Source organism: Streptomyces sp. CNH287 (assembly GCF_000424825.1).
The window spans coordinates 1-57,671 of sequence record NZ_AUKQ01000020.1 but is presented as its reverse complement, the minus strand read 5'-3'; the positions used below and the strand labels follow the sequence as shown (position 1 = coordinate 57,671).

Below are 57,671 nucleotides of genomic sequence, written 5' to 3'. Positions count from 1 at the left end.
CCTCGCGGGCGATCAGGTCACCCGCGGCGTAGTCCCACGCGTGCAGGCCGCGCTCGTAGAAGCCGTCCAGCCGCCCCGCGGCGACGTCGCACAGGTCCAGCGCGCAGGAGCCGGAGCGGCGCAGGTCGCGTACCTGCGGGAGGAGCCGCCGGGCGACCTCGGCCTGGGCCTCGCGCCGCTCCTGGACGTAGTTGAACCCCGTGCCGATCAGTGCCTGGTCAAGCGGCGGGGCGGGGCGGCACCGGATGGGCTTGGCGTTCAGGAACGCGCCATGTCCCAGCACCGCGCGGAAGGTCTCGCCCCTGGGCGGCGCCGCGACCACGCCCACGACGGTCTCGCCTGCGTACTCCGCCGCGATCGAGACCGTCCAGCCGGGCAGGCCGTAGAGGTAGTTCACGGTGCCGTCGATCGGGTCGATCACCCAGCGCACCCCGCTGCCGCGGGCCGCGTCCTCCCGGCCGCCGAGGCTGCCCTCCTCGGCGAGGAAGGTGTCGTCGGGCCGGTGCTCCAGGAGGTAGCCGGTGATCAGCTTCTCGGCGGCGATGTCCATCTCGGTGACCACGTCGATCGGGCTGGACTTGGTCGCGGCCACGCCCAGATCGGCCGGGCGGCGCTCGTGCAGCAGCACTCCGGCGCGGTGCGCGGCCTCCAGGGCGAGTTCGAGGAGTTCGGCCTTGAGCTGGTCGAGCGGGACGGTCACGGTTCTCCCTGCGGATTGTGGGGGGTGGAGGGGCTTGCGGCAGCGGGCGGTCAGACGAACGGGCTGTCCGCACCCGCCGCGGCGGGCAGCGGCCGTGCCGGGGCGCAGCAGCCGACGGGGCACAGGTCGTGGGCGGGGCCGAGCGTGCCCAGCGCGCAGCGCTCCGGCCGCCGGCCGCGCTCGGCGGCGGCCCGCTCCACGGCCAGCTCGCGGATGGCCGCGGCGAAGCGTGGGTCCGCGCCCACGGTGGCCGAACGGACCACCGGCAGGCCCAGCTCCGCCGCCTTCGCGCGCGCCTCGGTGTCGAGGTCGTAGAGGACCTCCATGTGGTCCGAGACGAAGCCGATGGGGACCATCACGGCGGCCGGCGCACCCGCCTCGTGCAGTGCCGTGAGGTGGTCGCAGATGTCGGGCTCCAGCCACGGGGTGCGCGGCGAGCCGCTGCGGGACTGGTAGACGAGCTGCCAGGGGCGCTCCGCGCCGGTCGCCTCCCGTACGGCGTCCGCGACCAGCCGGGCCACCTCCAGGTGCTGGGCGACGTACGCGCCGCCCGCGGGCCCGGACGCCTCGGCGGCGGCGGTGGGGATGGAGTGGGTGGTGAACGCCAGGTGCGCGCCCTCGCGCAGAGGTGCCGGCAGTTCGGCGAGGGACTCCAGGACACCGTCCACCATCGGCCCCACGAAGCCGGGGTGGTTGAAGTAGTGCCGGAGCTTGTCGACCCGGGGCGGCTCCAGTCCCTCGGTCACCAGCGTGGCCAGCGCCGCCGCCAGGTTCTCCCGGTACTGCCGGCAGCCGGAGTAGGAGGCGTACGCGCTGGTGGCCAGCACCAGGACGCGGCGGCGGCCGTCCCGCGCCATCTCGCGCAGGGCGTCGGTGAGGTACGGCGCCCAGTTGCGGTTCCCCCAGTAGACGGGCAGCTGGAGGCCGTGCTCGGCGAAGTCGCGGCGCAGCACCTCCAGCAGCTCGCGGTTCTGGGCGTTGATCGGGCTGACCCCGTCGAAGAGGAAGTAGTGCTGCCCGACCTCCTTGAGCCGCTCTCTGGGGATGCCGCGGCCCCTCGTGACGTTCTCCAGGAAGGGGACGACGTCGTCGGGACCCTCGGGTCCGCCGAAGGAGAGCAGCAGCAGGGCGTCGTAGGGGCGGGCATCGAGCGCGTCGGACATGTCCCCGATCCTGCCATCCGGGCCGGGCGGGTGCGGGAGCCCCTCCCGTTCGTAAGCTGCACCGGCTCGGACGTTCCTTACCCCGCGCACTCCGAGCGCGCCGGAGGCCACTGCCCGTGCCCAGCTGTCACCGGGTTGGTGCTGTGCGCGCGGCAGGGGAGCCGGACTGGCTGCTGTTCGCCTTCGAGCCGGGACCAGTCCTGGCGGCGCCGTCCACGGACTCCTCCCGCTCTCGCCACCCGCCTCGAGCCGCCGGCTCGCGGGCGTCCGTGCGATGGCCGTGAGTATGATCCCCCTCCAACTGGTGGGGAACCTGCTCTGGCTCGCGGTGGCCCTGTTCGCCGCGGGTCTCACGGTCGCGCCGACGAGGGTCACCACCGTCGGACTGGCCCAGCGGATCGTTGACGGGCCGGCCTGACCGAGAGCATGACCTGGCGCACCACGGGCCTCGCCGTCGGGATCGCGCCCGGCTCGGCCGTGGCGGGCTGGACGGTCGGCTCCCGCGGTGCCGGGCACGTACGCCGTACCGGGCGTCGCCGGGGCCCGCGCGACGGCCGTCGCGTTCCTCGGACACCGGCGGCTGCGACCGCCGACGAACGGAGGGGTGGGCGGAGATGGGCGGACGGTCGGCCAGGAGCGGAGCGAGCTGGCGTAACTGGGCGGGCAACGTCGCCGCACGTCCGGTGCGCACCGCGGCCCCCTCCTCCACGGCGGCGCTGGCCGAGGTGGTCCGGCGGGCGGCGGAGGACGGGCTGAGCGTCAAGCCCGTCGGCGCCGGGCACTCCTTCACCTCGGTGGCCGCCACCGGCGGCGTGCTCATCCGGCCGGAACGGCTCAGCGGCATCCGGGAGATCGACCGCGCGGGCGGCACCGTCACGGTGGCCGCGGGCACCTCGCTGCGGCAGCTGAACGAAACCCTGGCGGGCGAGGGGCTGTCCCTGGCCAACATGGGCGACATCATGGCGCAGACGGTCTCCGGGGCGGTCAGCACCGGCACCCATGGCACCGGGCGCGAGACGGCCTCGATCGCCGCCCAGATCCGGGGGCTGGAGATGGTGCTCGCCGACGGCTCGGTGCTGCGCTGCTCGCCCGCCGAGCATCCGGAGGTCTTCGCGGCGGCGCGGATCGGCCTCGGGGCGCTCGGCGTGATCAGCGCCCTCACCTTCGCGGTGGAACCGCTCTTCCTCCTCACGGCCCGCGAGGAGCCGATGGGCTTCGACCGGGTGACCGCCGAGTTCGACCAGCTGGTGGCCGGGAACGAGCACTTCGAGTTCTACTGGTTCCCGCACACGGACGGCTGCCACACCAAGCGCAACAACCGCGGCGCGGGCGGGGCGGTACCCCTGCCGCGCCTGCGCGGCTGGGTGGACGACGAGCTGATCTCCAACGGGGTCTTCCAGGCGGTCTGCTCCCTGGGCCGGGCGGCCCCGGGCACCGTCCCGGCCACCGCGCGGCTCGCGGCCCGCGCGCTGTCCCCCCGTACGTACGCCGACATCCCCTACCGGGTGTTCACCAGCCCGCGGCGGGTGCGCTTCGTGGAGATGGAGTACGCCCTGCCCCGGCAGGCGGCGATGGACGCGCTGCGGGAGCTGAAGGCGATGCTGGAGCGCTCGCGGCACCGGGTGAGCTTCCCGGTGGAGATACGGACCGCGCCGGCGGACGACATCCCGCTGTCGACGGCGAGCGGGCGCGAGACGGCGTACATCGCCGTGCACAGCTACCGGGGCGTGCCGCACCAGGCGTACTTCGCCGACGCGGAGCGGATCATGACCGCGTACGGCGGGCGGCCCCACTGGGGCAAGCTGCACTCGCGCGACGCCGCGTACCTGGCCGGGGTGTACCCGCGGTACGCGGAGTTCACCGCGGTGCGGGACCGGCTGGACCCGGAGCGGGTGTTCGGCAACGCCTATCTGCGGCGGGTGCTCGGCGAGCAGGCACCGCCCCAGGGCCTGGCCGGCGGCAGCCGCTAAGGGCTGTCGACGCCCGCGGGGCCGCGCGTTTCACCCGGGTCCGCGCCGCCCGCGTCCGTACCGCCGGGCGAGGGCGCGGGCGACGGGCCGCCGGCGCCGTCCTCGTCCGGTTCCGCCGAACCCTCCTCAGAGGTGCCGCCGGAGGGGCGCCGGTCCTCGTCGGCGTCACCGGTGCCGCCGGTCGTGCCCGGGTCCGGCTCGGTGGAGTCGGAGCCCGGTGCACGCCGCCCGTCTCCGTCCTCGTCCGTGTCCGTGCCACGGCCGCTGTCGCTGGTGGGTTCGGGGGCGGGCTGGTCCGGCTTCTGCTCCCGCTCGTCCTGCGGGTCGCCGCGGTCGCCGTCGCCGCGGTCCCCCTGGTCGCCGCTCACGGCGCGGCCGATGGTGGTGCCGCCCTTGTCGTCGCCGTGCCACCAGCCGAAGAGCGAGGAGTCGGTGGCCAGTTCGAGTCCGGTGATCGCGCCCATGGCGAGCGCGAACACCCCGGCGGACACGGCGAGCCGCGCGCGCAGCGTGCGGCGCGTACGCCCGTGCTCGGTGGGCGCGCCGAAGCCGTCCCCGCCGCGCTCCGGCTCGGGCGGCTCGGACCGCACGGGCGGCTCGGGCTGCCGCAGCACCTGGGTCGCCACGTCCCGGGGCGTGGCCGGGTGGCCGAGGGCCGGAATCGCACGGGAGTACTCGGCTTCGGCGGGCTCGGGGCGCGCGCCCGACGCCACTTCCGGGTGACGCTCGCCACCGCGCGGACCGGGCCGTACGGCCGCGTCCCGGGCACCCGAAGCGTCCCCGGAACCGGTGGCGTCGCGAGCGCCGCCGCCCGTGCCGTGCTGCCGCGCCCGCCGGGGCAGCGGCCTCGCGGCCTCCCGGAGCTGCTCGCTGGTGCGCTTGAACAGGTGCTGGTAGAGCGCCCCGCCGGTGGTCGCGACCACGCTGACCACCCCGGCACCGATGATCGTGCCGTAGACGCTGAGGCCGGAGGCGAGCACCGCGCCCGTCACCGCGGCAGCCGCGCTGCCCGCGACCTGCGGAACGCTCAGTTCGATCCTCTTGCTCCCCGGAACACGCTCCGGGTCGCTTATATCTTTGTTGTCCATCTCCCGCCTCAGTCACGCATTTCCGGCACCATGCACCTATGAGAGACAAGCGAGCGGGAGAGATAGTTCCATTTGTGGTGGATGTGTGAATTTCCCCACCGGGGAAGGGCTGTTCGGCCCTTGGTGACGCCTCACACCACTCCCGCCGCCAACATCGGCGGCGCGCCGGGCCACCCCGGATGGCACGAATGGAGTAGTGTGACGAGCCCTGGCCACGACCCGAACCCGACTACGCAGCTCAGGGTGACCACGGTTACCGTGAGTGGTAAACAAGTAACCGTGCCACAACGGCGGATCATGGCCTGGACTCGACACGCCGGGCAGGTCGGCAATGTTGTGGCAGGCCGGACCCCGGCCAGGCCACACTTCGTCTAGCGGGAGCAGCGACGCACGTGACGTCGGCAGGCACCACCCGGGAGGTTCCGATGCCCGAACTGCGTGTCGTGGCCGTCAGCAACGACGGCACACGGCTGGTGCTCAAGGCTGCCGACAGCACGGAATACACCCTTCCGATTGACGAACGGCTGCGCGCCGCCGTCCGCAACGACCGCGCCCGGCTCGGCCAGATCGAGATCGAGGTCGAGAGCAACCTCCGTCCCCGCGACATACAGGCCCGTATCCGGGCCGGCGCGTCCGCCGAGGAGGTCGCCCAGCTCGGCGGCATCCCGGTCGAGCGCGTGCGCCGCTTCGAGGGCCCGGTGCTGGCCGAGCGCGCCTTCATGGCCGAGCGCGCCCGCAAGACACCGGTGCGCAGGCCCGGCGAGAACACCGGGCCGCAGCTGGGCGAGGCGGTCGCCGAGCGGCTGCTGATGCGCGGCGCGGACAAGGAGTCGGTGCACTGGGACTCCTGGCGCCGCGACGACGGCACCTGGGAAGTCCTGCTGACCTACCAGGTCGCGGGCGAGCCGCACGCCGCCAGTTGGACGTACGACCCGCCGCGGCGGCTCGTGCAGGCCGTGGAGGACGAGGCGCGGGCGCTCATCGGCGAGACCGACGACACCCCGGAGCCCAGCTTCCCGTTCGTACCGCGGATCGCGCGGCTGCCGCGGGACCGGCCGGAGCGCCCCGAGCGTGTCGGCCTCGACGCGGTCGGCCCGCCCGTGCCTGCCGAGAGCGCGCCGGAGAGCGGATCGGATTCGCTGACCAGCCTGCTGGAGGCGGTGCCCAGCTTCCGTGGCGACATGGTCGTGCCCGAGCAGCCGCCCGCCGCTCCTGCGGCGTCGGCCGCGCCGCCGGAGACGGCGGACGGCGAGCGGCCGGGCGCCGTGGAGCCGGATTCCGAGGAGGACCGGGAGGCGGCCGAGCCGCCCGCGGCCAGCGCCGGTTCGGCCTACGCGGACGTGCTGATGCCGCGTTCGGTGGGCGCGCACCGCGAGCGGCTGACGGGCAACACCGACCGGCAGGCCGAGGCGGACGGCGTGCGTCCCGGCCGCCGCGCGGCAGTGCCCAGTTGGGACGAGATCGTCTTCGGCACCCGCCGGAAGAAGGACTGAACGGCGCGGGGGGCGAGCTGCGCCGGCTCGCCCCCCGCGCCGCCGACCGTGCTCGCGCGCACCCCGCCGGGCGCGCCGCTCCGTCGCGCCGTGCGCCCGGGGCTCCGCGTGCGACGCCGTGCGTCTCCCCTGCGGGCACGGGGGGTTTCCTGCGCGGCGCTCCGCGCGCAGCGGCACAGAGCGGTGCCGAACCGGCCATCCTCCCCGAGGATGCCCGGAATCCGGCGCGGCCCCCGGTGCCGGGCCGGAGGGGGTGCGAGCATCTGCTCGTACGGGGGACCGACGGTACGACCGGAGCACGACCGGAGCACGACCGCATCGATGATGGTCCTTGAGGAGACAAACAGATGACCGAGGCAGCGACTCGGCACCGGCACACCCACGGCACACCCTGCTGGGCGAGTCTGATGGTGCACGACCTGTCCGCGAGCCAGGATTTCTACCACGAGCTGCTGGGCTGGGAGTTCCGCCCCGCACCCCGGCAACCGGGCCCCTACGTACGCGCGTTCGCCGACGGACACGAGGTGGCCGGTCTGGGCGAGCTGACCGGGGAGACGGCCTGGCAGCACACCGCCTGGCTGCCGTACGTGGCCAGCGACGACGTGGACGTCACCGCGGGCATGATCCGGCAGTGCGGCGGCACCGTCGCCGTCGGCCCGTTGGAGGTGCCGCGGGCCGGGCGGCTGGCGATCGCCGCCGACCCGCTGGGGGCCTCGTTCGGAGTGTGGCAGCCCCACACGCCGAAGGGCCTGGGCACGCCATCGGCCGACGGCGCCCCGGGCACGCCGGTCTGGTACGAGCTGGTGACCAGCGAGACGGCCTACGTCAGCGCGTTCTACGCGACCGTCTTCGGCTACGCGACGGAGTGGCCCGCGCAGCGGCCGGAGGCCACCGGGTCCGACGACCTGATGCTCTGCCTGGACCGGAGTCCCGTCGCCGGGGTGCACGGTCTGGGGAGTGAACTGCCGCCCTCCCGCGGGCCGTACTGGGAGACCTTCTTCGCCGTGCAGGACACGGACGAGACGGCCGGGCGGATCGAGCGTCTGGGCGGACGCGTCGTCCGCGCACCGGGCGACTCGCCGCACGGGCGGCTTGCGCGGCTGGCGGACCCGGAGGGGGCCCGGTTCAGCGTGCTCAGGACGGACGCCCGTTCGGGCTGAAGCCCTCGAACCCGCCCGCCACGCCGTGCGGGCGGCCGTCGCGCGGGCGGCCCACGGCGGCGGCGTCCGTACGGGCCGGGGCGTCCACCGGCAGCACGTCCGGGGAGAGGGCGCCCTCCCGTGCGGTGGCGGCGGTCAGGCGGCGGCGGTGATGACGGCGGCACAGCACCTCGTAGCCGACCTCACCGGAGGGCGCCGAGCCGCCCACATCGCCGACGACGACCTGCGCGCCCTCGACCACCATCGTCCCGCCGACGGTGCGCGCGTTGTGCGTCGCCCGCGCGCCGCACCAGCACAGCGCCTCGACCTGGAGCGCCTCGACGCGGTCGGCCTGTTCCATCAGGCGCTGGGAGCCGGGGAAGAGCTTGGTGCGGAAGTCCGTGGTGATCCCGAAGGCGAAGACGTCGATGCCCAGGTCGTCCACGACGCGGGCGAGTTGGTCGATCTGCTGCGGTGAGAGGAACTGCGCCTCGTCCGCGATGACGTAGTCCGTACGCCCGCCGCTGGTGAGGTGCCGCACGAGGTGGGCGTGGAAGTCGAATCCCTCGCCCGCCTCGACCGCCTCGGTGACCAGGCCGAGGCGGGAGGAGAGGCGCCCCTCCCCCGCGCGGTCGTTGCGGGTGAAGATCATGCCCTGGAGGCCGCGCGCGGAGCGGTTGTGCTCGATCTGGAGGGCGAGCGTGGACTTCCCGCAGTCCATCGTGCCGCTGAAGAAGACCAGTTCTGGCATCGGGAGTCGGGCCTTTCAGCGTCAGTCGGTCGGGGCGGATCGGGCGGGCGGAGCACGGGCGGATCGCGGCGCTGCGGGTGCCGCACGGCGGCCGTCGGGCTAGGTGCGCACTTCGAGGAGCGGCACCAGCTGCTCGGCCGGAGTCGCCGAGCCGTGCATGCCGACGAGCGCGGACTCCTTCGGCTCGGTGCGCGTGGCCACGACGGCGGCGGTGCCGCTCATCGCCGCGACCACGTCCCCGATCCGCGCCAGGACCCGCGGGTCCACCCGCGGCCCGAACCAGCCCAGGGCGACGGCCTCCTCCCGGGTGGCCACCCACCCCTGGTCCGCGAGGACTTCGCGCCAGACGGCGGCCACGTCCCGGGCGGCGCCCGGCACCACGTACAGGTGGCGCATCCTGCCCTCGCCGCCGAGCTTGGCGACGCCCGCCTTCAACTCCCAGTCCTCGTCGAAGTCGAACCGGGCCTGCGGGGTGGGGGGGACGTCGACCATGCCGTGGTCGGCGGTGACGTAGAGGGCCGCGCGGGGCGGAAGTTGCTCCGCCAGTCGCTGGGCGAGCCGGTCGACGTACTGGAGCTGGCCGCGCCAGGCGTCCGAGTCCATGCCGTAGCGGTGGCCGTTGCCGTCGAGTTCGGCGTAGTAGGTGTACACCAGCGCGCGGTCGCCCGCCGACAGCCGCTCGGCGGCCAGGTCCATCCGCTCCTCGCCGGTCAGCCGGCCGTGGAAGGTGCCGCCGGAGAGCGCGACCTGGGTGAGCGGGGTGTGCTCGAAGTGCGGGGCGGAGACCTGGCAGGTGGCGACCCCGGCGGCGTCCGCGCGCTGGAAGACGGTCGGGTGGGGCTGCCACAGGTGCGGGTCGGTCCACGGCCGCCAGCGCAGCTGGTTCATCAGCTCACCGCTCGCGGGGTTGAGCGCCGTGTAGCCGGGCAGGCCGTGCTCGCCGGGGGCCAGCCCGGTGCCCACCGAGGCCAGCGAGGTGGCGGTGGTCGAGGGGAACCCCGCGGTCAGCGGTTGCCCCGTGCCGTTGCTGGAGGTGCCGAGCAGGGAGTGCAGGAACGGCGCCTCCTGGGGGTGTGCCCGCAGCGCCTCCCAGCCCATCCCGTCGACGAGGAAGACGCAGGCGCGGTCCGCGGGCTCCAGCACCAGCCCCGTGCGCAACTCCGGTACCCCCTGCCCCGAAGCGATGGCCGGGAGCAGATCGGCCAGCGAGCCGTGGCCGTAGCGCGGGACGGGCGCGGTGCCCGGATCGAGCGGGGCCGGCTCGTCGGGCCAGGCCGGTGCGGCGGGACCCGTGGCGGCCGGGCCCGTAGTGTCGCCCGGCTTCACCTGGCGGCCCCCGGACGGGCGGCGGTGGCCTCGGACAGCGCCTGGGCGAACGCCAGCGCCTGGCGGACGGTCTCGGGACCGTCGCCCGCCTCGCTCACCCGCAGCGAGAGGTCGTCCATGGTGCTGGAGCCGGTGTAGCCGTGGTCCGCCTCGCAGTTGGGGTCGCCGCAGCTGGCCGGCTCCATGTCGATCCGGGAGACGGCGCCCCAGCCGATGGTCAGGACGACCTCACGCGGCAGGGTGCCCGGCGTGTACGACTCGGGGTCGGCCACGACCCTGGAGAGCACGACGGAGGAGATGCGCTCCAGCTTCACGGACTCCGTGGAGGTGGTGGCGGACGGCGACGCGGAGGTGCCGTCCGCGGGCTGCTCGTCGGTGTGGCTGACGATGAAGCGGTTGCCGGTGAGCACGAGCACGGTGACGTGGCGGCGGACCTCGTTGGAGTCGAACGTCGTCTCCTGGTGCACCAGGTACGAGGCCACGGGCTCGCCGCCCACGGCCGCCTCGACCGCCTCGGCGACGAGAGCCGGGTAGTAGCCGCTGCGCTCGATGGCCGCGCGCAGCCCTTGGGTCGTCGTACTGGTCTTCGCCATGGGGACCATCCTACGGCGCACCGCGCCCTCAGTAGGCAGGCAGGCTGCGGGGGCCCTCGTCGTCCCGGGGCGGCGGCTCCGCGACACGTACCGCCGCACCCAGCACCGTTCGGCCGCGCGGCGCGACGACCACCGGTTCCAGGTCCACGGCGACGATCTGCGGGTGGTCGTCAAGGAGCCGGGAGACCCGCAGCAGCAGGTCCTCCAGGGCTGCGGTGTCCACCGGCTGAGCGCCGCGCCAGCCGAACAGGATGGGTGCCGAGCGGATCGCGCGCACCAGCTCGGCGACGTCCCGGTCGGTCGCGGGCACCAGCCGGTGCGCGGTGTCCCCCAGCAGCTCCGAGGGGGTGCCCGCGAGGCCGAACGAGAGCACGGCGCCGATCGAGGGGTCGACGGCGGCCCGGATGACGGTGTCCACGCCGCGCGGTGCCATGGCCTGGACGACGGGGCGCAGCTCCGCCGCCGCGCCGAGGGCTCCGGTGATCTCCGCGTACGCCCGCCGCAGCTCGTCGGGGCCCGTGATGTCGAGCCGGATGCCGCCGAGGTCGGCGCGGTGGCGCAGGTGGGGGGCGGTGGTCTTGAGCGCCACCGGATAGCCGAGGCGGTCGGCGGCGGCGACCGCGGCGGCGGGGGTGGCCGCGGGGCTGGTGGGCTGGACGGGGATGCCGTAGTGGGCCAGCAGGGCGGCGACGTCGGGCGCCTCCAGGGGGAGGCTGCGCACGCGCTCGGGGACGAGCGCGGCGGCGGTGGTCGCGGGCGCCTCGCGGGGGGCGGCGGGCTGGACGGTGCGGCGGGAGGCGGCGGCCTCCGGCCCGCCGGGCGGGGCCGTGCCGCCCGCCTGCGCCGCCTGCGCCGCCGAGTGGGGGCCGTCCGCCGCGGCCGGCCGCCCGGTGGCACGCGCCAGCAGCTCCGCCGCCGCCGACTCGTCGACGTCGAACTCCGGCACCCGGCCCGGAGCACCGGCCGCGGACCGCCAGGCGGCGTGCCGGACCGCCTGGGCCAAGGCGCGTACGGCGCGCTCGGCCGCCGGGTAGGTGGGGATGCCGTGTCCGACGAGGGCCTCGTCCAGCCCTTCGAGTGACAGGTGGACGACGGCGACCGGCTTGGCCGCGCCGTCCGCCGACTCCGCCACCGCCGCGTGCAGCGCCGCGGCCAGCTCCGAGACGTGGCTGTCGTCGACGGAGGGGATGACGGTGACCACAACCGCGTCCGCTCCCGGGTCGTCCAGCGCCGCGCGGAGGGCGTGCCGGAAGTCCTGGGGGGTGGCGGCGGTGGTCAGGTCGCGCACCGGCAGCGGTCGCAGCCCGTCGGCGAGGCAGGCGTCGTAGCTGAGCAGGCAGAGGGACTCGGTGTTGCCCAGGATCGCGACGCGCGGCCCGGCGGGCAGCGGCTGGGCGGCGAGCAGGATGCCGGTGTCGACCTGTTCGGTGACGGTGTCCACCGTGAGCACTCCGGCCTGCCGGAGCAGCGCGGAGACCGTCGCGTCGGGCGTGCGGGAGGCGGGGGCCGCGTGGCCGGGCGGCGGCGCGCTGCCGCTGTGCCGGGCGCCCTTGACGACCACGACCGGCTTGCGGGTGGCGATGCGCCGCGCCAGGCGGGTGAACTTGCGCGGGTTGCCGATCGACTCCAGGTACATCAGCACGACGTCGGTGTCGGGGTCGTCGTCCCAGTACTGGAGGACGTCGTTGCCCGAGACGTCCGCCCGGTTCCCCGCCGACACGAAGGTCGAGAGCCCGGCACCGCGGCGGTGCAGCCCGGCCAGCAGTGCGATGCCGATGGCGCCCGACTGGGTGAACAGGCCGATGCGCCCCCGGCCGGGCACGGCCGGGGAGGGTGTGGCGTTGAGGCGGACCTCCGGGTCGGTGTTGATCAGCCCGAACGCGTTGGGCCCGATGACCCGCATCCCGTACGAGCGGGCCTGCCGTACCAGCGTCCGCTGCTGCTCCCGGGTGAAGTCGGCGGCGAGGACGATGAGGCCCTGCACGCCGTGCTCACCGCAGTCGGCGACGACGGAGGGCACCTCGCGGCCGGGCACAGCCAGGACGGCGAGGTCGACGCCCGAGGGGATGTCGCGCACCGAGCGGTGGGCCTCGTGGCCCGCCAGCCGCGCGCCTGCCCCGGCCGACCTGTTCACCGCGTGCACGCGCCCCGTGTAGCCGGCGGCCCGGAGGTTCTCCAGCACGGAGCGCCCTGCCCCGCCCGCCGTGCGGCTCACCCCGACGACGGCGACGGAGGCGGGTGCCAGCAGGCGGCGTACGGAGCGGCCCTCGGCGCGCTGCTCGCGGGCGCGCATCACCGCGAGCGACTGCTCGGTGGGTTCGAGTCCGAAGGTGAGGTGGACCGAGCCGTCCTCGAAGCTGCGGCGCTGGGAGTAGCCCGCGTCGGTGAAGACCTTGATCATCTTGGCGTTGGCGGGCAGCACCTCGGCGCTGAACCGACGGACTCCGCGCTCACGGGCGACCGCGGCTATGTGCTCCAGGAGGGCGGACGCCACCCCGCGGCCCTGGTGGTCGTCCTGGACGAGGAAGGCCACCTCGGCCTCGTCCGCGGGGGCGGAGGCGGGACGGCCGGTCGCGTCGATGCGGTCGTAGCGCACGGTCGCGATGAACTCGTCCCCGATGGTGGCGGCCAGCCCGACCCGGTCGTCGTAGTCGTGGTGCGTGAAGCGCCGCACGTCGCGGTCGGAGAGACGCGGGTAGGGCGCGAAGAAGCGGTAGTACTTCGACTCGTCCGAGACCTGCTCGTAGAAGGCGACCAGCCGGTCGGCGTCATCGGGCGTGATGGGCCGAATCCGGGCGGTGCCGCCGTCGCGCAGCACCACGTCGGCTTCCCAGTGGGTGGGGTAGGCACGTTCCGCCGGGGTCCGCATGGGTTCAGGGTAGCGAGGGGACGGGCGGGCGGACCGGGCGCGGCACGGCGGAGCGGGTACCTGCGGGGGCGCGGCCGACCACATGCGAGACTGGTCTAGACAACCTACGATCCGAAGGGCTGAACCATGGTTGAACGCCGTGTCTCCGTCGGCTGGGACGAAGGTCTCCACGCCCGCCCCGCCTCGATGTTCTGCCGTGCGGCCGTCGCGGCGGGCATCCCCGTGACCGTCCGCAAAGGCGACGGCAGCGCGGTCAACGCCGCGTCCATGCTCGGTGTGCTGGGCCTGGGTGCGGAGGGCGGCGAGGAGATCATCCTCGCGTCCGACGCCGACGGCGCGGAGGTGGCGCTCGACCGGCTGGCGAAGCTCGTCGCCGAGGGCCTGGAGGAACTGCCGGAGACCGTCTGAGCCGCGGCGGACCGGCGGGGCCTGCCGTGTGGACCGTACCGGGCACTTCGCCCCGGCGCGGTCCACACGGCAGGCCCCTCGTACGCTCCAGGGCCGGTCAGGTCAGGTCAGGCGCCAGGTCCGGTCAGAGTGCGACGCCGTGCCCGCGCAGGTACGCGACCGGGTCGATGTCCGACCCGTACTCCGCGCCCGTGCGGGCCTCGAAGTGCAGGTGCGGTCCCTGGGAGTTGCCGGTGTTGCCGGAGAGGCCCAGCTGCTGGCCCGCGGTGACCTGCTGACCGGGCGTGACCGCCACGGACGACAGGTGCCCGTACTGCGTGTAGGTGCCGTCCTGGTGCCGGACGACCACGTTGTTCCCGTACGCTCCGGCCCAGCCCGCCTCGACCACCTCACCGGCGCCGACGGTGCGTACGGAGGTGCCGGAGGCGGCGTGGAAGTCGACCCCGGTGTGGGTGCCCGAGGACCACATGCCGCCGCCCACGCCGTAGGGCGTGGAGACGTACGAGCCCGCCACCGGCAGGACGTAGCCGCCGGCCGCCGCGGGGCGCTGCGCCGCCGGCTCCTGCGGGGCACTGCGCGCGGCACGCGTCTCCGCCGGGCGGGACCGGGCGGCCCGCTCGGCCGCCTTCTCCCGGGCGCGCTCCGCCGCCCGCTCCCGCGCCTGCTCGGCCCGCTGACGCGCCTCCGCCTTCGCGGCGGCCTCGACGGCCGTCCGGGCGGCGGCGTCCTCCTGGGTGTGGGCCTGTTCGACGAGCGACTCGGCGAGGTAGTCGCCGAGCACGGGCGTCTGCGGCAGCGGCGTGTCCGCCGGAGCCGGGGTGTCCGGGGCGGTGTCGGGCGCCGGGGCCTGCGAGGGCCGGGACGCGGCGAGCGCCGGGGACGCGAGTGAGCCGACGACGCCGACGGTGGCGAGGCCCGCCACTCCGGCCAGCTGCGCCCTCGTGCGAGAGGCGCGGGCCGGACGTCGGTGCTTGCCCGTGGCACGGGTGAACGCCATGAGGCGGCGTACTCCTTTCCCTCCTTCTCGCCTACCGGGTTAGCTGACGGGTTCGGAGCAGGAAGGTCTCCTACAGGCCGCCTCGCGGGAGGCCGCCCGATTCACCCCAGGGACTTCATGGTTGGGTCCCCGGCTCCCCTGGCTCGCGCCGTGGGGGACTCGGCGATGGCTGTACGTCGGCCGCGGTCGCGGGCACTTCTGATGCACAGCCGGACCGACGCTAGAGCGGGCCGGGGTGAACTGCCAAACGAATCCGGCTGTTTGTCGCGTACGCCACAGTGGCGCCCGAGCGGCACAACCGGCGCGGCCCCCGCCGTCCCGGGTGGGACGGCGGGGGCCGCGCGGGCTTCGGCGCCGGGTCCGAGGCTCAGGTGCCGGAGACCACCGTCACCTCGCCGATGCCCAACTCCCGCACCGGATCGGCGATCTGCGCCGCGTCACCGACCAGGATCGTCACGAGCCGGTCCGCCGGGAAGGCGCTGACGGCGGCGGCGGTCGCCTCGACCGTGCCCGTCGTGGCGAGCCGCGCGTAGGTCTGGGCCTGGAAGTCGTCCGGCAGGTGCTGCTCCACCTGGTCGGCCAGGGTGTCCGCGACGGCCGCGGCCGTCTCGTACTTGAGCGGGGCCACGCCCACGAGGTTCTGCACCGCGACGTCGCGCTCCTCGTCCGTCAGGCCCTCGGCGGCGAGGGTGCGCAGCACCTGCCACAGGTCGGCGAGCGCGGGCCCGGTGACCTCCGTGGCGACCGAGCCGCTGATGGCGAGCATCGCGGCGCCCGTGCCGTCCGGCGCGGACCGCAGCACCTGGCCGAAGGCGCGCACGCCGTAGGTGTAACCCTTCTCCTCCCGCAGCACCCGGTCGAGCCGGGAGGTGAGGGTGCCGCCCAGGCAGTAGGTGCCCAGCACCTGGGCCGCCCAGACCTGGTCGTGGCGGTCCGCCCCGATCCGGCCCAGCAGCAGCTGGGTCTGCACCGCGCCCGGCCGGTCCACGATCACGACGCGGCCGGTGTCGTCGGCGGTGATCGGCGGCATCGGCAGCGGCTCGGCCGCCGAACCCGCCCAGGCGCCCAGCGTGTCGGCCAGTTCCTTGTCCAGGTCGACGCCGGTCAGGTCGCCGACGACCACCGCGGTCGCGGTGGAGGGCCGTACGTGCGCCTCGTAGAACGCGCGGACCGCCGCCGCGTCGATCCGCTCCACCGTCTGCGCGGTGCCCAGCCGGGGCCGGGACATCCGGGACTCGGGCGGGAACAGCTCCTTGGACAGCTCCATGGCGGCGCGCCGGGCCGGGCTGGCCAGCTCGTGCGGGATCTCGTCCAGCCGGTTGCGGACGAGCCGCTCGATCTCGCTGTCGGGGAAGGCGGGGGCGCGCAGCGCGTCGGCGAGGAGGCCGAGCCCCTTGGACAGCCGGGAGACCGGGACCTCGAGGGAGACGCGCAGGCCCGGGTGGTCGGCGTGGGTGTCCAAGGTGGCGCCGAAGCGCTCCAGTTCGGCGGCGAACTCCTCGGCGTCGTGCTTGTCGGTGCCCTCCGTCAGGGCCCGCGCCATGAGGGTGGCGACGCCGTCCAGCCCGGCGGGCTCGGCGTCCAGCGGGGCGGGCAGGTTGACGTCGACGGCGATGACCCGCTGGCCGGGGCGGTGGCAGCGCAGCACCGTCAGCCCGTTGGGCAGGGTGCCCCGCTCGGGGGCGGGGAAGGCCCAGGGGGTCGGCTCGCCGCCGACCGGCCGGGGGTGGAAATCCATCGTCGCCCCCGCGGGGGTGTTGCTCTCGCTCACTGAACGGTCTCCTCGGCTGCGTTCTCGTCCGCTTCCGCGGTGTCGTCGGCGGGCTCGGCCTGCTCAGCCTGCTCGGGGGACTCGGTGGGCTCGTACACGAGCACCGCCCGGTTGTCCGGACGCAGCCGCTCGGCGGCGACCGCCCGCACCTCCTCCGCCGTGACGTCCAGCACCCGGCGTACCGCGGTGAGGGCCAGCTGCGGGTCGCCGAACAGTACGGCGAACCGGCACAGTTCGTCCGCACGGCCGCCGACGGTCGCCAGCCGGTCCAGCCACTCGCGCTCCAGCTGGGCCTGTGCCCGCTCCATCTCCTCGGGGCTCGGCCCCTCGGCCGCGAACCGGGCCAGCTCCTCGTCGACGGCGGCCTCGATCTCGGCGACCTCCCGGCCGCCGGAGACCTTCACATCCAGCCAGCCCAGCGACGGGGCGCCCGCCAGCCGCAGCAGTCCGAACCCGGCCGCCACCGCGCTCTGGTCGCGCCGCACCAACCGGTTGTGCAGCCGGGAGGACTCACCGCCGCCCAGCGCGGTCAGCGCCAGGTCCGCCGCGTCGCCCTCCCGCGTGCCGTCCGAGGGGAGGCGGTAGGCGGCCATCAGCGCGCGCGCCGGGACCTCCTCCTCCAGCACCTGGCGCTTCTCCTCACCGAGCGTGTCCGGCAGCGAGCCGTCCCGGGGCGGCTGCTTGCCGTCGTGCGCGGGGATCGAGCCGAAGTACTTCTCGATCCAGGCGAGCGTGCGCTCGGAGTCGATGTCTCCGACCACGGAGAGCACCGCGTTGTTCGGCGCGTAGTACGTACGGAAGAAGGCGCGCGCGTCCTCCAGGGAGGCGGCGTCCAGGTCGGCCATCGAGCCGATCGGGGTGTGGTGGTAGGGGTGGCCCTCGGGGTAGACCATGGCGGTCAGCCGCTCGAAGGCGGTGCCGTAGGGCACGTTGTCGTACCGCTGGCGGCGCTCGTTCTTCACCACGTCGCGCTGGTTCTCCATGGACTCCTCGTCCAGGGCGGTCAGCAGCGAGCCCATCCGGTCCGCCTCGAGCCAGAGCGCCAGCTCCAGCTCGTGCGCGGGCATCGTCTCGAAGTAGTTGGTGCGCTCGAAGCTGGTCGTGCCGTTGAGCGAACCGCCCGCGCCCTGCACCAGTTCGAAGTGGCCGTTGCCCGGCACCTGCGCCGAGCCCTGGAACATCAGGTGCTCGAAGAGGTGTGCCAGACCGGTGCGCCCGCGCACCTCGTGCCGCGAGCCGACGTCGTACCAGAGGCAGACGGCGGCGACCGGCGTCAGATGGTCCTCGGAGAGCACGACGCGCAGGCCGTTGGCCAGCCGGTGCTCGGTCGCTGTCAGCCCGCCGGTGGCGGGCTCAGGCGTGGCCGTGTGGCCCATAGGGGTGGAGTCCCTTCGGTCGCGTGAGGTGATGCGTCATTTCTGTCCGTCACTCTATGCAAGCGCGCCGACAGTGCGCGAAGTTCCCGTACGGTACGTGCCGAGAGCCGGGCCGGGAGCCCGGTTGTCAGAGGCACGGGCCACAATGGTCCGCGAACACCCGTCCGTACGCACGAAGGAGCCCCTGCCGCGATGGCCCGCCGCAGTACGAAGACCCCGCCGCCGGACGACTTCGAGGAGCGCATCCTCGACATCGACGTCGTCGACGAGATGCAGGGTTCCTTCCTGGAGTACGCCTACTCGGTCATCTACTCGCGCGCGCTGCCCGACGCCCGCGACGGAATGAAGCCGGTCCACCGCCGGATTCTGTACCAGATGCACGCGATGGGGCTGCGTCCCGAGCGGCCGTACGTCAAGTGCGCGCGCGTGGTCGGCGAGGTGATGGGAAAGCTCCACCCGCACGGCGACAGCGCGATCTACGACGCGCTGGTGCGGCTGGCGCAGCCTTTCTCGATGCGCCTGCCGCTGGTCGACGGGCACGGCAACTTCGGCTCCCTGGGCAACGACGACCCGCCCGCGGCGATGCGTTACACCGAGTGCAGATCGGCCCCCGCCGCCGGGCTGATGGTCGAGTCGATCGACGAGGACACCGTCGACTTCACGGCGAACTACGACGGCAGCGAGCAGGAGCCCGTCGCGCTGCCCGCCGCCTATCCCAACCTCCTGGTCAACGGCGCCTCCGGGATCGCCGTCGGGATGGCGACGAACATGCCGCCGCACAACCTGGGTGAGGTGATCGCCGCCGCCCGGCACCTGATCAAGCACCCGGGCGCCGATCTCGAGACGCTGATGCGCTTCGTGCCCGGTCCCGACCTGCCCACCGGCGGCAAGATCGTCGGGCTGGACGGCATCAGGGACGCCTACGCGAACGGGCGCGGCACCTTCAAGATCCGGGCGACGGTGGAGGTCGACCAGGTCACCACGCGCCGCAAGGGCCTGGTGGTCACGGAACTGCCGTTCACCGTGGGCCCGGAGAAGGTCGTCTCCAAGATCAAGGATCTGGTCAACTCCAAGAAGCTCCAGGGCATCGCCGACGTCAAGGACCTCACCGACCGGCGGCACGGCCTGCGCCTGGTGATCGAGATCAAGAACGGCTTCAACCCGGAGGCCGTCCTGGAGCAGCTCTACAAGCTGACCCCGATGGAGGAGTCCTTCGGGATCAACAACGTCGCGCTGGTCGACGGGCAGCCGCTGACGCTGGGCCTGCGCGAGCTGCTGGAGGTCTACGTCGACCACCGCTTCGACGTGGTGCGGCGGCGCAGCGAGTTCCGCCGGGGCAAGCGGAAGGACCGCCTGCACCTGGTCGAGGGCCTGCTCGTCGCCCTGGTCGACATCGACGAGGTCATCCGCCTCATCCGCTCGAGCGACGACTCGGCGGCGGCGAAGGAGGCCCTGATCGCGCGCTTCGGCCTCTCCGAGGTGCAGACGGCGTACATCCTGGACACCCCGCTGCGGCGGCTGACCCGTTTCGACCGGCTGGAGTTGGAGAGCGAGCGGGACCGGCTGCGCGGCGAGATCGAGGAGCTGACCCGCATCCTGGATTCGGACGCGGAGCTGCGCAAGCTGGTCTCCTCGGAGCTGGCCGCGGTCGCCAAGAAGTACGGCACACCGCGCCGCAGCGAACTGCTGGAATCGGCCGGCGTCCCGCTGGCGGCGGTGCCGCTGGAGGTCGCGGACGACCCGTGCAGGGTGCTGCTGTCCTCGACGGGGCTGCTGGCGCGTACGGCCAACGGCGACAGCGGGTTCGGCGGCTCGGCCAAGCGCGTCAAGCACGACGTGGTCGTCTCCGCCGTGCCCGCCACCACCCGCGGCGAGGTCGGCGCCGTCACCTCGGCCGGGCGCCTGCTGCGCATCGCCGTCGTCGACCTGCCCCAACTGCCGCCGGGTACGGGGGCGCCGCCCAACCTGGCGGGCGGGGCCCAGATCTCGGAGTTCCTGTCCCTGGAGGCGGACGAGCGGCTGGTCTGCCTGACGACGCTGGACGAGTCCTCCCCCGGCCTCGCCCTTGGCACCGAGCAGGGCGTGGTCAAACGCGTGGTGCCCGACTATCCGGGCCACAAGGAGGAGCTGGAGGTCATCGGCCTCAAGGACGGCGACCGCGTGGTGGGCGCGGTCGAACTGCGCACGGGCGACGAGGACCTGGTCTTCATCACCGACGAGGCCCAGCTGCTGCGCTACCAGGCGGGCCAGGTGCGCCCGCAGGGGCGGGCGGCCGGGGGCGTGGCTGGGATCAAGCTGGGGCCGGACGCGAAGGTCATCTCCTTCACGGCGGTCGATCCGGCAGCCGAGGCGGTGGTGTTCACGGTCGCGGGCTCGCACGGGACGCTGGACGACTCGGTGCACACGGCGAAGCTGACCCCGTTCGACCAGTTCCCGCGCAAGGGGCGGGCGACGGGCGGAGTGCGCTGCCAGCGCTTCCTCAAGGGCGAGGACTGCCTCACCCTGGCCTGGGCCGGGGCGAGTCCGGCCAAGGCCGCGACGAAGGCCGGCGTACCGGTGGAGCTGCCGGAGGCGGACCCGCGCCGGGACGGCTCGGGGCTGCCGCTGGGCAAGCCTGTCGCGGTGGTGGCGGGGCCGGTGTAGCGCGTCCGGGGCCGGGCGGGCCCGCCGCCGGACGCGCGGCGCGTCACCGCCCGGCGCGGGCGGGCTCCCCGGGCTCTCCCGGCTGCGCGGATTCCTCGGCTCCCCCGGCGTCCTCCGGCGGTTCGTCCACGTAGCGCAGGACGCCCCACAGGCCGTACGGGTCCGCGTCAGGCACGTCGGCCGCGTCGGACATGTCAGGCGCGGCTTCGTCCCCCACGCAGGCGGCCAGCTGGCCGTGCAGCGCCTTGGGGGCGATCCCGGCCCCGATCAGGACGAGTTGGGTGCGCCGCGGCTCCGCCCGTCCCCAGCGCACCGGCTGGAAGCGCAGGAAGCCCCCGACGGCGTGCACGGCGTACTTCCGCAGCGGGTCGGCCGGTCCGAAGTCGACGAATCCCTTGATCCGGTAGAGCCCGGGCGGGCGGCCGTCGAGGAAGGCCGTCAGGCGGCGGGGGTGCAGCGGGCGCTCCGAGGTGAACGCGACGCTCTCGTACGCGGCGTGCGTGTGGTGCGCGTGCGCAGCGCCCCCGCCCTCGCCGTCCTCTGGGGCGCTCTCGTACGCCAGTTGATCGAAGGAGAGCTGTTCCACCGCGGGCCGCCTGCGGCGCGGGCGGTCGAACAGGAGGTCGGGGTCGACCCGGCCGTGTACGGCGCGCACCACCGGGGTGCCGGGGGCGAGGCCCGCCAGCGTGCCCGCGATCTCCTCCAGGACGGGCCCGGCCACCCGGTCGGCCTTGTTGAGCACCACCAGGTCGGCGAGGGCCGCATGCCGGTCCAGCTCCGGGTGCCTGGCCCGGGTGGCGGTGAACTCGGCGGCGTCGACGACCTCGACGAGCCCGCCGTACACGATGTGCGGGTTCGCGCTGGCGAGGAGCATCCGGATCAGCGTCTCCGGCTCGGCCAGGCCGCTGGCCTCCACGACGATGACGTCCATCCGGGCCGACGGCCGGGCCAGGACCTCCAGCACCTCGTCCAGGTCGCTGGTGTCGACCGCGCAGCACAGGCAGCCGTCGCCCAGCGAGACCATCGCGTCCGCCTGGCCCGCCACCGTCATGGCGTCGATCTCGATGCTCCCGAAGTCGTTGACGACGGCGCCGATCCGGGTGCCCTGGCTGTGCCGGAGCAGGTGGTTGAGCAGCGTCGTCTTGCCGGACCCCAGGAAACCGGCGAGTACGACGACCGGAATCCGCGGCGTGCTCACGAGGTCCTCCTGCGGCGGGGGTACGGGCGGTGCGGCTGCCGATCCTAGTGCGGCGTCGGACAGGGGGCGCGCTCGTCCCGTCCCCTCGGCCCTTTGGGCCTGGGGAGACTCACCCAGCGCTGACGCGCACGCTCGCTGCGTCGGACGGAGATCAGGTGGCCCACGGGTGGCGGCTGCCGGGGCCGGGAGAGCGAGGCATCTCCCGGGCGCGCGGCCCGGGGGGCGGCCGCAGGGCGCCAGGACCCTCACTGCCGCGTGACGCGGTGATCACGGTCCCTGGGTCCGCGCGGTGCGTGGTGCGTGGTGCGCGACCGAACGCAGAACGCAGGATCACGGCCGCCACGCGTGACCCGAACGGGCGGACGGCCCGGAAGCCGACACTCGCAGCCAGCACGCCCCGCGAGGACGGCGTGCCAAGGCGGCCCCCAGCTCGCCGGGGCGCCATACACCCAGGGTGAGCGCGGAAGGACGCAAGCGACTCACCCGCACCTGGGGGCAGCACCCAGCCGGCTCCGCGTCAGCCGAGGCCTGCCCGGTGGCCCCTATGACGCGGCGCTAGTCTCGGCCCTGTGAGTACGTGCGCCACCGCCTCCGAGGCCCTGTCCGAGCCGCTCGCGGCCACCGCCGCCACCGCGCGCACCTGGCTGCTGGTCGAGCAGCCCGGCCCCTGGGGCGCCAAGGCGCTGACCGGAAGCCACCTGGACCCGGACCTGGGCCGCACCCTGGAGGGGCTCGCGAGCCCGCACGGCACCCGCGTGGCCCTCATCCGCCGCCCCGGGCCGCACCCGGACCGGCACCCGCCGCTCCGTCGCCGCGCCTACCTCGCGCACACCCTGCCCGGGCGCTCCTGGCTGTTCGGCACCACCTCCGCCGCGGCCCCCGAGGAGCTGTGCGGTCTGGACTTCGCCGCCCTCGGCGCGGGTGACCCGGGCGGGCTGCCGCAGGGCTGGGCGCCGCACCAGGGCGACCCGCTCGCGCTGGTGTGCACCAACGGCAAGCGGGACCGCTGCTGCGCGCTGCGGGGCCGCCCGCTGGCCGCCGAACTCGCCGCCTCCGGCGCTGCCGACACCTGGGAGATCACGCATCTCGGCGGTCACCGCTTCGCGCCCACCCTGCTGGTGCTGCCGTACGGCTACGCGTACGGCCGGATGACCGCCCCCGCCGTCAAGGGCGTCCTCGACGCGCTGCGGGACGGGCGGGTGGTGACCGAGAGCTGTCGCGGACGGTCCGCCTGGCAGCGGCCCGGCCAGGCGGCCGACCTGGCCGTGCGCGCACGGACCGGTGAGCAGGACGCGGACGCGCTCTCCGTCCTACGCACCGAGGCCGCCGAGCCAAACGAGGGACCGGAGGGGACCGGTGCCGGCCGGTGGCGGGTGACCGTCGCGCACACGGACGGCAGGCGGTGGCGGGTGCGGGTGGCTGCGGCCGGGGCTCCCCGGCCGCAGCCCGCGAGCTGCGGTGCCGAGCCGGGGTCGCCGGAGCGGATGCGGGTGGAGGCGGTCGAGCCGCTCGGACCAGCTGGACCGGCGGGCGGGCCCACGCTCGGGAACTGACGGCGACCGCGCCGCACCCCGGCGTCCCGGTAGCGGCGTCAGGCAGGGTGCGCCGCTACCGGGCGGACCCTGCCTGACGCGGCGCTACACGTCGATCCGGGAGCGGTCCAGGGTCGCGGCGGAGCTGGTGATGAACTCCCGGCGCGGCGCGACCTCGTTGCCCATCAGCAGGCTGAACGCCTCCTCGGCGGCTTCCAGGTCGCTGATGTTGATCCGCCGCAGCGTGCGGTGCCGCGGGTCCATGGTGGTCTCCGCCAGCTGGTCGGCATCCATCTCACCGAGGCCCTTGTAGCGCTGGATGGAGTCCTTGTAGCGCGTCTTCGTCCGCTCCAGCTCCAGCAGCGTCTGGCGCAGCTCGCCGTCGGAGTAGGTGTAGACGTATTTGTCCTGCCCCTTGCGGGGGTTGATCAGCTCGATGCGGTGCAGCGGCGGCACCGCCGAGAAGACCCGGCCCTGCTCGACCATGGGGCGCATGTAGCGCTGGAAGAGCGTCAGCAGCAGGCAGCGGATGTGCGCCCCGTCGACGTCCGCGTCGGCGAGGAAGATCACCTTTCCGTAGCGGGCCTGGTCGATGTCGAAGGTCCGCCCGGACCCGGCTCCTATCACCTGGATGATCGAACCGCACTCGGCGTTCTTGAGCATGTCGGAGACCGACGACTTCTGGACGTTGAGGATCTTCCCCCGGATCGGCAGCAGCGCCTGGAACTCGGAGTTCCGCGCCACCTTGGCGGTGCCCAGGGCCGAGTCCCCCTCGACGATGAACAGCTCCGTGCGGTCCACCTCGTCGCTGCGGCAGTCGGCCAGCTTCGCAGGCAGCGCGGAGGACTCCAGCGCGGTCTTGCGCCGCTGCGCCTCCTTGTGCTGCCGGGCCGCGATGCGCGTACGGGCCGCCGCGACGACCTTCTCCAGCACGGCGCGCGCCTGCTGCTTGGCGTCCCGCTTGGAGGAGGTCAGGAACGCCTTGAGTTCCTTGGCGACCACCTGAGACACGATCCGCGAGGCGGCCGAGGTGCCCAGCACCTCCTTGGTCTGCCCCTCGAACTGCGGTTCGGCCAGCCGTACGGTGACGACCGCCGTCATGCCCTCCAGCGCGTCGTCCTTGGCGACGTCGTCCTCCGCGACGCGCAGCAGCTTGCTGGAGCGCAGCACCTCGTTGACCGTCCGGGTCACCGAGCGTTCGAATCCGGAGACGTGGGTGCCCCCCTTGGGGGTGGCGATGATGTTGACGAAGGACCGGAGCGTCGTGTCGTAGCTGACACCCCAGCGCAGCGCAATGTCGACGGTCAGCTCGCGCCGCACCTCGGTGGGGATCATGTGCCCGCGGTCGTCCAGGACGGGGACGGTCTCCTTGAACACTCCCATGCCCTGGAGCCGCTGCACGTCGCAGACGGCGCGGTCCTGCGCGAGGTACTCGCAGAACTCGCTGATCCCGCCGTCGTAGCGGAAGACCTCCTCGGACACCGCCTCCCCGTCCGCGGCGCGCTCGTCGCGCACCTTCAGGGTCAGCCCCGGCACCAGGAACGCCGTCTGGCGGGCGCGGGCGTAGAGCGTGTCCAGGGAGAGCCGGGCGTCCTTGAGGAAGATCTGCCGGTCGGCCCAGTAGCGCACCCGGGTGCCGATCCGGTTCTTGGGGATCTTCTTGCCCTTGAGCAGCCCGCTGGAGGGATCGAAGGGCGCGTCCGGGCCGGACTCGGTGAAGATGCCGGGGACGCCGCGGCGGAAGCTGATCGCGTGGGTGTGGCCGTACCGGTCGACCTCGACGTCGAGGCGGGCGGAGAGCGCGTTGACCACGGAGGCGCCGACACCGTGCAGGCCGCCGGAGGCTGCGTACGAGCCGCCGCCGAACTTGCCGCCGGCGTGCAGCTTGGTCATCACGACCTCGATGCCGGAGAGGCCCGTCTTGGGTTCGACGTCGACGGGGATTCCGCGGCCGTTGTCGCGGACCTCCACGGAGCCGTCCTCGTGCAGGATCACCTCGATCCAGTCGCAGTGGCCGCCGAGGGCTTCGTCCACGGAATTGTCGATAATCTCCCAGAGGCAGTGCATCAGGCCCCGACTGTCCGTCGAGCCGATGTACATCCCCGGGCGCTTGCGCACCGCCTCGAGTCCCTCGAGAACGAGAAGATGCCGCGCTGTGTAATTGGAGCCACCGTCCCGGTCCGCCCCGGACAGCAGGGCGGTGGATGACGGCACGGACGTCTCGGCGGTCACGCGGTTCGCTCCTCGCTGAATTCTGATGAAGGTGGCTGTGCTGCCGGTCAGAGGGTACCGAGGCCCAGTACAGCAGGTGTGCGGGGCGCTCATAATAGCGCAGATTCGCATACTCGTTCGATAACTCGTCCAGGTGACTCGTACATCACGTTCCCTTTGAGGCATGAACCATTTAGGCTCCGGGCACGTCCTCATGAACGGATCGGTTACCCGGTCCGGGGACCGAGGACCGGACAACAACCGACAGACAACGTGAACACCCGGCAACCGACGCAATACGGCTCATTCGCCGCCACCGGCAGCATTCCGGCCGCCTCCCGGCGTTCTCCCAGAGTGAAATCTCCAGGGGAGGAGCCCGGAGCGGGAACGTTTTCGGCCTGGTTGGATGTTGACCCTGGTACGACAGCTCGTCGAGCTAGAGAAGAGGCGACGTGACTACTGTTCTGACACCCGCGACCCCGCTGACGGCCGCTGACCGCTGCGACCGCTGCAACGCTCAGGCCTACCTGCGCGTCGTACTGCTCAGCGGCGGAGAGCTGCTGTTCTGCGCCCATCACGGCCGCAAGTTCGAGCCAGAACTCAAGAAGATCGCCGCAGAGATACAGGACGAGACGGAGAAGCTGACCGCGACTCCTGCGGCCACGGGCGAAGACGACCGATGACCGTCTGCGCTGACGTCTGACCCGACGCAGCACGTCCCCATCCGACGAGCTCGGACCGGCCCAGGGCCGGACGCTGCGGGCGGCTCCCCCGGTGTCACCGGAGGAGCCGCCCGTTGCTGCGTACCGGACGGGCCGCGAAGGCGGCTCTCCCCGGCCGGAAAGAGGTCTCAGGGGCGCTGCGCCCGGATCAGGTCCAGGACTCCGGAGACCCGCGTGTAGACCCCCGGACGGCCCGCCTCACCACAGCCCGTCCCCCACGACACCAGCCCCACCAGACGCCCCCGGGCGACCAGCGGGCCTCCGCTGTCCCCCTGGCACGCGTCCCGCCCGCCCTCGGACACCCCTGCGCACAGCATGGTGTCCGCGCTGAAGGTGCCGTCAGCGCTCCCCGGGTAGGCACCCGCGCAGACCTTGTCGGCCAGGACCTTCACCGGGGCCGACTGGAGCCGTGAGGGGTAGCTGCCGTCACCGCGGGTGTCCCCCCAGCCGTAGACGGCAGCGGCCGTACCCGCCTCGTACGCCCGGTCGCGCTTCCCCGCCATGGTCACGACGTGACCGCTCGGCAGCGCCTCGGCCAGCTTCAGCACGGCGACGTCGCCGTCCTTCGTGCCGCTGTCGTAGTCCGGGTTGACCCAGATCTTCTCAACCGCCGTCTCCCGGCCTCCCTTGCCGGCGAGGTCGCTGCGCCCGGAGATCACCCGCAGATCGCGCACCTTGTCGCGCGGGATGCCCAGAACAGTGCGGCTGAGGCAGTGCGCCGCCGTGACGACCGTACGGGTGCCGACCACGGCTCCCCCGCAGAACTGGCCGCCCCGGTCCGCGCCGAAGCGGTCCCGGCTGGCGAGCGCCACCGCCCAGGGATGCTCGGCGGCGCTCACCGGATGGCCGCCGACGACCACCCGGTCCTTCCCCGGCGCCGCCGGTGCGGCCACCAGCGTGCCCAGGAGCAGTGGGAACAGGCATATGAGAGGGCGAAGGGGACGCGGTCGCATGCGGCCTCCTGACCGTACGGGGAACCTGACCACCCAGGGTCGGCCCCCGCGGCACGCTCCGCATCCTGAGCACGCGGAAGGCCGGTGCCCGCGGGCACCGGCCTTCCACCTCGCTTGTCCTGCCGTCCTCGTACGGTCCTGCGGCGCGGCGGCCGCCGGACCGGCCCCGTCCGTCAGTCCAGGTAATCCCGCAGGACCTGGGAGCGCGAGGGGTGGCGGAGCTTCGACATCGTCTTCGACTCGATCTGGCGAATCCGCTCGCGGGTCACGCCGTAGACCTTGCCGATCTCGTCCAGCGTCTTGGGCTGGCCGTCCGTGAGACCGAAGCGCATGGAGACCACGCCCGCCTCGCGCTCACTGAGCGTGTCCAGCACCGAGTGCAGCTGCTCCTGGAGAAGCGTGAAACTCACCGCGTCGGCCGGGACGACCGCCTCGGAGTCCTCGATGAGGTCACCGAACTCGCTGTCGCCGTCCTCGCCCAGCGGAGTGTGCAGCGAGATCGGCTCACGGCCGTACTTCTGCACCTCGACGACCTTCTCCGGGGTCATGTCGAGTTCCTTGGCCAGCTCTTCCGGCGTGGGCTCACGGCCCAGGTCCTGGAGCATCTGGCGCTGGACGCGGGCGAGCTTGTTGATGACCTCGACCATGTGCACCGGGATGCGGATGGTGCGGGCCTGGTCGGCCATGGCGCGGGTGATGGCCTGGCGAATCCACCACGTCGCGTAGGTGGAGAACTTGTAGCCCTTGGTGTAGTCGAACTTCTCGACGGCGCGGATCAGCCCGAGGTTGCCCTCCTGGATCAGGTCCAGGAAGAGCATGCCGCGGCCCGTGTACCGCTTGGCCAGGGAGACCACGAGGCGGAGGTTGGCCTCCAGGAGGTGGTTCTTGGCCCGGCGGCCGTCCTCCGCGATGATCTCCAGCTCGCGCTTGAGCTTCGGCGCGAGCTTGTCGGCGGCGGCCAGCTTGTCCTCGCCGAACAGGCCGGCCTCGATCCGCTTGGCGAGTTCGACCTCCTGCTCCGCGTTGAGCAGCGGGACCTTGCCGATCTGCTTGAGGTAGTCCTTGACCGGGTCGGCGGTGGCACCGGCTGCGGCCACCTGCTGGGCCGGAGCGTCGTCCTCGTCGTCGTCGGACAGGACGAAGCCCTCGTTCTCGTTCTTCGTCTCGGCCGCGGGGCCGTCCTGCGCGCCGGGCTTGCCGCCCTTGCCCGCAGGCTCCTCCGCCGACTCCTCGCCGCCTTCCAGCAGCTCGTCGACCACGGACTTCTTGGCCGCGCCCTTCTTCGCGGGGGCGGCCTTCTTCGCCGCCGCCTTCTTGGCGGTGGCCTTCTTGGCGGGGGCGGCCTTCTTCGCCGCCGCCTTCTTGGCGGGTGCGCCCGGGGCCGCGACCTCGCCAGCGGCGGAGACCTCGTCCACGCCGTTGGCCCCCGCGGCAGGCACCGCCTCGGTGCGGGTGACGACCTCGGCCGGTTTCTTGGCGGTGGCCGCCTTGGCCGTGGTCACCGTCTTGGTGGCGGTGCGCTTGGCCGGGGACTTCGCTGCGACGCTCTTACGGGTGCGCTTGGGCGCCTCTGCGGCACTCACCATCAGCGTCACACCCTCCTCGTCGAGGATCTGGTTGAGGCTGCGCAGAACGTTCTTCCACTGGGTTGGCGGAATCTGGTCAGCCTCGAAGGCCCGACGCACGTCGTCGCCGGCGATCTGGCCCTCAGCCTTTCCCCGCTCGATGAGCGCCATCACGGATTCGGACTCGGCGATCTCCGCAGGGAGCGTACGGGATGTGCTGGCCGACACGAACAACCTCTCGGAACGATGGAAATGGCGAACCGTCGGTGGAGATGAACCAACGGCGCGGGCTAGGCCAGGAAGTCATACAGCGTCCACAACGACTTCTGCATTCCTTCCACGGCCGTCACCTCTTGAGTCATCGCACTGCGCCGCGAAGCGTTACGCGCCAGCTACGTGGCCCGAGTCACACCGTGTTTGCGACTAAATGCGGCGAGATCGGGACAAGAGGGTCCACCGACTCCTCGCCGTGTCCCGTCACTCACCCCTCGCACGCGTCAGCGCCGCCGGCATTCCGGCGGCGCTGACGCGAACACCGACACCTCGGTCAGTGCTCGCGCGGTGCGGGCACCACGTGCTCCGCGCCGCCCTGGGCACCAGGCTGGCCGGCCGCGGACTCCGGGTGGCCCGAGAGCAGTTGGCGCATCGCGCTCTCGGCGGCAGGCGAGTCGCCCGCGCCCAGCGCCTCGACGATGCGCTGGTGGTCGGAGACCGCCGTCTCGCTGGGCCGCACACATCCCACCGCGGGCCCGCCGGAGACCTGGAGGGCCGAGGAGACGATACCGGAGAGGTGCTCGAGCATCCGGTTGCCCGCGGTCTGGAGCAGGAGTCCGTGGAACTCGGCGTCGGCGCGGGAGAAGGTCAGGGCATCCCCCTGGCCGAGGGCCTGGCCCATGATCTCGACCATCTCGGCGAGACGCTGCTGCACCTCGTCCCGGCCGCGCCCGGCGGCGAGCCCGGCGGCGAGGGGCTCGATCGTCCAGCGCAGTTCGCACAGTTCGCGGCGCTGGTCCTCGCGCTGGGGGCCGAACGCCCGCCACTCGATGATGTCCGGGTCCAGGAGGTTCCAGTCGCTGACCGGGCGGACCCGGGTGCCGACGTTGGGGCGGGCACTGACCAGCCCCTTCGCCTCCAGCACCCGGAGGGACTCGCGGACGACGGTGCGGGAGACCTCGAAGCGCTGGCCGATCTCCTCCGGGACCAGGGGGCGGTCGGCGCCCAGATCGCCGGAGACGATCATCTGGCCGAGTTGCTGGACGAGTTGGCCGTGCAGTCCGCGGCCCCGGCTGCCGGCCGCGCGGCGGCCGACTCGGCCCACGTCGCCCTCCGGGCCCTCCCAGACAGGGACGTTGCTGGTCGTGCGTGCCGCTCCGGTGGACTCGGCGTACGCGTAGCGGTCCAGCTCACCCGGGCCGACGAGGCCGGTGTCGGCGGGGCGAGCCGCGGTCATCGTGGTGTGCGCAAGGGTAGTCACGAAACCTTTGTCGGCGGCCCCCCGGACCGCCTTGAGGGCTTTGGTGAAAAGCACACGAAAGGGTGATCGCTGCCTTCCGCACAATTGACGCCTTATCGGAAATAAACAGGCTTTACGCCCAGCACGACCGCACACTCATCGCGGACCCTGCGAAACTGCGTTCGACCCGCCTCCCGGCGCTGTCGTCCGCAACGGGCGGCGGCGCGCTCTCCCCCGCAGGACGAGCAGGAGCAGGGCGCAGGCGAGGACGGCAGCCGACAGCGTCACCGCCCGGCCCATGGGCTGGGACAGCAGACGGAGGGCGAAGGTCAGCCAGCCTTCGCCGCCCGACCTCCAGGAGAGCTGGAAAGCCGACTCGAGCCGGGCGGGGAAGCCGTCGAAGGAGCGGCCCGCGGAGCTGGCGAGCAGACCTCGCACGGCTGGGGCGACGAGCGCCGGGAGCGCCAGGGCCGCCGCCAGACCGGCGGCGGTCGACCGCGCGGCCCCGGCTGCCAGCAGACCCGCCCAGGCACAGGCGACGGTCGGCAGCAGCACCGAGAGCGCCTGCGCGGGCAGCGCCGGGGCGTCGGGCGGGAGGCCGAGAACCTCCGTACCGAACAGCAGGCTGAGCATCACCGTGTTGAGCACGGCGGTGAGCAGGCACAGCAGAGAGGCGACGCAGGCGGCCACGGTCAGCTTGGCGACCAGCAGGCCGAACCCGCGCGGAACCGGGACGCGAGCGGGAGCCAGGGCCGGGTACCGGAACTCCTGGCCGAAGGACAGGGCGCCCAGCACCCCCGCCGCGAGCGCGGCGGCGGTGATCGGGAAGGCCGCGGCGGCGGGCCGTCCGGTGAGCAGCGCGAGCGGACGGCCGGGAGCGTACGGCGCGGCTCCGGCGGCGGCGAGCGCGACGGCGCCCACGAGGCCGGCCAGGAGCGCCGCGGTGAGGACGTACCAGGTGGTGCTGATACCGAAGAGGCGTCGCAGCTCGTAGCGGAACGGCGCCGCCGGGCCGGGGCGTGGGACGGCGGAGAAGCGGGGGGGCTCCGCCGCCTCCCCTGGTGGGGCGGCGGGTGGAGCGGTGGGCGGGGCAGTGGACGGAGCAGTGGGCTGCTGCGGTGCGGCTCCGTGCGCCGCCGCGTCCGGCTGCGCGCCGCCGTCCGGCTGGGCGAGGACCGCCGTCCCGAGGGCACCCACGGACCGGGCCGGGGCGGCGGACCCGCTGTGCGCCGTGCGCGCGGCGACGACGCGCATGTCGGCCGCGCGGCCGTCGGCGCGGACCAGCGGCGTCCTCGGCGCGTGCGCGGCGGCGATCGCCTCACCGGTCTCCTCCGCGAGCTGGTGCACCAGCACACCGTGCCGGTAGGCGGTCTCGCCGATTTGCGCGCAGCTGCCGCCGTAGACGGAGAGCCGCCCGCCTCCCTCCCAGACGATCTCCATCGGTCCTTCGCCGCCCCCGCCCGCGTGCGGCCCGCGCGCGCGGGCCGACTCCTCGCGGAGCAGCGCCGCCAGCCGCTCCGCGTGCGGGGAGCTGACCGCCACCCGGGGACACAGCCGGGTGCGCGCGTACTCCGCGGCGTCCTGGTCGGCCAGCAGGCGCCCGTCGTCGATGGTGACGATCCGATCGGCGGTCCGGCCGGCCTCTCTGGGGTCGCTCAGGGCGGTGAGCACCGCGCCGCCCTGGTCGGCGTACTCGCGCAGCAGTCCGTGCAGCCAGCTCGCCTCGCGGGGGGACAGGCCCCGCGCGGGCTCGTCGAGGACGAGTGTGTGCGGGTCCCCCAGGAGAGCCGCCGCGATGCCCAACCGCCGGTCCATCCCCAGCGAGAAGGCGCCGAGCCGCTGGTGCGCGAGGCCGCTGAGCCCGACGACGTCGAGCAGGTCGTCGGCCCGCTCCACAGGGACACCGGCCACCGCGGCCAGCATCCGCAGATGCCCGGACGCCGTCCGCCCCGGATGCCCCGGCACGTCGCCGAGGAGCACGCCGACCTCACGAACGGGATGCGGGACCCTTCGCAGGGGACGCCCGCGGAGAAGGGCGACACCCCGACCGCGTTCGAGTTGGAGGACGAGCCGCAGAGCAGTGGTCTTCCCCGCGCCGCCGGGACCCAGGAGGGCTGTCACCTGCCCGGGGCGCGCCTCGAAGGTGAGGTCGTCGACGGCCGGGCGCCGTCGGCGCCGGGGCACACTGGTGAGTCCGATGGCCTGGATCATCGCTGCTCTTGGTGGACGCGTGGGTAACGCACCCGAGCAAGATAGCGCGATATGTCCGTTTTCTAGTGTAGGAGTGGGGCCTGTCAGACTTCCGGGCGCAGCATCGGCGGATTCAGCAGCGTCGCGCCACCGGCGCGGAAGAGCTGGGCCGGTCGCCCGCCCTGCCGCGTCGTCGTCCCTCCGGTCGGCACCAGGAAGCCCGGTGTGCCGGTCACCTTGCGGTGGAAGTTGCGCGGGTCCAGGACGACGCCCCAGACAGCCTCGTAGACCCTCCGCAGCTCTCCGACGGTGAACTCGGACGGGCAGAAGGCGGTGGCGAGCGAGGAGTACTCGATCTTGGATCGGGCCCGCTCCACCCCGTCCGAGAGAATCCTGTCGTGGTCGAAGGCGAGAGGGATGGGCTGTTCCTCCTCTCGTCCGGTGCCTCCCGGCCCGGCGATGAGCGTGTCCACCGGCGCCCATCGGGCGCTGTGCGCGTCCCCGCCCGCGGTGGGTGAGGGCAGGTCCGGCGCCAGGACGAGATGCGCGACGCTGACCACCCGCATCCGGGGGTCCCGGCTGGGGTCGCCATAGGTGGCGAGCTGTTCGAGGTGCGCCTCGGCAGCAGTGCTGCCAGGGTCGTGGGCCCGCAGACCCGTCTCTTCGTTGAGCTCACGCGCCGCGGCGGCGGTGAGGTCCTCCTCCGCCCGCACGAAACCGCCCGGCAGTGCCCATCGCCCCTGGTAGGGCGGCTCACCTCGCCGCACTGCCAGTGCGCACAGCGCGTGCCTGCGCACCGTGAGCACGACCAGGTCGACGGTGACGGCGAAGGGCGGGAAGGCCGCCGGGTCGTAGGGCATGGCGTGATCATAGTCGTCTCCCTGACGATAAACAGGCCTCTTCCCTGAGCCGCCCCCAGACGGGTCTCCGGCCACCCTCCCGGGCGCGCCCGCCGTGGCACCGGTCGAATGTGCTGCGGCCAACTCGGCAGTCCCGCGGGCGATCCGATCGGCGGAACGCGTCGGCGACGGGTGATCGCCCAGGCGACGCAGAGGGCGAACAAGGCGATCACGACGGGGTCCGCCGGGCGTCGCCGGGGCGGCCACGACGCTTCTTCCTGCGAGTGGCCCGCTCCTCCCGCATGCAGCGGCGCAGCGGCTCCGGGTCGAGCCCTTCATTGCAGGCGCGGTGCAGCAGCTGCGCGAAGACGTAGTCCGGGTCGGTGTCCAGTGCGCGGGTGAAGGCCACTCGCGCGGACGGTTCGTCACCGCTGGACCAGGCGACCCAGCCCGCCAGGGTGAGCGGGGCGACGGCGTGTTCGGCGTACGTGCCCACGCAGCGGCGGGCGAGCGCGCGCCACAGTCGCAGTGCGGGTGCGGCCTCGCGGCCCTCCATCCACTCGGCGGCCTCGTCCCTGGTGTCGCGGTCCTGGAGTCCGAGGATCAGGACGGCGGCCTCGTCATGCGCCAGGAGCGCGTCATCCCGGGCGTCCGCCGAGACGAAGTCACCGGCGCGGCCCATGCCGTCGGCGCCGCCCGCCCCGCGGAAGCGGTCGATCATGCGACGCGCCAGGCGCAGGGTCTCCCCGGCCACCGCATCGCGATCCCGGGTGCCGAGCATGCGCGGGACGAGCGCGGCGGCGGCGTTGTCCAGGGCACGCTCCTGCGGGGAGGAGAGCGCGGAGACGAGCGGACTGATGCGAGCTTCCATCTCCCGGAGCGAGCCCTGCACCTGGATGCCGGCGAAGGCGGCGGCAGCCGCCATCGCCGAGGAGCCGGGCACCGCGAGCGGAGTGCCCTCGGCAGGGCAGCAGTCGGGGTCGGGGCAGCAGTACGACCAGTAGTGCCCGCCGGAGATGCACAGCGCTTCGAAGACTGGCATCTCCAGCTCACCGCAGGCCGTCCGCATCCGTTGGGCGAGCGGGCGCAGTCGCTCCATCACCGCGCTGCCGGATTCACCCCGCCGCGGGTCCTGGCACAGGAACACCAGGGCGCCGTCCGGAGCCCCGCCCCGGGCGAGCGAGCCGTCCCGCAGGCAGGCGGCGAGCTGAGCGGAGGCGGGACCCCACTCGGCCGGTGAGGACGGAATGCCCAGCCGGAGCCGGCCGCCGAACCGCCCCCGCCCGCCGTGCAGGGCGACGACCACGATCGAATCGTCCGGATGGAAGCCGAGGAGGTACGGGAGTGCGTCCGCCAGTTCTCCGGGACCGTGCAGGGCGACTTGCGCCGCACTGACGGGGAGGGAGTGGTCGGAGGGATCGGGGGTGCGTCCGCTGGTGTGCCGTGTCATGGGTCGACAGTGCGGGGAAGCGGCGTGGCCGCGGCCCGCGTTGTCCACAGGGCGACCAATGAGACAGCCCATCTGCCTTTCCGGCTTAACGACTGTCGTACTTATCCCGCGTTATCCACAGACCGGATTCGCGACCGTTGACGGCACCGGCTTGTCTGGAGGCATGACTCAGCCATTCAGTTTCCTGCGGCCGCCATGGGCCCGTTCGACCAAGCCGGTGTGCGGCGCGTGCGGTCCCCGCGCTTGGCGGCGGGCACGGTCCGTGCGGCCCGGCGGCACATCCTCCTCGGCGTCGTCTGATCCCTTGCGCGGCAAGTCATCGGGCCACCGCCAGGCGGTAGTCCTCATCGGTGGCGAGGAGATGGCGATGGGTGCCCTCGCCGGTGATGACGCCGTCGTCGAGCACGAGGACGCGCTCGGCGGCGTCCAGCAGGGCAGGGCTGCTGGTGAGCACCACGGTGGTGCGCCCCCGGCGCAGCTTGGCGATGTTACGCGCGATGAGCTGTTCGGTGACGGCGTCGACGGCCGTGGTCGGGTCATGCAGGACGAGGACGTCACTGTCGGCGGCGAGTGCGCGAGCGAGGGACAGCCGCTGGCGCTGGCCCCCGGAGAGGTTCGCACCGCGGTCGCGGACCGCGTAGTCAAGCCCTTCGCGGTGGAGGGCGACGACGTCGGTCAGCATGGACGCCGCGACGGCCTCGGGTACGCTCCGGCTGGTGCCCGACGGATCGATGTTCGTGCGGAGGGTGCCGGCGAAGATCTCCCCGTCGTACGGGTTGACCAGCATGTGCTCACGCACCGCTTCGATCGACAGGTCGGCGACCGCCTGCCCGCCGACCCGCACCACTCCCCCGTACGCATCGGGTGGCACGTTCACGGCCAGTATCGCCGCGAGGTCGGCCGCCGCGCGCGGCTGGTAGCCCGCGATCGCCACGAACTCTCCGGCCTGGACCTGGAATCTGAGCTTGCGCAGCGCCTTGTAGCGGACGCAGTCGACCTCGAGTCCGCCGTCCGGAGCCGGCCGTCCCGGCCCCGGACGCGTCATCGGCGGCGCCGCCAGCACAAGCGCCATCCGCTCGGCCGACGCACGCGCCATCATCACGTACTTCGGCATCTCCGAGAACAGTCTGAGGGGTTCCATGATGAACTGCGCCAAGCCCACGGCCATGACCAGTTCCCCGACGGTGATCTGGTCGCCGAACGCCAGCCAGCCCGCCATCAGCGTCACGGTCGCGGCGAGGATCGCGTTGAGCGCCAGCGCGGTGCCCGCGTACACGCCGTTCACCCGGGCAACGGTGATCGCCTGACGCTTCGCCTCCGTGCTGACCCTCCGATACGACAGGAACGCCTCGTGGTTGCCACCGAAGCCGTGCAGCGGGCGCAGCCCGGTGATCAGGTCGGCGACCTTCGCACCCGCTCGCGCCACCCGGGCCTGCTGTTCGCGGGTGCTGGTGCCGATCCGTTGGGACATGACGCTCAGGACAGAGAGGATCGCGACAGTCCCCACGATCACCAGCACGCCGAGCCGCACATCCGCCAGGCCCAGCGCGACCGCCGCGACCAGCACCGCGACCAGCGAACTGACCAGCAGCGGTACGACCTCGATGATGTCGGCGGTCTGGTCCGCGTCCTCGGTGGCCACGGTCAGCACCTCGCCGGACTTGAGGTCGACGTCCCTGGCCACCGGCTGGAGTCCGCAGGCCGCCACCCGCACCCGCCAGCGGTGCGCCTCAGTCGTGTTGGCCTTCTGCAGGATGCGCATCCCGAACCGCCACGACAGCGACACGGTCGTGATGATCACGGCCAAAGCGGCGATCGAGAGTCCGAGGGAGCCGAGGCTTCGGTCCCGCATCGTGTGCTCCACAATCAGGCCGAGCGCGATGGGGAAGGCCGTCTCCCCCGCCTGGTACAGCCCCATCAGGACGGTGCCCGAGGTCATGGCGCCTATGTTGCGGCGCAGTGCGGTCCGGAGGATGTCGGACCCCGGGCGGGGCCGCTGCGTATCTGGAGTCGTCATGGGGTTGGCGGGCAATCGCTTCCGGGGTTCGCGGGGATGAACAGATCGCGGATGATGATGACAGGACCGTACTCCCGGCGGGGCGGTCGGCGGCCGGTCCGGCGGGCGCGCATCGCTCAGGCCCGTGGACGAACGCAGTGCGCCGCGGGCGCGCGGCCCCCTCGCCGAGAGCGAAGCGTTCCTCCAGGCGAGGAAAACCAGCCTGCGTGGACTCCGGGTGCGCTAACTCCCCTCCCGCCAGGCCAGCCAGAGGCGTGCGTACCCGCCCCCCAGGGCCACCAGCTCCTCGTGGGTGCCCTGTTCCACCACGCGCCCCGCATCCAGTACGGCGATCCGGTCCGCCGCCATCGCCTGCGTCAGCCGATGCGCCACGAACAGCGTGGTCCGGCCCGCGCACGCGGCGCGCACGGCCCGCTCCAATTCGGCGGCGCCTTCGCTGCCCGCTTCCGCGGTCGACTCGTCAAGCACGACCACCGGCGCCCGGCCCAGCAGGAGCCGGGTCAGGGCGATCTGGGCGACCTTCGTGACGTCCAGGCGTTCCCCGCCCTCGCCGACCATGGTGTACAGCCCCTCCGGCAGCGCCGCGACCCACCCCTCCGCACCGACCGTACGCAGCGCGCCCAGCAGTTCGGCGTCGGTCGCCTCCGGCGCGGCCAGCCGCAGGTCATCGGCGAGCGGACCGGAGAAGACGTGCGTCTCCTGCGTCAGGATGCTCACCAAGGAGCGCGCTCCGGCCTCGTCGAGCCCGGCCAGATCGGTCGGACCGACGCGCACCGTCCCGGCCTGCGGAGTCCCGATGCCCGCGATCAGCGCGGCCAAGGTCGACTTGCCCGCCCCCGTCGCTCCCACCAGAGCCAGCGAGCCGCCACCCGGAATCTTCAGGTCGACATCCCGCAGGACCGGCTCCTCGGCGCCGGGATAGCTGAACGTCAGCCCCTCCACCGTCACCGGATACGAGGTGGCGCCCCCGAGCCGCTCGGCCGCGCCGACGGCCCCGGCCGCTTCGCCCACCAGCCGCTCCTCTGCGACCTCCCCCAGCACCCCGACCAGCCGGGTCAGACTCGCGCCCGACTTCTGCGCCTCGTCGAAGGTGAACATGATGGAGCCCAGCGGCGTGAACAACCGGTGGAACAGCAAAGGTGCCGCCGACACCTCGCCCAGGCTCGCGGCATCGGCCTCCAACAGGGCATAACCCACCACGATGATCAGGACCAGCCCGATGAACTCAGCTCGGTTCTCCCTGCCGACGAACCGGCCGAAGAACCGGAACACCTCGACACCGAGATCGCGCACCCGCCACGACTCTCTGGTGACCTTCTCGCGGACAGCCCCCTCAAGGCGGTAGGCCCGTACCGTCTCGATCCCGTTCAGTCCGCTGATCAATGCCTGCGCGCGATCGGCCTGGGCCGCCCGCTGCCTGCGGTAGAGCGGCACGGACCGAGGCAGATACCAGCCCAGGGCCAGCGCGTACGCCGGCAGTGCCCCGGCTCCCGCCAGGCCGAGCCGCCAGTCCAGGCCGAACATGCCCACCGTGGCGATGGCGACCAGCACCCCCGCCGAGAACACCGCGGGGACGGCCGTGCGGATTCCCTTGGACAGCACGGCCACATCGTCACCGACCCGGGAGAGCACGTCCCCCCGGCCGACCTGCTCGATCCGCGCGCTCGGCATCCCCAGCACCGCCCGGACGGCGCCTTCCCGCAGTCGCGCGAGCAGATCCGCGCCCAGCCGCCCGATCAGGTAGGTGGACACGGCGGTGGCCACCGCGCCGAGCAGCGCGGCGGCCACCATCAACACCCCGATCGTGGTGAGGAGGGAGCGCGACTCGCCCGCGACCACTCCATCGACCACGCGACCGAGCAGGAGTACCGGCAGCACCTGGAGCGCCGCCCCGGTCACCGTGGTGAACACGGCGGCGAACGTCAGCCCCGGAGCCTGGCGGCAGTGCCCCATGACCCACCGGGTGGCCTCGCGTCCGGTCGCCGTGCGCAGAGCTGGCCGAGGGACGCGCCGTTCGGTGCCGGTCGTCCCGGCGCTGTCGGTCGTGCTCACACCTAGTCGATCGACTTGACGAGTTCGTCGATCGCGTACGGCAGGGACAGCAGGGTGGCCTGGGACATGGCCGCGCCGGCCGCCGGTCCCTCACTGTCCAGCAGGTACGACACCTTCTTGTCCTTGACCGCGGAGAGGTTGGTGAACAGCTTGAAGTTCTTCAACTCCTTCTGGTCCGCCTTGTCGTTGATGACGAAGATGCGGTCGACATCGACCAAGTCCATGCGCTCGGGGGAGAGCTGGGTGAAGAACTTACCGTCAGCGACCTTGTCGATCTCCGTCGCCCCCTTGTAGCCCATGCCGGTCAGCAACTGCCCCCGCACGTCGGTGGTGGTGAACGGTGCGACCGAACCGTCGTACCAGGACAGGGCGACCGCGGTCTGCTCCGCGAACTCCGGGTGCGCCTTGCGGGTCGCGTCGAGCTTGTCCTGGATGCCCTTCACCATCGACTTGCCCTCGGCCTCCTTGCCGAGCGCCTTGGCGATGTGGACCGCGTTCTTCTGCCACGGCCCGCTGAACGGCTCCTTCTCCGCCTTGGTACGGCCCACTGTCGGGGCGATCTTGGAGAGTTTGTCGTAGGCGTCCTGGTCGATCTCGGAGTAGACCGCGATGATCAGGTCCGGCCGCAGGGCGGCTATCTTCTCGTAGTTCGGACCGGTGTCGCCGTTCTTCATGACGACCTCGGGGCGGGCGTCGCCCCACTTGTCCTTGACCCAGGGCCACTGGGTGTTGATGTCGGGGGACTTGCCCTCCGGGTTCGGGTACTGGTCGACCATGCCCACCGGCTTGGTGCCGAGGGCCAGGATGGCCTGGTCGTCCGTGTAGCCGACGGAGACGACCCGCTTGGGCGCCTTGGAGACCTCCGTGGAACCGAACGCGTGCTCCACCGTGACCGGGAAGTTCCCGCCGCCCGCGGCCGGGGCGTCGTCACCCGACGTGTCCTCGGCGTCGGAACCGCATGCCGCGAGGAGTCCCACTCCGAGGGCCACGGCCGACACAGTCGCCGTCAACCGCCGCCAGGACTTCCTGCGTGCCACTCGATGGAGAAGCATCCCGTCATTCCTTGCTCTCGCGCCGTCCACTACGCCCCTTTCCAGGGCAGGCAAACCTCAGTTCACTGAGGTGAGGTTAGCCTAACTTATGTGATCTCCCCGTCCGGCCTTCTCGAACTCGACGTGGGTGCGGCCGATCGGCACGATGAGCGGCCGGTCTCCCACCGGATCTTCGATCACCCTGGCGCGCAGCCCGAACGCCTCGTGCAGCAGATCCGCCTCGATCACGTCACGCGGATGCCCTTGGGCCAGGACCGCGCCCTCCCGCATCACGATGAGGTTGTCGCTGTAGCGCGTGGCCAGATTGAGATCGTGCAACACCATCACCACGGTGCACCCCGACTCGTGCAGATCGTCCACCAGGTCGAGCACGTCGATCGCGTGCGCCAAGTCCAGGTAGGTGGTCGGCTCGTCCAGCAGCAGCAGGTCCGTGCCCTGGGCCAGGGTCATCGATATCCAGACGCGCTGTCGCTGCCCGCCGGACAGCGAGTCGACCGGACGGTCGGCCAGGTCGGACACCCCGGTCATGGCCAGTGCATGCCGGACGACCTCGGCATCGTCCGAGGACCACTGCCGCAGCCAACTCTGGTGCGGATGGCGGCCCCGCGCGACCAGGTCGGACACCGTCAGCCCCTCCGGAGCCACGGGCGCCTGAGGCAGCAGGCCGAGCTTCTTCGCCACCTCCCTGGTCCGGAGCGAGACGATGTCTTCACCGTCCAGCACGACCGTCCCCCTGGACGGCTTGAGCAGCCGGGAGAGCGTCCGCAACAGGGTCGACTTCCCGCAGCCGTTGGGGCCGATGATCGTGGTGATCACCCCCGGCGGGATCGCCACGTCGAGATCGTCGATGACGATCCGGCCGCCGTACCCGACCGTGACACCCCTGGCTGCCAGCCGGGAGACCTCATCGGCCCCGGACTCGATCTCGGCGCTGAACTGAGCGACCACGAGACCCCCTTCGATTAGCTTTGCCTAACCTTCCCACCTCTACCGGCGATTCGCCCGCACCAGCAGATAGACGAGGAAGGGGCCGCCGATCGCGGAGGTGACCACGCCGACCGGCAGGCTGACCGGCAGCACGGTGCGCGCGATGAGGTCCGAGCCGGTCAGCAGCAGCGCCCCCACCAGGGCGGAGGCCAGCATCGGCGGTGTCGGACACCGTGTCAGACGCATCGCGACCTGCGGCGCCACCAGCGCGACGAACGGGATCGGCCCCGCCGCGCTCACCGCCATACCGGCCAGCAGGACCGCGCACAGCAGCAGCACCGCCCGCACCGCCGAGTACCGGACGCCCAGCCCCGCGGCGATCTCGTCACCGAAGTGCATCGGCTTGAACTGGAACGCGGCACACGAGGCGACGATCATCAGCGCGAGCGTGCCCCAGAGCGCGACGGAGACCTCGTCCCACGAACGGTCGTCCAGCGAGCCGACCAGCCACACCCGGGCCTGCGCCACGTCCCGCAGGTCCGCCGTCACCAGCAGCCAGGTCGTGATCGCCTGCATCACGGCGCTCACCGAGATACCGATGAGGATGAGCCGGAAGCCGTCGATCCCGCGCCGCCACGCCAGGAAGTACACCAGCAGTCCGGTGCCGAGGCCGCCCGCGAGTGCCGCCGTGGAGATCCCCACCGAACCGGCGATCGCGGCGGAGGCCCCACCCGACACCGTCACCAGGAACACCGCGACGGCGCTGGCGCCTCCGGTGATCCCCAGGATGTCCGGGCTGGCCAGCGGGTTGCGCGCGATGGCCTGCGTGATCGCCCCGGACACGCCCAGCGCGAACCCGACGACGAGCCCCGCCAGGGCACGCGGCATCCGCAGGTCCATGATCACGAACTCGTCGACCTGCTCGCCGCGGCCGAAGATCGTGGCGATGACCTTGTCCAGGCCGATGGGGAAGTCCCCGACGGCGATGGAGAGGCAGAACACCAGGAAGACCGCCGCCGCCAGCAGCAGCGTGACGAGCACCATCCAGGGCCGCCAGACGAACGACACCTGCCCCAACCGCACGCCCGGCGCCACCGATGGCTTCACGTCTGTCCCGTTCATGTGTTCTTGAACTTTCCCCGCCACACCAGACCCGCGAAGAACGGGGCGCCCAGCAGCGCGACGACGACCCCCGCGTCCAACTCGCCCGGGCGCACCACCAAGCGCCCGACGATGTCGCAGACCAGCAGGACGACGGCGCCGAGCAGACCCGCGTACGGCACCAGCCAGCGATAGTCCGGCCCGGTCAGATAGCGGGCGACGTGAGCCACCATGAGCCCCAGGAACGCGATGGGTCCGCACGCGGCCGTCGCCGCGCCGGCCAGCAGCGTGATGGCGACGATGCCGAGGGTCCGGCTCAGCGCGACGTTCACGCCCAGCCCGCGCGCCGCGTCCTCTCCCAGGTTGAGCAGGTTGAGGGCGGGCAGGGTCATCAGTGCCAGCACCAGCCCGACGCCGATGAAGAGCGCCACCGGCCAGATGACGCCGAACCCGACCCCTGCCACGGAACCCGCCTCCCAGAACCGCAGCGCGTTCAGCGCCTTCTGGTCCGAGAGCGCGACCGCCGTGGTCATCGACGCCAGGAACACCGTGACCCCCTGCCCGGCCAGCGCGAGCGTCAACGGATTGCCGGCTCCCCGGCCGATGCTGGCCAGACCGAACACGACGACACCGGCGATGCCCGCCCCCACGAAGCCGAACCAGACGTACTGGAACGGGTTGGTGAGGCCGAACACGGTGATCGCCGACACCACGGCGAACGAGGCCCCGGCGTTCACCCCCAGCAGTCCCGTGTCGGCGATCGGATTGCGTGTGTAGCCCTGGATCAGCGCCCCGCCGACCCCCAGGGCGATGCCCGCCACGATCGCGAGCACCGTTCGGGGCACCCGCACCGTCTCCACGATGAGCCTGATCTCGGTGAGCCGACGATCGGACTCCGGCTCGGCGAACAGCCCGTGCCACACCTCGGCGGGCGTCAACGCGCGGGCGCCGACGGCCAGGGAGACCAGCCCCGCGGCCACGAGGAGGGCCACCAGCGCTCCCAGCCCCACCATGCGGCGGCGGCGGCGGAGGTCCACGCCTGTGGCCTTGGCCTCCCCGGCCCCTATGTCCCCGGGCGCGGGGCTCTCTCGTGCAGTCGTGCCCATGTCGACGTACGTTATCCCGTCCGTTCACCGGGGTCGCACGGCAGTACGGGCACCGGGCGGAGCCCAAAGGTGCCCGTACTGCCGTGCGACCCCCGTGGCCGTCCGGTCCTGCTCCGAGGCGGACTTGACGCACCCCCGCGCAGCGTGCCCAGGATCTTGCCGACCCCGAGGGCTACCCGTTCACAGCCAGGACCAGGGGGAGCACCTCCTCCGCTCCGGACTGGCGCAGCAGGCGCGCGCCCACGGCCAGAGTCCATCCGGAGTCGGTGTAGTCGTCGACGAGCAGGACCGGGCCCGGGGTCGCGGCGAGCGCGGCGGCGAGCGCCTCGGGCACGGTGAAGGTGGAAGCGAGAGCACGCAGCCGCTGGGCGGAGTTGCTGCGGTGCGCCGCCTGCTCCCCGGCCTGCGGCGTGTGGGCCAGGCTGCCCAGCAGCGGGAGCCTGCCGACCCGCGCCAGACCCTCGGCGAGCGAGGCGACCAGGCGCGGGTGCGAGCGGGACGGCACGGCGACGACCCCCACCGGCCGCGGCCTCGCGTCCGGGTCACCGCCGGCCCAGCCGCCCGGCCCGCGGGCCCAGTCGGCCACCACCGTGACGACGGCGGCCAGCACGTCGTCCGGCACCGGCCCGTCCGCGGCCTGCGCCGACAGGAGCGGGCGCAGGCGGTTCCCCCAGCCGATGTCCGACAGCCTTCCGAGCGCCCTCCCGGTGACCGCCTGCTGGCCCACCGGGATACGGCCCTTGAGATCGATCCCGACCGCGGCCATGCCCGAGGGCCACATCCGGCGCGGCTCGACCTCGACCCCCGGGCGGTCCAGCTCCCCGGTCGCCGCGGCGAGAGCCGCGGCCGGGACGGCGGGATCGAGCCAGGGTCCGGCGCAGGAGTCGCAGCGACCGCAGGGGACCGCCTTCTCGTCGTCGAGCTGCCGCTGGAGGAACTCCATCCGGCACCCCGTGGTCGCCACGTAGTCCCGCATGGCCTGCTGCTCGGCCGCCCGCTGCCGGGCCACCCAGGCGTAGCGCTGCGCGTCGTACACCCAGGGCTGCCCCGTGGAGGTCCAGCCCCCCTTCACCCGCTTGACCGCGCCGTCGACGTCCAGGACCTTCAGCATCGTCTCCAGCCGGGAGCGCCGAAGTTCCACCAACGGCTCCAGTGCGGGCAGCGACAACGGCCGCTCCGCCTCCTCCAGGACCGCCAGCGTGCGCCGCACCTGCTCCTCGGCCGGGAAGCCCACCGAGGCGAAGTACGCCCAGATCGCCTCGTCCTCGCGCCCCGGCAGCAGCAGCACGTCCGCGTGGTCCACGCCACGACCGGCCCGGCCCACCTGCTGGTAGTAAGCGATCGGGGACGAGGGCGATCCCAGGTGAACCACGAACCCGAGGTCCGGCTTGTCGAAACCCATCCCCAGCGCGGAGGTCGCCACCAGCGCCTTCACGCGGTTCGCCAGCAGGTCCTCCTCCGCCTGCAGCCGATCGGCGTTCTCCGTCTTCCCCGTGTAGGAGGCCACCGGATATCCGCGCTGCCGCAGGAACGCCGCGACCTCCTCCGCCGCCGCCACCGTCAGGGTGTAGATGATCCCCGAACCGGGCAGATCCCCCAGCCGCTCCCCCAGCCACGCCAGCCGGTGCGCCGCGTCGGGCAGCTCCAGCACGCCCAGCCGCAGGCTCTCCCGGTCCAGCGGCCCGCGCAGGACCAGGGCGCCGCCGCCCTCCGTCCCCAGCTGGTCGGCCACATCCGCGGTCACCCGCGCGTTCGCCGTGGCCGTCGTCGCCAGTACCGGTACGCCGGGGGCCAACTCGGCGAGCATGGCCCGCAACCGCCGGTAGTCCGGCCGGAAGTCGTGTCCCCAGTCGGAGATGCAGTGCGCCTCGTCGACCACCAGGAGACCCGTGGTGGCCGCGAGCCGGGGCAGCACCTGATCGCGGAAGTCCACCGAGTTGAGACGCTCCGGACTCACCAGGAGGACGTCGGTCTCGCCGCGCTCGACCTCCTCGTAGATGTCGTCCCATTCCTCCGGGTTGGCCGAGTTGATGGTGCGGGCCCGGATACCGGCCCGCGCCGCCGCCTCGACCTGGTTGCGCATCAGCGCCAGCAGCGGCGAGACGATCACCGTGGGGCCGGCGCCGCGGCGGCGCAGCAGCGCGGTCGCGACGAAGTACACGGCCGACTTGCCCCAGCCGGTGCGCTGCACCACCAGCGCGCGACGGCGCTCCCGCACCAGGGCCGCCACCGCCTCCCACTGGTCCTCCCGCAGCCGCGCCGCACCACTGGGGCCGCCGACCAGCTCGGCGAGGATGGTGTCGGCTTCGGCGCGCAGCTCCAGATCGTCCATGCCCCCATGCAACCCGATGGCACTGACAATCGACCAACTCACCCAGCGTGACGACCAGCGCCGGTGCGGCGCGGCAGCCCCGTACGGAGCACGCCGCGCGCCCCGTACGGCGCGGCCGGCTCAGCGTGCCCGGTCGTAGACCATGGCGATCTCGCCCAGCTCGCCGGACTCCTGGCGCGCGAGCCGCCACTTCGAGGCGGGCAGTCCGTCCTCGAACAGGCGCTGCCCTCCCCCGGCGATCTCGGGAAAGATCATGAGATACAGCCGGTCGACCAGGTCGGCCGCCAGGAGCGCCTTGATGACGCTGGCGCTGCTGTTGGCGAGGATCTCACCCTCGCCGCCGGTCCTGAGGTCGGCGACGACGTCCGCGGCGGGCGCGTTCACCACGCGAGCGCGTTCCCACGGCGCCTCGGTCAGCGTCGTCGAGAAGACCAGCTTCTCCGCGTCGACCAGCCACTTCGCGTAGCCGCGATCACGCGGATCGGCGTTCTCGTCTGCGGCGACCGTCGGCCAGTACCCCAGGAATCCCTCGGCGCTGACCCTTCCGAGCAGCGCCGTCGTCGCGCTCGCCCAGATGCGGGTGAGGTGGTCCCGAGCGACCTCGGAGGTCACGTACGGGGCGAATGCGCCGAAGTCCTCGGGCCCGCCGGCACCGTGGTAGCGCCCGTCGAGGGTGAGGCTCAGGTTCGCGGTCACCCTGCGGCTGGTCGAGGCGGTCATGTCGTGCTCCTTGTATCGGTGTCGGTGGTGCGGTCGGCGTCGGTGTCGGTGTCGCAGTCAGTTCCGGTCTCGCCGTCGGGCGGGGCCGCTGCGAGAGCCGCCGCCAGCTTGTCGAGGCTCTGTCCGAAGCCGAACTCGATGCCTGCGACGAAGTCCGCGGAGTCGACGGTGCTGTCGGTGAGTTGCCAGCGGACGTCGAGGTCCGTGCCGGTGCCGGCGGACCGCAGCTCCAGGTCGACGTGGGCGGTGAAGGCGAGACGGCCGTCCGCAAGCAGCGGGGAGAGCCGGTAGGCGAGGCGCTCGCCGGGGCGTACGTCGACCACGGCACCCTCCGCCCGCCCGACGACCACGTCGGAGCCGTCCGCGTCCTCGGCGTCGCGGTACCCCTGGACGATCCGCCCGCCCGGTCGCGCCTCGAAGACCAGCTCGGAGACGCGGAGATCGTCCGGCGTCCACCAGCGGGTGAGGAGCGAGGGTTCGGTCAGGTGGCGCCAGACCAGTTCGGGACGCCCCGCCAGTGACCGGAGGAACCGGAACGAGCGGCCGTCGGCCCACCCCGCCGCTCCTGCCGCGAGCCGCTCCGTGTGGAGGCCGCGCCCGTAGCTTTCGAAGGTCTCGCGCGAGCCACCGGCCTGCTCCGCGGTGTCGGCGAGCCGGCCGAGCGCGACCGCCAGGTCCCGGAGGGGAGCGGAGCGCAGCGCGTAGACACGGCGCTGCCCGGAGCGCTGTGAGGTGACGACACCCGCCCGCTCAAGGGTCTGGAGGTGCTTGGTCGTCTGCGGCTGGCGAGCCCCGGCGATCTGGGCGAGCACGCCGACCGGGCGGGGGCGCTCGGCCAGCAGAGTCACGAGCCGCCAGCGGGCCGGGTCGGCCAGGGCGGTGAGGAGTGCGTCCATGGCGACAAGTATTCCTCAACAGGAATATTCGGGTCAAAGAATATTTCTGGTGGCAGGAAATGCTTCAGCAAGTCAGCAAGCTGTGGCACCAGAGGCGGACGGGGCGGCTGATCCACGCACTCCAGGCGCGGCGGGGCCACCCGGACCCGGACCTGCCCGGCAGGCGTGCTCGGGGCGCGGAAGATCACGCACACGACGTGATCCCGTCCGCTCTGCCCGTTGCCGCAGCGCGGCCCGGCAGAGAGAATCGAAGTGGTCAGACGGATGAAGGGAGGACTGTGAGCTTCGGCTTCGCCCCGCCGCCCACCACCGACTCCTCCTCCCGCCTCGGCCGCAGTCTCGAGCTCTCCGAATGGGCCGCCGCCGGCATTCCCCTCCTGCGCAGTCCCCGCGACGTGGTCAGCACCCTGTGCGCGCTGCACCTTCCCGCCCCGTCCACCGCCGTGGTCGCCGTCATCGGCCCGGACGAACGCCTCTGCGCGAGCGCCTCGTTCGCCCAGCCGGGAGGCCACCCGGACGGCTGGGAGTACCGCAACGCCCTGCTCTCCCGGCTGCGCGTGGTCATCCCGCACGACCTGCGGCGCCGCACCCCCGTCCGTACGGCCGTGCTGCTTTACTGCCGGGACGGCGAGCCGCGCTGGACGGAGGTGGACGGTGCCTGGATGTGGGGCCTGCGGGACGCCTGCACGCTGCACGGCCTGCGCTGCGGCGCGTATCTCACGCTGACCCGTTCCGGCTGGCAGGTGATGGGCGAGGTACGTGGTGGCCGACGCCCGCACTCCGGCAGCGGCCAGGGCAGCAATACCGGCAGCAACAGCGGCACCGGCGGCGAGTCGCCCCCGCGCACGGACGCCACCGGCGCGCCCGGCACACCACCCGCCCCCGCTCCGGCCGTGCCGGAGCAGCCGGGCCCGCCCGCGTACCCGGAGGTCAGGACGCCGGCGGAACTGCGGCGGGCCGTGAGCTGAGGCCCGCCGCCCGGCACGCCCGGGCGGCGACGCTCACAGCAGTGCGCTCAACCGCTCCGGGTTCCCGCAGACGATCAGCTGCTCGCCCGCCCGCTCCAGCGCCCGGGGCAGCGCCTCGGCCACCGCGCCGTCCGAGCCGCCGTTGACGGCCAGCACCACGACGGGGCGGGGGGCGACGCGGCTCAGCGCGGACGCGTGTACGCAGAAGACGTCCTGCCCCTCGGACAGTTGGCGCCAGTAGGGGTCCTCACCGAAGGAGCGTTCGTGCTGAGCCCAGGGGTGCTCCTCGCCCGTGGTGACGAGCAGGACCTCACCGGGGGCTCGGCCCGCTTCCAGCAGCGTGTCGACCGCCTCGTCGGCGGCGTCCACCGCGCTCGCGTCCGTCGCCGTCACCAGTTCGATCCGCGCCGTGGGCGCCGTACGGGGGGCAGGTACCCGGTCCGGCCGTGCGCGCCCCGCCTGCGGGGGCGCCCCGGTCTGCGGGGGCGTGGGCCGTGGGCCGGGAACGGGCGGTCCGGGGCGTGCCGCCTGCGGAGTCCGGGTGGTTCCCGCTGCGGTGCGGGGACCCGGGACGCTCTCGTGAATCTGTGGCTCCTCGGGGGTGAGAGGCATGGGGTGTTGTCTATCAAACGCGTGTGCGGTGTGCTGCGGCGGGTGGACTGTGGGCTCCGGAGGGCTGGTTCGCGGTCAGAAGAGGCCGATCTGCTCCACGGGCTGGTCGCGTACCAGCTTGAGGTGCTGCCAGCGCGGCAGCAGGTCCAGATAGGACCAGGAAAGCCGGTGGTGGGGGGTGGGGCCGTGCTCCTCCAGCGCGGCGCGGTGCACCGGCGAGGGGTATCCGGCGTTGCTCGCGAACGCGAACTCCTCGTGGTCGGCGCCGAGCTCGGCCATCATCGCGTCGCGCCGCACCTTCGCCAGCACGGACGCCGCGGCGACCGAGACACACGACTGGTCCCCCTTGATGACCGTACGGACCCGCCAGGGGCCGCCGAGGTAGTCGTGCTTGCCGTCGAGGATCACCGCGTCGGGCCGCACCGGAAGCGACTCCAGTGCCCGCGAGGCCGCCAGGCGCAACGCGGCGGTCATCCCCAGGGCGTCGATCTCCTGGGAGGAGGAGTGCCCGAGCGCGTGCGCGGACACCCAGCCGTTCAGCTCGCCGGCCAGCGCCGTACGCCGCTTGACGGTGAGGAGCTTGGAGTCCGTGAGCCCTTCCGGAGGGCGGCGCAGACCGGTGACGGCGGCGCAGACCGTGACCGGACCGGCCCAGGCGCCGCGGCCGACCTCGTCCACCCCCGCGATCACCCGGGCCCCGGTGGTGGCACGGAGCGACCGCTCGACGCGGTGGGTGGGCGGTTCGTACGGCATGGCACTTCACAGCCTAGCCGCTGCACCGGACGGGCGGACGCACCGGGTACGCGGGTTACGCGGACGGCGCAGCCCGCTCCGTCGCCCACTGCGGCAGCGGTTCGGTACGCCGCGCCCAGGACTCGGGCGGCGCACCCGACGGACGCGCCGCCACGATGCCGCCGACGATGGCGCAGGTCGTGTCGACGTCCCCGCCCGCCTGGGCGGTGGTCCAGAACGCGCCCGTGTAGTCGTCGAGATGCCGGGCCGCGGCCCAGAGTGTGAACGGCACCGTGTCGTGGGCGCTGGTGCGGCGACCGCTGCCGAGCACGGCGGCGACCGTGGCGACGTCGTCGTAGTCGAGCATGTCGGCCGCCCGGCGCAGTCCGGCCTGTACGGCGCTGCGCGGCACCAGCTCGAGCACAGCGGCCAGCAGCCCCGCCCCCGGCGTCCCGCCGTCCCGCACGCCGGCGGCGTCGGCCGCACCCGCGGCGCCCGCCACCAGGGCCGCCGCCCCGGCCACAGCCATGGCCCCGGCGACCGCCTCACGGTGCTGGTGGGTGACGAACGCCGACCGTTCGGCCTGCTCCGCGGCCAGGGCCGGATCGTCCGCGTACCAGGCGCCGAGCGGGGCGATCCGCATGGCCGCGCCGTTCCCCCAGGACCCCCGGCCGTCGAAGAGCGAGGCGGCCAACTCCCGCCAGTCGGCGCCCTCCTGCCGGATCAGCCGCAGCATGCGGTTGACCGCGGGGCCGTAGCCGCGGTCGAAGTCGTGGTGCTCGGCGAAGGCGGCGGCCAGCGCGTCCTGGTCGATCCCGCCGTGCCCCGCCAGCACGGCCACCACCGAGCAGGCCATCTCGGTGTCGTCGGTCCACTGCCACGGGGAGGGGGGCAGTTCGCGGCGGCGAAGTGCTCCCAGGTTCGCGGGTACGAAGAACTGGGAGCCCAGTGCGTCGCCGACCGCCAGACCGCGCAGGCTCGCCAGCGCGCGTGCGGTGTGTTCCGGGCCGCCCGGCTCGCGGCGGGCGGGATTCTGCGGATCTTCGGTCATGGACCCGAACTGTAGCGGCACGCTCCGCCCCCGTCCGGTGCGCGCGAGGGCCCGGCGCGCAGCGTCACACCGCCTGCCGTGCGCCGCGAGCGGTCACAGCGTCCAGGACGGCTCCAGGTCGATGACGTCGCCCGCGATGGCGGTGATGTCCGCTCCCGTCTGCGCGCGCAGCGCCAGACGCTCCACCCGCTCGGCCCGGTACTTCCCGTGCTCCGCCGCCGAGTTCCACATGGACAGCACGAGGAACTCGTCCTCCGGCTGCGCCTGTGCGAAGACCCCGCGCAGCATGCCCGGCGAGCCGGCCATCGCCGGGTTCCACACCTTCTCCTGCATCAGCACGAAGTGATCCATGCGGTCGTGCCGCACCGTGCAGTGCGCCACCCGCAGCAGATCGGCGTCGAGGAAGGTCGGCTGGAACCCCACCTTGACGTCGAACCGGTACTCGAAGAGCCGTACCTGCATGTCCTTGTAGGTGCCGATCTGCGAAGCGTGCAGGCGGTCGTGCGACCGCGCCATGAAGGAGTCGTAGAAGGCCCGGCTCTCCCAGAAGCCGAAGAAATGCGCCACCCCGGCCCTGGAGCGGCTCCAGCCGCCGCCCTGGCCACGGAATCCCGGCTCGCCGAGCAGCCCCGCCCACTTTCGCTGAGCGCGCTCGAACCCACGACGGTCCACGACGGTGCAGCGCATCCACTTGACCAGCACCGCGCCATCGTACGGCCATCCGGGTGAGCGGCCGTACGCATGCGGCGCGCGACTCCCCGCCCGTGCGCCCGCGCGCACGACTCAGGCCGCGCGCACGCCTCGGAAGAGGCGGCCACCGAATCCGGCAAGCCGGAGTGGTGGGGCGCCAGTTGGGGCAGCTCTGATCACGGGAAATCGACCACCCCCGCGTGGCAACATGGTTGGCCTACGGGAATCCCTTGGAAGTTGCCGCGACATCGACCGCGATCGTCCGGTCCGGATACGCCCGGTCCACTGAAAGGAACACTGGTGAGCAGTCTCAACAAGGGGATAGAGAAGGCCGAGGTGACGCTCAAGTGGGATCCCAGCCCCGTCGGCGAGCCGCCGAATGACCTCGACATCATCGCGGCCACGTACACCGCCGAAGACCCGTACGGCGCACCCGGATACCTCGTCCACTTCGACAGCCGTTCACCGGACGGCACGATCATCCTCAACCGGGACAGCCGTACCGGCCAGGGCTTCGGTTCCGACGAGGTCATGACCCTGGAGCTCGACCGGCTCGCCCCCACGTACGCGCGGGTGGTGATCGGCGTCGCGATTCAGCAGGGCAGCGGGCGGAAGACGTTCGGCGGGATAGAGAACACCCTCATCCGCATCCTCGAGGGATACACGGAACTCGCGACCGACGACCTGACCGGCGTCGCGGGAGCAACCGCCGCGACCATCGGCGAATTCGTTCGGAACGGCCCGGAGGTGTGGGAGTTCCGCTCCCTCGTACGGGGCTTCGACGCCGACCCGGACACCTTCACCCGGGTGATGGGCAGCCACCAGTCCTGATCCCGCGCCCCGGCCGGGGCGCCTGCCCGGCACGGCGCGGGGGCGGTGGACCGGGAATCCCGCTCCACCGCCCCCTGCCGTTCACCTCGGCGCACCGCCGCGCCCGGTCAACCGTGCCCGCTACCGAATCAGCTGCAACCGCTGGTGGAGCCGCAGCCCTCGCACAGGTAGCAGCTGCCCGCACGGCGCATCTTCGTGCCGCAGGAGAAGCACAGCGGCGCGTCCGCGTTCAGCCCGAGCTGCATCTCCACCAGTTCCGTGGAGTTGTGCGCCTCGACCGGCGCGGGGGCCGCGGCGGCGGGCGCCGGTGCCTCGGCCGGCGGGGATGCCGAGTGCAGCGGTGCGGACTGGGCGAGGCTCTCCACGTCCATGTCGTCGGCCGACGACTCGTAGGACCCGGTGTCCAGGTGGCGCTGCCGCTCCTCGGCGGAGTGGATGCCCAGAGCCGAGCGCGTCTCGAAGGGCAGGAAGTCCAGCGCCAGGCGGCGGAAGATGTAGTCGACGATCGACTGCGCCATCCGTACGTCCTGGTCGTCGGTCATCCCGGCGGGCTCGAAGCGCATGTTCGTGAACTTCGAGACGTAGGTCTCCAGCGGCACGCCGTACTGGAGACCGACGGAGACCGCGATCGAGAAGGCGTCCATCATGCCCGCGAGGGTCGAGCCCTGCTTGGACATCTTCAGGAAGACCTCGCCGAGGCCGTCGTCCGGGTAGGAGTTGGCCGTCATGTAGCCCTCGGCACCGCCGACGGTGAACGACGTGGTGATGCCGGGGCGGCCCTTGGGCAGCCGGTTGCGGACCGGCCGGTACTCGACGACCTTCGCCGGCTCCGGCTCGGCCGCCGCCTTCTTGTCCGTCCGCTTGGCCGAGAGCGGCTGCCCCACCTTCGAGTTCTCGACGTAGACCGCGAGGGCCTTGGTGCCGAGCTTCCAGCCCTGGAGGTAGATCTCCTCGACGTCCTCGACGGTGCTGCTCGAGGGCATGTTCACCGTCTTGGAGATCGCACCGGAGAGGAACGGCTGCGCCGCCGCCATCATCCGCACGTGGCCCATGGGGGAGATGGAACGCTCGCCCATGGCGCAGTCGAAGACCGAGTAGTGCTCGGTCTTGAGGCCTGGGGCGCCGCTGACGTTGCCGTGCTCCGCGATGTGCTCGACAACGGCCTCGACCTGCTCCGGCTGGTAGCCCAGCCGCTTGAGCGCCTTGGGGACCGTGTTGTTCACGATCTGCATCGAGCCGCCGCCGACCAGCTTCTTGAACTTGACCAGCGCGAGGTCGGGCTCCACACCGGTGGTGTCGCAGTCCATCATCAGGCCGATGGTGCCGGTCGGCGCCAGGACGGAGGCCTGGGCGTTGCGGTAGCCGTGCTTCGCGCCCAGCCGGACCACGTCCTGCCACGCCTCGGTCGCCGCGGCCCACACCGGCGTGTCCAGGTCGTCGACCCGCGTGGCGTCGGTGTTGGCGTCCGCGTGCTGCTTCATCACGCGCTGGTGCGCCTGGGCGTTGCGGGCGTACCCGTCGTACGGGCCGACCACCGCGGCCAGTTCGGCCGAGCGCTTGTACGAGGTGCCGGTCATCAGGGAGGTGATGGCGCCCGCCAGACCACGCCCGCCGTCGCTGTCGTAGGCATGCCCGGTCGCCATCAGCAGGGCACCCAGGTTGGCGTAGCCGATGCCGAGCTGCCGGAAGGCGCGGGTGGTCTCACCGATCTTCTCGGTCGGGAAGTCCGCGAAGCAGATGGAGATGTCCATCGCGGTGATGACCAGCTCGACGACCTTGGCGAAACGCGCGGAGTCGAAGGACTGGTTGCCCTTGTCGTCGTCGCGCAGGAACTTCATCAGGTTCAGCGAGGCGAGGTTGCACGAGGAGTTGTCCAGGTGCATGTACTCGCTGCACGGGTTGGACGCGGTGATCCGGCCCGACTCGGGCGAGGTGTGCCACTGGTTGATGGTGTCGTCGTACTGGATGCCGGGGTCGGCGCAGGCGTGGGCGGCGACGGCCATCTTGCGCAGCAGCGCCTTGGCGTCGACCTCCTCGACGATCTCGCCCGTCATCCGGGCGCGCAGCGGGAATTGCTCGCCCGCCTCGGCCGCCTTCATGAACGCGTCGGTCACCCGGACCGAGTTGTTCGCGTTCTGGTACTGGACGGAGGTGATGTCGTCCCCGCCGAGGTCCATGTCGAAGCCCGCGTCGCGCAGCGCGCGGATCTTCTCCTCCTCCTTGACCTTGGTCTCGATGAACGCCTCGACATCGGGGTGGTCCACGTCCAGGACGACCATCTTGGCGGCGCGCCGGGTGGCGCCGCCCGACTTGATCGTGCCGGCGGAGGCGTCGGCCCCGCGCATGAAGGAGACCGGGCCGGAGGCGTTTCCGCCGGAGGAGAGCAGCTCCTTGGAGGAGCGGATGCGGGAGAGGTTCAGGCCGGCGCCGGAACCGCCCTTGAAGATCATCCCCTCTTCCTTGTACCAGTCGAGGATCGACTCCATCGAGTCGTCGACGGAGAGGATGAAGCAGGCGCTGACCTGCTGCGGCTGCTTCGTCCCGACGTTGAACCAGACCGGGGAGTTGAACGCGAAGATCTGGTGCAGCACCGCGTAGGCGAGCTCGTGCTCGAAGATCTCGGCGTCCTCGGCGGACGCGAAGTAACCATTCTGCTCACCCGCCGCGCGGTAGCTGCGCACCACGCGGTCGATGAGCTGCTTGAGGCTGTGCTCCCGCTGCGGCGTGCCGACAGCACCGCGGAAGTACTTGCTGGTGACGATGTTGACCGCGTTCACCGACCAGAAGCCGGGGAACTCGACGCCACGCTGCTCGAAGTTGACCGAGCCGTCGCGCCAGTTGGTCATGACGACGTCCCGGCGCTCCCACGCCACCTCGTCGTACGGATGCACGCCGGGCGTGGTGTGGATGCGCTCGATGCGCAGCCCCTTGCTCGCCTTGCCGCCCTTAGCGCGGGAGCCGCGTGCCGGGCCGCTCGTCGTCTCTGTCATTCCGCCTCCCTGTACGGGCATAACGCCCCCATGTGCCCCGTTTCTTCCGGGGCACGGTGTCTGTCTGGGACCGGAGTGCCCCCAGGCACACCGGTCGGTCCCTCGTGAAGCCGCTCAGTCGGCGGCGACGGCGGGTGCGGGGACCTCCGGGCCCCCGCCTGCCTCGTCCCCGCCCCGCGCCCCGGGGGGTGGCGAGGCGTCGCGCAGCTCCGCGATCGCGGCGTCGAAGTCCTCGAGCGATTCGAACGCCCGGTAGACGGAGGCGAACCGCAGATACGCGACGAGGTCGAGATCCTGGAGCGGGCCGAGTATGGCCAGGCCGACGTCGTGCGCGGAAAGCTCCGCGCTGCCGGTGGCCCGGACCGCCTCCTCGACCCGCTGGCCGAGCTGCGCGAGGGCGTCCTCGGTGACCGGGCGCCCCTGGCATGCCTTGCGCACGCCTGCGATCACCTTGTCCCGGCTGAAGGGCTCGGTGACGCCGCTGCGCTTGATCACCATCAGTGACGCGTTCTCGACCGTGGTGAACCGACGGGAGCAGTCGGGGCACTGGCGGCGCCGCCGGATCGCGGTGCCGTCATCGGTCGTACGGCTGTCGACGACACGACTGTCGGAGTGCCTGCAGAAGGGGCAGTGCATCGAATTCCCACCCTTCCGAAGCTCTCGCCGTGCATGACTGAACCACCTCGCGACACCCCTGGCGGGGCCCCTCGAAGTCACCACCAGCATAGTCGAAGCCCCGCCGGTTGAAAGGCTGGGCACCACAACTTGTAGGCGGCTCACGCCTATCTAACCACTAGATCTGGTGCCCGGGGGACAACGAGCTGATTCGCGTGTCGCCTTCGCGCGGCAGCGTCGAGCGTACGGGAGCGAGGGTGCGCGGCCGACGGCGGGGCGCGCCTGCGAGACTGGACGCGACACGACGGACGGCCGGGCGCGGCGCACGGCCCGGGTGTCACCAGAAGGCCGCTTGTACACCTGCCCACTTGATCACGTCAGCCGAATAGCGAATTTTCACTCGAACGTGTGTTTGGCGCAACCTTTCGAAACGAACTACCGTTGTCCCACTAGGGAGTACCGCTCGAGAGGGGCTGACGTGACCACCGCCGCAGACACCGCCACCATCACCACCCAGGACCGTTCCGCACCGGCCATCGACCAGACATCGCAGGTCAGAAGCGAGACCATGAACCCGGCAGCCGACGAGCCACAGCCCGCCCGCGCCCTGCCGGGGAGGCCTCCAGGCATCCGTGCGGACAGCTCCGGGCTCACCGACCGGCAGCGGCGCGTGATCGAGGTGATCCGCGACTCCGTGCAGCGGCGCGGCTACCCGCCGTCCATGCGGGAGATCGGCCAGGCCGTGGGCCTCTCCAGCACCTCCTCGGTGGCCCATCAGCTGATGGCACTCGAACGCAAGGGCTTCCTCCGCCGGGACCCGCACCGCCCCCGCGCGTACGAGGTACGCGGCTCGGACACCCCCAGCACCCAGGCGACCACGGACACCACCGGCAAGCCCTCAGCTTCCTACGTGCCGCTCGTCGGGCGGATCGCCGCCGGCGGCCCGATCCTCGCCGAGGAGTCCGTGGAGGACGTCTTCCCGCTGCCGCGTCAGCTCGTGGGCGACGGAGAGCTGTTCGTCCTGAAGGTCGTCGGCGACTCCATGGTCGACGCGGCGATCTGCGACGGCGACTGGGTCACCGTGCGCCGCCAGCCGGTCGCGGAGAACGGCGACGTCGTCGCGGCCATGCTGGAGGGCGAGGCGACGGTCAAGCGCTTCAAGCGCGAGGACGGCCACGTATGGCTGCTCCCGCACAACGCGTCCTACCAGCCGATCCCCGGCGACGACGCGACGATCCTCGGCAAGGTCGTGGCCGTGCTGCGCCGCATGTGACGGCCACGGCCGCCGCCCCCCGCGGTCGAGGTGCGTGGTGGTGCCCCGGAGTCGCCGGCGGGTTCTATTGATCCCCGCAACACTCTGGAGTTCAGGGAGTTGCGGGGATCGTGGATTTCGAGGTGCTGAAGGCGGCGTTCTTCGAGGCGCTGGACAGGGAGAACGGCAGCATCACTGCTGCGGCTCGTGCAGTCGGAGTGAACCGCAACACGGCGTTCGGATGGGCACGCCAGGCCGGAATCCGTGGTCTCGGCAGGCCGCGTAGGCCCGGCCACCCCGGTCGGGCGGAGTACGAGCGGCTGCGTGCTGCGGGAGTCCTGCGCCGTGATGCCGCCGCGCAGGCCGGCGTCCATGAGCGCACCGCTGAGGACTGGGACCGCGGTATCCGGCAGATCGGCCACTCGCGCCTGCATCCTGACGGGCGCCGCATCGACTACAAGACCGGTGTGACCACCATCGCCGCCACCTCTTGGGAGTCGTCCCTCGCAACGGTCGAGGCCGAACTGCACCCCAGGTTCCTCACGGTGACCGAGCGAGAGCTGATCGCTGATCTGCACCGCGAAGGCCGGTCGCTGCGCGCGATCGGACGGGCACTGGGCCGACAGGCGTCCACGATCAAGCGCGAGATCGACGCCCGGTCGGTCGATGGCTTCTACCGGCCGCACCGGGCCCAGCGGGCATGGGCGAGGAGCCGGTCGCGCCCCAAGGACTCCAAGCTCGCCCAGGACGGCCCGCTCCGCCGGTTCGTCGCGGAAAAGCTGCAGGACCAGTGGTCACCCGAGCAGATCTGCCACGCTCTGGCCATCGAGTTCCCCGACGACGAGAGCATGCGCGTGAGCCCGGAAACGATCTACCAGGCGATCTACGTCCAGGCCCGTGGCGGACTGCGCCGCGAAGTCGCGGCAGCGCTGCGCACCGGGCGCACCCGCCGCAAGCCGCGCCGGAGCCCGGACCAGCGCACCCGCCGGTTCGTCGACGAGATGGTGATGATCTCCGAGCGTCCTGCCGAGGTTGAGGACCGGGCGGTTCCCGGCCACTGGGAGGGCGATCTGATCGTCGGTCCCCGCAGCGAGAGCGCGATCGTCACCCTGGTCGAACGCTCCACCCGCTACGTCATGCTCGGGCATCTGCCCGGCGGGCATACCGCCGAGGAGGTCCGCGATGTGCTGGTACCGCTGATCCAGACCCTGCCCGGGCACCTGAGAGGCTCGCTGACCTGGGACCAGGGCTGCGAGATGGCCGCGCACAAGCAGTTCACCGTGGCCACGGGCGTGCCGGTCTACTTCTGCGACCCGCACTCACCCTG

45 protein-coding genes and 1 riboswitch (1 of these 46 running past the window's edge) are annotated in these 57,671 nt (G+C 72.6%); of the genes, 12 read left to right on the top strand and 33 right to left on the bottom strand.

Annotated elements, in window-relative coordinates; all coding sequences use genetic code 11:
- On the bottom strand, positions 1-700 hold the 5' portion of the coding sequence (locus H299_RS0120370; RefSeq protein ID WP_027749917.1) for an inositol monophosphatase family protein. The gene continues 125 nt to the left of window position 1, outside the view; only the first 700 of its 825 coding nucleotides appear in the window; it begins with the start codon at positions 698-700; its stop codon lies off the left edge, out of view.
- Between the two features lie 50 nt (positions 701-750).
- The gene (locus H299_RS0120365; protein ID WP_027749916.1) at positions 751-1,863 is read right to left on the bottom strand and encodes a ferrochelatase; all 1,113 of its coding nucleotides are present in this window, start codon (positions 1,861-1,863) and stop codon (positions 751-753) included.
- 280 nt (positions 1,864-2,143) lie between these two features.
- On the opposite strand from H299_RS0120365, the gene H299_RS39680 reads away from it, so the two are divergent.
- Positions 2,144-2,281, top strand: coding sequence for a hypothetical protein (locus tag H299_RS39680; protein ID WP_158692364.1), 138 nt, complete (start codon positions 2,144-2,146; stop codon positions 2,279-2,281).
- Positions 2,282-2,477: 196 nt separating this feature from the next.
- Positions 2,478-3,833: a D-arabinono-1,4-lactone oxidase gene (locus H299_RS35210; RefSeq protein WP_051262665.1), complete on the top strand. Its 1,356-nt coding sequence runs from the start codon at positions 2,478-2,480 to the stop codon at positions 3,831-3,833.
- Here H299_RS35210 and H299_RS39990 read toward each other — a convergent pair.
- The gene (locus H299_RS39990) at positions 3,830-4,921 is read right to left on the bottom strand and encodes a hypothetical protein (RefSeq protein WP_199782474.1); all 1,092 of its coding nucleotides are present in this window, start codon (positions 4,919-4,921) and stop codon (positions 3,830-3,832) included. The two genes, H299_RS35210 and H299_RS39990, sit on opposite strands and share 4 nt — an antisense overlap.
- A 392-nt stretch (positions 4,922-5,313) precedes the next feature.
- On the opposite strand from H299_RS39990, the gene sepH reads away from it, so the two are divergent.
- Both sepH and H299_RS0120340 read left to right on the top strand, forming a co-directional pair.
- Positions 5,314-6,414 (top strand): septation protein SepH, encoded by a 1,101-nt coding sequence (gene sepH / locus H299_RS0120345; RefSeq protein ID WP_078512898.1) that lies wholly within the window; start codon positions 5,314-5,316, stop codon positions 6,412-6,414.
- A gap of 347 nt (positions 6,415-6,761) precedes the next feature.
- Positions 6,762-7,574 (top strand): VOC family protein, encoded by an 813-nt coding sequence (locus tag H299_RS0120340; protein WP_027749913.1) that lies wholly within the window; start codon positions 6,762-6,764, stop codon positions 7,572-7,574.
- On the opposite strand, the gene H299_RS35205 is transcribed toward H299_RS0120340, so the two are convergent.
- From H299_RS35205 to H299_RS0120320, 4 genes are all read right to left on the bottom strand, one after another.
- Positions 7,549-8,304, bottom strand: coding sequence for a thymidine kinase (locus H299_RS35205; protein WP_199782473.1), 756 nt, complete (start codon positions 8,302-8,304; stop codon positions 7,549-7,551). The genes H299_RS0120340 and H299_RS35205 overlap by 26 nt on opposite strands.
- Positions 8,305-8,403: 99 nt before the next feature.
- Positions 8,404-9,630, bottom strand: a complete 1,227-nt coding sequence (locus H299_RS0120330; RefSeq protein ID WP_027749912.1) for an alkaline phosphatase family protein — start codon at positions 9,628-9,630, stop codon at positions 8,404-8,406.
- Positions 9,627-10,223, bottom strand: a complete 597-nt coding sequence (locus H299_RS0120325) for a DUF5998 family protein (RefSeq protein WP_027749911.1) — start codon at positions 10,221-10,223, stop codon at positions 9,627-9,629. Before H299_RS0120325 ends, H299_RS0120330 begins: the two co-directional genes overlap by 4 nt.
- Before the next feature lie 28 nt (positions 10,224-10,251).
- A complete protein-coding gene (locus H299_RS0120320; RefSeq protein ID WP_027749910.1) occupies positions 10,252-13,092 on the bottom strand; it encodes a GNAT family N-acetyltransferase in 2,841 nt (946 codons plus the stop codon).
- A 126-nt stretch (positions 13,093-13,218) separates the two neighbouring features.
- On the opposite strand from H299_RS0120320, the gene H299_RS0120315 reads away from it, so the two are divergent.
- Complete coding sequence (locus H299_RS0120315) at positions 13,219-13,500, top strand: HPr family phosphocarrier protein (protein ID WP_027749909.1); 282 nt, start codon at positions 13,219-13,221, stop codon at positions 13,498-13,500.
- Between the two features lie 124 nt (positions 13,501-13,624).
- On the opposite strand, the gene H299_RS0120310 is transcribed toward H299_RS0120315, so the two are convergent.
- The 3 genes from H299_RS0120310 to H299_RS0120300 all read right to left on the bottom strand — a co-directional run bounded on the left by H299_RS0120310 (position 13,625) and on the right by H299_RS0120300 (position 17,644).
- Positions 13,625-14,497, bottom strand: coding sequence for a M23 family metallopeptidase (locus tag H299_RS0120310; RefSeq protein ID WP_027749908.1), 873 nt, complete (start codon positions 14,495-14,497; stop codon positions 13,625-13,627).
- A gap of 13 nt (positions 14,498-14,510) precedes the next feature.
- A riboswitch (cyclic di-AMP (ydaO/yuaA leader) is annotated at positions 14,511-14,672 on the bottom strand.
- Positions 14,673-14,864: 192 nt separating this feature from the next.
- Complete coding sequence (locus H299_RS0120305; protein WP_037759827.1) at positions 14,865-16,235, bottom strand: M16 family metallopeptidase; 1,371 nt, start codon at positions 16,233-16,235, stop codon at positions 14,865-14,867.
- 29 nt (positions 16,236-16,264) lie between these two features.
- Complete coding sequence (locus tag H299_RS0120300) at positions 16,265-17,644, bottom strand: M16 family metallopeptidase (protein WP_027749906.1); 1,380 nt, start codon at positions 17,642-17,644, stop codon at positions 16,265-16,267.
- Between the two features lie 192 nt (positions 17,645-17,836).
- On the opposite strand from H299_RS0120300, the gene H299_RS0120295 reads away from it, so the two are divergent.
- Positions 17,837-20,287: a DNA topoisomerase IV subunit A gene (locus H299_RS0120295; RefSeq protein ID WP_027749905.1), complete on the top strand. Its 2,451-nt coding sequence runs from the start codon at positions 17,837-17,839 to the stop codon at positions 20,285-20,287.
- Positions 20,288-20,330: 43 nt separating this feature from the next.
- On the opposite strand, the gene H299_RS0120290 is transcribed toward H299_RS0120295, so the two are convergent.
- Positions 20,331-21,485, bottom strand: coding sequence for a CobW family GTP-binding protein (locus H299_RS0120290; protein ID WP_027749904.1), 1,155 nt, complete (start codon positions 21,483-21,485; stop codon positions 20,331-20,333).
- A gap of 569 nt (positions 21,486-22,054) precedes the next feature.
- Here H299_RS0120290 and H299_RS35200 point away from each other — a divergent pair.
- Positions 22,055-23,038, top strand: coding sequence for a sucrase ferredoxin (locus H299_RS35200; protein ID WP_037759813.1), 984 nt, complete (start codon positions 22,055-22,057; stop codon positions 23,036-23,038).
- Positions 23,039-23,122: 84 nt separating this feature from the next.
- Here the strand turns inward: H299_RS35200 and H299_RS0120280 are convergent, their stop codons facing one another.
- Positions 23,123-25,249, bottom strand: a complete 2,127-nt coding sequence (locus tag H299_RS0120280) for a DNA topoisomerase IV subunit B (protein WP_027749903.1) — start codon at positions 25,247-25,249, stop codon at positions 23,123-23,125.
- 431 nt (positions 25,250-25,680) lie between these two features.
- Here H299_RS0120280 and H299_RS0120275 point away from each other — a divergent pair, with 431 nt between their 5' ends.
- A complete protein-coding gene (locus H299_RS0120275; protein WP_027749902.1) occupies positions 25,681-25,911 on the top strand; it encodes a DUF7455 domain-containing protein in 231 nt (76 codons plus the stop codon).
- 167 nt (positions 25,912-26,078) lie between these two features.
- Here H299_RS0120275 and H299_RS0120270 read toward each other — a convergent pair whose 3' ends face one another.
- The 15 genes from H299_RS0120270 to H299_RS0120195 form a co-directional block, all read right to left on the bottom strand.
- On the bottom strand, positions 26,079-26,903 hold the full coding sequence (locus H299_RS0120270; protein ID WP_027749901.1) for a serine protease: 825 nt from the start codon (positions 26,901-26,903) through the stop codon (positions 26,079-26,081).
- Positions 26,904-27,076: 173 nt separating this feature from the next.
- Entirely contained in the window at positions 27,077-28,696 is a 1,620-nt protein-coding gene (locus H299_RS0120265; RefSeq protein ID WP_027749900.1) for an RNA polymerase sigma factor, read from the bottom strand.
- 319 nt (positions 28,697-29,015) lie between these two features.
- Positions 29,016-29,996 (bottom strand): FadR/GntR family transcriptional regulator, encoded by a 981-nt coding sequence (locus tag H299_RS0120260; RefSeq protein ID WP_078512897.1) that lies wholly within the window; start codon positions 29,994-29,996, stop codon positions 29,016-29,018.
- A gap of 81 nt (positions 29,997-30,077) precedes the next feature.
- A complete protein-coding gene (locus tag H299_RS35195) occupies positions 30,078-32,132 on the bottom strand; it encodes an ATP-binding cassette domain-containing protein (protein ID WP_078512896.1) in 2,055 nt (684 codons plus the stop codon).
- Between the two features lie 83 nt (positions 32,133-32,215).
- Positions 32,216-32,971 (bottom strand): NUDIX hydrolase, encoded by a 756-nt coding sequence (locus tag H299_RS0120250; protein WP_027749898.1) that lies wholly within the window; start codon positions 32,969-32,971, stop codon positions 32,216-32,218.
- 208 nt (positions 32,972-33,179) lie between these two features.
- Entirely contained in the window at positions 33,180-34,400 is a 1,221-nt protein-coding gene (locus H299_RS35190) for a DUF4192 domain-containing protein (RefSeq protein ID WP_051262664.1), read from the bottom strand.
- 316 nt (positions 34,401-34,716) lie between these two features.
- The gene (locus H299_RS0120235) at positions 34,717-36,417 is read right to left on the bottom strand and encodes an ABC transporter ATP-binding protein (RefSeq protein ID WP_027749897.1); all 1,701 of its coding nucleotides are present in this window, start codon (positions 36,415-36,417) and stop codon (positions 34,717-34,719) included.
- Between the two features lie 222 nt (positions 36,418-36,639).
- Positions 36,640-38,370 (bottom strand): ABC transporter ATP-binding protein, encoded by a 1,731-nt coding sequence (locus H299_RS0120230; RefSeq protein ID WP_078512903.1) that lies wholly within the window; start codon positions 38,368-38,370, stop codon positions 36,640-36,642.
- A gap of 101 nt (positions 38,371-38,471) precedes the next feature.
- Positions 38,472-39,521 carry an iron-siderophore ABC transporter substrate-binding protein gene (locus tag H299_RS0120225; RefSeq protein WP_027749895.1) on the bottom strand — a complete coding sequence of 350 codons (1,050 nt, stop codon included), beginning with the start codon at positions 39,519-39,521 and terminating at the stop codon, positions 38,472-38,474.
- Between the two features lie 81 nt (positions 39,522-39,602).
- On the bottom strand, positions 39,603-40,469 hold the full coding sequence (locus H299_RS0120220; RefSeq protein ID WP_027749894.1) for an ABC transporter ATP-binding protein: 867 nt from the start codon (positions 40,467-40,469) through the stop codon (positions 39,603-39,605).
- Between the two features lie 39 nt (positions 40,470-40,508).
- Positions 40,509-41,570, bottom strand: a complete 1,062-nt coding sequence (locus H299_RS0120215) for an iron ABC transporter permease (RefSeq protein ID WP_027749893.1) — start codon at positions 41,568-41,570, stop codon at positions 40,509-40,511.
- The gene (locus tag H299_RS0120210) at positions 41,567-42,655 is read right to left on the bottom strand and encodes an iron ABC transporter permease (protein ID WP_078512895.1); all 1,089 of its coding nucleotides are present in this window, start codon (positions 42,653-42,655) and stop codon (positions 41,567-41,569) included. The genes H299_RS0120215 and H299_RS0120210 overlap by 4 nt, the downstream gene beginning before the upstream one ends.
- Before the next feature lie 172 nt (positions 42,656-42,827).
- Positions 42,828-44,987 (bottom strand): RecQ family ATP-dependent DNA helicase, encoded by a 2,160-nt coding sequence (locus tag H299_RS0120205; protein ID WP_027749891.1) that lies wholly within the window; start codon positions 44,985-44,987, stop codon positions 42,828-42,830.
- A 120-nt stretch (positions 44,988-45,107) separates the two neighbouring features.
- Positions 45,108-45,707, bottom strand: a complete 600-nt coding sequence (locus H299_RS0120200; protein WP_027749890.1) for a dihydrofolate reductase family protein — start codon at positions 45,705-45,707, stop codon at positions 45,108-45,110.
- Entirely contained in the window at positions 45,704-46,603 is a 900-nt protein-coding gene (locus H299_RS0120195) for a metalloregulator ArsR/SmtB family transcription factor (RefSeq protein ID WP_027749889.1), read from the bottom strand. Before H299_RS0120195 ends, H299_RS0120200 begins: the two co-directional genes overlap by 4 nt.
- 278 nt (positions 46,604-46,881) lie before the next feature.
- On the opposite strand from H299_RS0120195, the gene H299_RS35185 reads away from it, so the two are divergent.
- Positions 46,882-47,571, top strand: a complete 690-nt coding sequence (locus H299_RS35185) for a hypothetical protein (RefSeq protein WP_486587349.1) — start codon at positions 46,882-46,884, stop codon at positions 47,569-47,571.
- A 33-nt stretch (positions 47,572-47,604) separates the two neighbouring features.
- Here H299_RS35185 and H299_RS40535 read toward each other — a convergent pair whose 3' ends face one another.
- The 4 genes from H299_RS40535 to H299_RS0120170 form a co-directional block, all read right to left on the bottom strand.
- Entirely contained in the window at positions 47,605-47,964 is a 360-nt protein-coding gene (locus tag H299_RS40535) for a hypothetical protein (RefSeq protein WP_158692363.1), read from the bottom strand.
- A 294-nt stretch (positions 47,965-48,258) separates the two neighbouring features.
- Positions 48,259-48,936: a ribonuclease HII gene (locus H299_RS0120180; RefSeq protein WP_027749887.1), complete on the bottom strand. Its 678-nt coding sequence runs from the start codon at positions 48,934-48,936 to the stop codon at positions 48,259-48,261.
- A 55-nt stretch (positions 48,937-48,991) separates the two neighbouring features.
- Positions 48,992-49,966 (bottom strand): ADP-ribosylglycohydrolase family protein, encoded by a 975-nt coding sequence (locus tag H299_RS0120175; RefSeq protein WP_027749886.1) that lies wholly within the window; start codon positions 49,964-49,966, stop codon positions 48,992-48,994.
- A 93-nt stretch (positions 49,967-50,059) separates the two neighbouring features.
- On the bottom strand, positions 50,060-50,668 hold the full coding sequence (locus tag H299_RS0120170) for a YdbC family protein (RefSeq protein ID WP_027749885.1): 609 nt from the start codon (positions 50,666-50,668) through the stop codon (positions 50,060-50,062).
- A gap of 288 nt (positions 50,669-50,956) precedes the next feature.
- On the opposite strand from H299_RS0120170, the gene H299_RS0120165 reads away from it, so the two are divergent.
- Positions 50,957-51,487: a TerD family protein gene (locus H299_RS0120165; RefSeq protein ID WP_027749884.1), complete on the top strand. Its 531-nt coding sequence runs from the start codon at positions 50,957-50,959 to the stop codon at positions 51,485-51,487.
- A 128-nt stretch (positions 51,488-51,615) separates the two neighbouring features.
- Here H299_RS0120165 and H299_RS0120160 read toward each other — a convergent pair whose 3' ends face one another.
- A complete protein-coding gene (locus H299_RS0120160; protein WP_027749883.1) occupies positions 51,616-54,477 on the bottom strand; it encodes a vitamin B12-dependent ribonucleotide reductase in 2,862 nt (953 codons plus the stop codon).
- Positions 54,478-54,591: 114 nt separating this feature from the next.
- A complete protein-coding gene (gene nrdR / locus H299_RS0120155) occupies positions 54,592-55,113 on the bottom strand; it encodes a transcriptional regulator NrdR (protein ID WP_027749882.1) in 522 nt (173 codons plus the stop codon).
- Between the two features lie 457 nt (positions 55,114-55,570).
- Here nrdR and lexA point away from each other — a divergent pair, with 457 nt between their 5' ends.
- Together lexA and H299_RS0120145 are read left to right on the top strand one after the other, a co-directional pair.
- The gene (gene lexA / locus H299_RS0120150) at positions 55,571-56,365 is read left to right on the top strand and encodes a transcriptional repressor LexA (protein ID WP_027749881.1); all 795 of its coding nucleotides are present in this window, start codon (positions 55,571-55,573) and stop codon (positions 56,363-56,365) included.
- A 317-nt stretch (positions 56,366-56,682) separates the two neighbouring features.
- The coding region (locus tag H299_RS0120145) for an IS30 family transposase (RefSeq protein WP_486587254.1) at positions 56,683-57,671 on the top strand (989 nt) is incomplete at its 3' end.

What these genes read in the sequence shown, in the direction of transcription:
- H299_RS0120365 (WP_027749916.1), bottom strand. Translation starts at nt 1,863, where the DNA reads ATGTCCGACGCGCTCGATGCCCGCCCCTACGACGCCCTGCTGCTGCTC.
- H299_RS35210 (WP_051262665.1), top strand. Translation starts at nt 2,478, where the DNA reads ATGGGCGGACGGTCGGCCAGGAGCGGAGCGAGCTGGCGTAACTGGGCG.
- H299_RS39990 (WP_199782474.1), bottom strand. Translation starts at nt 4,921, where the DNA reads ATGGACAACAAAGATATAAGCGACCCGGAGCGTGTTCCGGGGAGCAAG.
- H299_RS0120340 (WP_027749913.1), top strand. Translation starts at nt 6,762, where the DNA reads ATGACCGAGGCAGCGACTCGGCACCGGCACACCCACGGCACACCCTGC.
- H299_RS35205 (WP_199782473.1), bottom strand. Translation starts at nt 8,304, where the DNA reads ATGCCAGAACTGGTCTTCTTCAGCGGCACGATGGACTGCGGGAAGTCC.
- H299_RS0120325 (WP_027749911.1), bottom strand. Translation starts at nt 10,223, where the DNA reads ATGGCGAAGACCAGTACGACGACCCAAGGGCTGCGCGCGGCCATCGAG.
- H299_RS0120320 (WP_027749910.1), bottom strand. Translation starts at nt 13,092, where the DNA reads ATGCGGACCCCGGCGGAACGTGCCTACCCCACCCACTGGGAAGCCGAC.
- H299_RS0120315 (WP_027749909.1), top strand. Translation starts at nt 13,219, where the DNA reads ATGGTTGAACGCCGTGTCTCCGTCGGCTGGGACGAAGGTCTCCACGCC.
- H299_RS0120310 (WP_027749908.1), bottom strand. Translation starts at nt 14,497, where the DNA reads ATGGCGTTCACCCGTGCCACGGGCAAGCACCGACGTCCGGCCCGCGCC.
- H299_RS0120305 (WP_037759827.1), bottom strand. Translation starts at nt 16,235, where the DNA reads ATGGATTTCCACCCCCGGCCGGTCGGCGGCGAGCCGACCCCCTGGGCC.
- H299_RS0120300 (WP_027749906.1), bottom strand. Translation starts at nt 17,644, where the DNA reads ATGGGCCACACGGCCACGCCTGAGCCCGCCACCGGCGGGCTGACAGCG.
- H299_RS0120295 (WP_027749905.1), top strand. Translation starts at nt 17,837, where the DNA reads ATGGCCCGCCGCAGTACGAAGACCCCGCCGCCGGACGACTTCGAGGAG.
- H299_RS0120270 (WP_027749901.1), bottom strand. Translation starts at nt 26,903, where the DNA reads ATGCGACCGCGTCCCCTTCGCCCTCTCATATGCCTGTTCCCACTGCTC.
- H299_RS35195 (WP_078512896.1), bottom strand. Translation starts at nt 32,132, where the DNA reads ATGATCCAGGCCATCGGACTCACCAGTGTGCCCCGGCGCCGACGGCGC.
- H299_RS0120250 (WP_027749898.1), bottom strand. Translation starts at nt 32,971, where the DNA reads ATGCCCTACGACCCGGCGGCCTTCCCGCCCTTCGCCGTCACCGTCGAC.
- H299_RS35190 (WP_051262664.1), bottom strand. Translation starts at nt 34,400, where the DNA reads ATGACACGGCACACCAGCGGACGCACCCCCGATCCCTCCGACCACTCC.
- H299_RS0120235 (WP_027749897.1), bottom strand. Translation starts at nt 36,417, where the DNA reads ATGACGACTCCAGATACGCAGCGGCCCCGCCCGGGGTCCGACATCCTC.
- H299_RS0120230 (WP_078512903.1), bottom strand. Translation starts at nt 38,370, where the DNA reads ATGGGGCACTGCCGCCAGGCTCCGGGGCTGACGTTCGCCGCCGTGTTC.
- H299_RS0120225 (WP_027749895.1), bottom strand. Translation starts at nt 39,521, where the DNA reads ATGCTTCTCCATCGAGTGGCACGCAGGAAGTCCTGGCGGCGGTTGACG.
- H299_RS0120215 (WP_027749893.1), bottom strand. Translation starts at nt 41,570, where the DNA reads ATGAACGGGACAGACGTGAAGCCATCGGTGGCGCCGGGCGTGCGGTTG.
- H299_RS0120210 (WP_078512895.1), bottom strand. Translation starts at nt 42,655, where the DNA reads ATGGGCACGACTGCACGAGAGAGCCCCGCGCCCGGGGACATAGGGGCC.
- H299_RS0120205 (WP_027749891.1), bottom strand. Translation starts at nt 44,987, where the DNA reads ATGGACGATCTGGAGCTGCGCGCCGAAGCCGACACCATCCTCGCCGAG.
- H299_RS0120200 (WP_027749890.1), bottom strand. Translation starts at nt 45,707, where the DNA reads ATGACCGCCTCGACCAGCCGCAGGGTGACCGCGAACCTGAGCCTCACC.
- H299_RS0120195 (WP_027749889.1), bottom strand. Translation starts at nt 46,603, where the DNA reads ATGGACGCACTCCTCACCGCCCTGGCCGACCCGGCCCGCTGGCGGCTC.
- H299_RS0120180 (WP_027749887.1), bottom strand. Translation starts at nt 48,936, where the DNA reads ATGCCGTACGAACCGCCCACCCACCGCGTCGAGCGGTCGCTCCGTGCC.
- H299_RS0120175 (WP_027749886.1), bottom strand. Translation starts at nt 49,966, where the DNA reads ATGACCGAAGATCCGCAGAATCCCGCCCGCCGCGAGCCGGGCGGCCCG.
- H299_RS0120160 (WP_027749883.1), bottom strand. Translation starts at nt 54,477, where the DNA reads ATGACAGAGACGACGAGCGGCCCGGCACGCGGCTCCCGCGCTAAGGGC.
- nrdR (WP_027749882.1), bottom strand. Translation starts at nt 55,113, where the DNA reads ATGCACTGCCCCTTCTGCAGGCACTCCGACAGTCGTGTCGTCGACAGC.